The 53,953-nt window shown below is 70.3% G+C and carries 69 protein-coding genes (2 of these 69 cut by a window edge); 55 read left to right on the plus strand and 14 right to left on the minus strand.

Features of this window, described 5'->3' with window-relative positions:
- A protein-coding gene (gene dusA, locus M9914_08200; protein ID MCO5174159.1) for a tRNA dihydrouridine(20/20a) synthase DusA crosses the window boundary here: on the plus strand, positions 1-872 show its 3' portion. It extends 202 nt beyond the left edge of the window; the window shows 872 of its 1,074 coding nt (coding positions 203-1,074); its start codon lies beyond the left edge, outside the window; its stop codon occupies positions 870-872.
- Between the two features lie 27 nt (positions 873-899).
- Here the strand turns inward: dusA and M9914_08205 are convergent, their stop codons facing one another.
- Positions 900-2,078 (minus strand): acyl-CoA dehydrogenase family protein, encoded by a 1,179-nt coding sequence (locus M9914_08205; GenBank protein ID MCO5174160.1) that lies wholly within the window; start codon positions 2,076-2,078, stop codon positions 900-902.
- A gap of 68 nt (positions 2,079-2,146) precedes the next feature.
- Here M9914_08205 and aroH point away from each other — a divergent pair, with 68 nt between their 5' ends.
- Entirely contained in the window at positions 2,147-2,539 is a 393-nt protein-coding gene (aroH, locus tag M9914_08210; GenBank protein ID MCO5174161.1) for a chorismate mutase, read from the plus strand.
- Positions 2,540-2,576: 37 nt separating this feature from the next.
- Here the strand turns inward: aroH and M9914_08215 are convergent, their stop codons facing one another.
- Positions 2,577-3,638 carry a metalloregulator ArsR/SmtB family transcription factor gene (locus tag M9914_08215; protein MCO5174162.1) on the minus strand — a complete coding sequence of 354 codons (1,062 nt, stop codon included), beginning with the start codon at positions 3,636-3,638 and terminating at the stop codon, positions 2,577-2,579.
- Positions 3,635-3,916 (minus strand): hypothetical protein, encoded by a 282-nt coding sequence (locus tag M9914_08220; protein MCO5174163.1) that lies wholly within the window; start codon positions 3,914-3,916, stop codon positions 3,635-3,637. Before M9914_08220 ends, M9914_08215 begins: the two co-directional genes overlap by 4 nt.
- Before the next feature lie 17 nt (positions 3,917-3,933).
- Between M9914_08220 and M9914_08225 the strand changes: the two genes are divergently transcribed.
- From M9914_08225 to rplQ, 39 genes are all read left to right on the plus strand, one after another.
- Positions 3,934-5,295, plus strand: a complete 1,362-nt coding sequence (locus M9914_08225) for a DUF4147 domain-containing protein (protein ID MCO5174164.1) — start codon at positions 3,934-3,936, stop codon at positions 5,293-5,295.
- Between the two features lie 78 nt (positions 5,296-5,373).
- A complete protein-coding gene (locus M9914_08230) occupies positions 5,374-6,408 on the plus strand; it encodes an L-threonylcarbamoyladenylate synthase (GenBank protein ID MCO5174165.1) in 1,035 nt (344 codons plus the stop codon).
- Positions 6,405-6,932 (plus strand): 5-(carboxyamino)imidazole ribonucleotide mutase, encoded by a 528-nt coding sequence (purE, locus tag M9914_08235; protein ID MCO5174166.1) that lies wholly within the window; start codon positions 6,405-6,407, stop codon positions 6,930-6,932. Before M9914_08230 ends, purE begins: the two co-directional genes overlap by 4 nt.
- Entirely contained in the window at positions 6,933-8,147 is a 1,215-nt protein-coding gene (locus M9914_08240) for an ATP-grasp domain-containing protein (GenBank protein ID MCO5174167.1), read from the plus strand.
- Between the two features lie 181 nt (positions 8,148-8,328).
- Positions 8,329-8,727, plus strand: a complete 399-nt coding sequence (rpsL, locus tag M9914_08245; protein ID MCO5174168.1) for a 30S ribosomal protein S12 — start codon at positions 8,329-8,331, stop codon at positions 8,725-8,727.
- A 3-nt stretch (positions 8,728-8,730) separates the two neighbouring features.
- Complete coding sequence (gene rpsG, locus M9914_08250; protein MCO5174169.1) at positions 8,731-9,201, plus strand: 30S ribosomal protein S7; 471 nt, start codon at positions 8,731-8,733, stop codon at positions 9,199-9,201.
- A 35-nt stretch (positions 9,202-9,236) separates the two neighbouring features.
- Positions 9,237-11,306 carry an elongation factor G gene (gene fusA, locus M9914_08255; protein ID MCO5174170.1) on the plus strand — a complete coding sequence of 690 codons (2,070 nt, stop codon included), beginning with the start codon at positions 9,237-9,239 and terminating at the stop codon, positions 11,304-11,306.
- Positions 11,307-11,336: 30 nt separating this feature from the next.
- On the plus strand, positions 11,337-12,554 hold the full coding sequence (gene tuf / locus M9914_08260; GenBank protein MCO5174171.1) for an elongation factor Tu: 1,218 nt from the start codon (positions 11,337-11,339) through the stop codon (positions 12,552-12,554).
- Positions 12,555-12,558: 4 nt separating this feature from the next.
- On the plus strand, positions 12,559-12,879 hold the full coding sequence (gene rpsJ / locus M9914_08265) for a 30S ribosomal protein S10 (protein ID MCO5174172.1): 321 nt from the start codon (positions 12,559-12,561) through the stop codon (positions 12,877-12,879).
- 2 nt (positions 12,880-12,881) lie between these two features.
- The gene (rplC, locus tag M9914_08270) at positions 12,882-13,502 is read left to right on the plus strand and encodes a 50S ribosomal protein L3 (protein MCO5174173.1); all 621 of its coding nucleotides are present in this window, start codon (positions 12,882-12,884) and stop codon (positions 13,500-13,502) included.
- Positions 13,502-14,098 (plus strand): 50S ribosomal protein L4, encoded by a 597-nt coding sequence (gene rplD / locus M9914_08275; protein ID MCO5174174.1) that lies wholly within the window; start codon positions 13,502-13,504, stop codon positions 14,096-14,098. The genes rplC and rplD overlap by 1 nt, the downstream gene beginning before the upstream one ends.
- Entirely contained in the window at positions 14,095-14,382 is a 288-nt protein-coding gene (rplW, locus tag M9914_08280) for a 50S ribosomal protein L23 (GenBank protein ID MCO5174175.1), read from the plus strand. The genes rplD and rplW overlap by 4 nt, the downstream gene beginning before the upstream one ends.
- A gap of 15 nt (positions 14,383-14,397) precedes the next feature.
- Positions 14,398-15,231 carry a 50S ribosomal protein L2 gene (rplB, locus tag M9914_08285; GenBank protein MCO5174176.1) on the plus strand — a complete coding sequence of 278 codons (834 nt, stop codon included), beginning with the start codon at positions 14,398-14,400 and terminating at the stop codon, positions 15,229-15,231.
- Positions 15,232-15,233: 2 nt separating this feature from the next.
- Positions 15,234-15,503 carry a 30S ribosomal protein S19 gene (gene rpsS / locus M9914_08290; GenBank protein ID MCO5174177.1) on the plus strand — a complete coding sequence of 90 codons (270 nt, stop codon included), beginning with the start codon at positions 15,234-15,236 and terminating at the stop codon, positions 15,501-15,503.
- Positions 15,504-15,535: 32 nt separating this feature from the next.
- Positions 15,536-15,853 (plus strand): 50S ribosomal protein L22, encoded by a 318-nt coding sequence (rplV, locus tag M9914_08295; protein MCO5174178.1) that lies wholly within the window; start codon positions 15,536-15,538, stop codon positions 15,851-15,853.
- Positions 15,843-16,634 (plus strand): 30S ribosomal protein S3, encoded by a 792-nt coding sequence (rpsC, locus tag M9914_08300; GenBank protein MCO5174179.1) that lies wholly within the window; start codon positions 15,843-15,845, stop codon positions 16,632-16,634. Before rplV ends, rpsC begins: the two co-directional genes overlap by 11 nt.
- Before the next feature lie 3 nt (positions 16,635-16,637).
- Complete coding sequence (gene rplP, locus M9914_08305; GenBank protein MCO5174180.1) at positions 16,638-17,063, plus strand: 50S ribosomal protein L16; 426 nt, start codon at positions 16,638-16,640, stop codon at positions 17,061-17,063.
- Positions 17,050-17,247 carry a 50S ribosomal protein L29 gene (gene rpmC / locus M9914_08310; GenBank protein MCO5174181.1) on the plus strand — a complete coding sequence of 66 codons (198 nt, stop codon included), beginning with the start codon at positions 17,050-17,052 and terminating at the stop codon, positions 17,245-17,247. Before rplP ends, rpmC begins: the two co-directional genes overlap by 14 nt.
- A gap of 14 nt (positions 17,248-17,261) precedes the next feature.
- Entirely contained in the window at positions 17,262-17,495 is a 234-nt protein-coding gene (gene rpsQ / locus M9914_08315; protein MCO5174182.1) for a 30S ribosomal protein S17, read from the plus strand.
- Between the two features lie 16 nt (positions 17,496-17,511).
- On the plus strand, positions 17,512-17,880 hold the full coding sequence (rplN, locus tag M9914_08320; protein ID MCO5174183.1) for a 50S ribosomal protein L14: 369 nt from the start codon (positions 17,512-17,514) through the stop codon (positions 17,878-17,880).
- On the plus strand, positions 17,881-18,210 hold the full coding sequence (gene rplX / locus M9914_08325) for a 50S ribosomal protein L24 (GenBank protein MCO5174184.1): 330 nt from the start codon (positions 17,881-17,883) through the stop codon (positions 18,208-18,210). It begins immediately after the preceding gene.
- Between the two features lie 89 nt (positions 18,211-18,299).
- Positions 18,300-18,764: a 50S ribosomal protein L5 gene (rplE, locus tag M9914_08330; GenBank protein ID MCO5174185.1), complete on the plus strand. Its 465-nt coding sequence runs from the start codon at positions 18,300-18,302 to the stop codon at positions 18,762-18,764.
- A 14-nt stretch (positions 18,765-18,778) separates the two neighbouring features.
- Positions 18,779-18,964 (plus strand): type Z 30S ribosomal protein S14, encoded by a 186-nt coding sequence (locus M9914_08335; protein ID MCO5174186.1) that lies wholly within the window; start codon positions 18,779-18,781, stop codon positions 18,962-18,964.
- Between the two features lie 176 nt (positions 18,965-19,140).
- A complete protein-coding gene (rpsH, locus tag M9914_08340) occupies positions 19,141-19,536 on the plus strand; it encodes a 30S ribosomal protein S8 (GenBank protein ID MCO5174187.1) in 396 nt (131 codons plus the stop codon).
- Positions 19,536-20,078 carry a 50S ribosomal protein L6 gene (gene rplF, locus M9914_08345; protein MCO5174188.1) on the plus strand — a complete coding sequence of 181 codons (543 nt, stop codon included), beginning with the start codon at positions 19,536-19,538 and terminating at the stop codon, positions 20,076-20,078. Before rpsH ends, rplF begins: the two co-directional genes overlap by 1 nt.
- A gap of 18 nt (positions 20,079-20,096) precedes the next feature.
- Positions 20,097-20,450, plus strand: a complete 354-nt coding sequence (rplR, locus tag M9914_08350; GenBank protein ID MCO5174189.1) for a 50S ribosomal protein L18 — start codon at positions 20,097-20,099, stop codon at positions 20,448-20,450.
- Positions 20,450-20,923 (plus strand): 30S ribosomal protein S5, encoded by a 474-nt coding sequence (gene rpsE, locus M9914_08355; protein MCO5174190.1) that lies wholly within the window; start codon positions 20,450-20,452, stop codon positions 20,921-20,923. Before rplR ends, rpsE begins: the two co-directional genes overlap by 1 nt.
- The gene (gene rpmD, locus M9914_08360) at positions 20,920-21,096 is read left to right on the plus strand and encodes a 50S ribosomal protein L30 (protein ID MCO5174191.1); all 177 of its coding nucleotides are present in this window, start codon (positions 20,920-20,922) and stop codon (positions 21,094-21,096) included. Before rpsE ends, rpmD begins: the two co-directional genes overlap by 4 nt.
- Complete coding sequence (rplO, locus tag M9914_08365; protein MCO5174192.1) at positions 21,093-21,551, plus strand: 50S ribosomal protein L15; 459 nt, start codon at positions 21,093-21,095, stop codon at positions 21,549-21,551. Before rpmD ends, rplO begins: the two co-directional genes overlap by 4 nt.
- 2 nt (positions 21,552-21,553) lie before the next feature.
- Positions 21,554-22,870, plus strand: a complete 1,317-nt coding sequence (gene secY, locus M9914_08370; GenBank protein ID MCO5174193.1) for a preprotein translocase subunit SecY — start codon at positions 21,554-21,556, stop codon at positions 22,868-22,870.
- Complete coding sequence (locus M9914_08375) at positions 22,871-23,458, plus strand: adenylate kinase (protein MCO5174194.1); 588 nt, start codon at positions 22,871-22,873, stop codon at positions 23,456-23,458. It begins immediately after the preceding gene.
- Positions 23,455-24,249 (plus strand): type I methionyl aminopeptidase, encoded by a 795-nt coding sequence (gene map, locus M9914_08380; protein ID MCO5174195.1) that lies wholly within the window; start codon positions 23,455-23,457, stop codon positions 24,247-24,249. Before M9914_08375 ends, map begins: the two co-directional genes overlap by 4 nt.
- Positions 24,239-24,508: a translation initiation factor IF-1 gene (gene infA / locus M9914_08385; GenBank protein ID MCO5174196.1), complete on the plus strand. Its 270-nt coding sequence runs from the start codon at positions 24,239-24,241 to the stop codon at positions 24,506-24,508. Before map ends, infA begins: the two co-directional genes overlap by 11 nt.
- Before the next feature lie 12 nt (positions 24,509-24,520).
- Positions 24,521-24,637, plus strand: a complete 117-nt coding sequence (gene rpmJ, locus M9914_08390) for a 50S ribosomal protein L36 (protein MCO5174197.1) — start codon at positions 24,521-24,523, stop codon at positions 24,635-24,637.
- Between the two features lie 2 nt (positions 24,638-24,639).
- Complete coding sequence (gene rpsM / locus M9914_08395) at positions 24,640-25,020, plus strand: 30S ribosomal protein S13 (GenBank protein ID MCO5174198.1); 381 nt, start codon at positions 24,640-24,642, stop codon at positions 25,018-25,020.
- A gap of 14 nt (positions 25,021-25,034) precedes the next feature.
- A complete protein-coding gene (rpsK, locus tag M9914_08400; protein ID MCO5174199.1) occupies positions 25,035-25,427 on the plus strand; it encodes a 30S ribosomal protein S11 in 393 nt (130 codons plus the stop codon).
- Positions 25,428-25,466: 39 nt separating this feature from the next.
- The gene (gene rpsD / locus M9914_08405; GenBank protein MCO5174200.1) at positions 25,467-26,084 is read left to right on the plus strand and encodes a 30S ribosomal protein S4; all 618 of its coding nucleotides are present in this window, start codon (positions 25,467-25,469) and stop codon (positions 26,082-26,084) included.
- Positions 26,085-26,125: 41 nt separating this feature from the next.
- Positions 26,126-27,064: a DNA-directed RNA polymerase subunit alpha gene (locus tag M9914_08410; protein ID MCO5174201.1), complete on the plus strand. Its 939-nt coding sequence runs from the start codon at positions 26,126-26,128 to the stop codon at positions 27,062-27,064.
- A 17-nt stretch (positions 27,065-27,081) separates the two neighbouring features.
- Positions 27,082-27,426: a 50S ribosomal protein L17 gene (gene rplQ, locus M9914_08415; GenBank protein MCO5174202.1), complete on the plus strand. Its 345-nt coding sequence runs from the start codon at positions 27,082-27,084 to the stop codon at positions 27,424-27,426.
- A gap of 111 nt (positions 27,427-27,537) precedes the next feature.
- On the opposite strand, the gene M9914_08420 is transcribed toward rplQ, so the two are convergent.
- On the minus strand, positions 27,538-28,698 hold the full coding sequence (locus M9914_08420) for a phosphopentomutase (protein ID MCO5174203.1): 1,161 nt from the start codon (positions 28,696-28,698) through the stop codon (positions 27,538-27,540).
- An 83-nt stretch (positions 28,699-28,781) separates the two neighbouring features.
- Between M9914_08420 and tilS the strand changes: the two genes are divergently transcribed.
- From tilS to scpB, 9 genes are all read left to right on the plus strand, one after another.
- Positions 28,782-30,620, plus strand: coding sequence for a tRNA lysidine(34) synthetase TilS (gene tilS / locus M9914_08425; protein ID MCO5174204.1), 1,839 nt, complete (start codon positions 28,782-28,784; stop codon positions 30,618-30,620).
- A 28-nt stretch (positions 30,621-30,648) separates the two neighbouring features.
- Positions 30,649-32,436, plus strand: coding sequence for a translation elongation factor 4 (gene lepA / locus M9914_08430; protein MCO5174205.1), 1,788 nt, complete (start codon positions 30,649-30,651; stop codon positions 32,434-32,436).
- A 6-nt stretch (positions 32,437-32,442) separates the two neighbouring features.
- Positions 32,443-33,528, plus strand: coding sequence for a HAMP domain-containing histidine kinase (locus tag M9914_08435; protein MCO5174206.1), 1,086 nt, complete (start codon positions 32,443-32,445; stop codon positions 33,526-33,528).
- Positions 33,529-33,541: 13 nt separating this feature from the next.
- Positions 33,542-34,165 carry a response regulator transcription factor gene (locus M9914_08440; protein ID MCO5174207.1) on the plus strand — a complete coding sequence of 208 codons (624 nt, stop codon included), beginning with the start codon at positions 33,542-33,544 and terminating at the stop codon, positions 34,163-34,165.
- A gap of 202 nt (positions 34,166-34,367) precedes the next feature.
- On the plus strand, positions 34,368-35,003 hold the full coding sequence (locus tag M9914_08445) for a GspH/FimT family pseudopilin (GenBank protein ID MCO5174208.1): 636 nt from the start codon (positions 34,368-34,370) through the stop codon (positions 35,001-35,003).
- The gene (locus M9914_08450; protein ID MCO5174209.1) at positions 35,000-35,458 is read left to right on the plus strand and encodes a type II secretion system GspH family protein; all 459 of its coding nucleotides are present in this window, start codon (positions 35,000-35,002) and stop codon (positions 35,456-35,458) included. The genes M9914_08445 and M9914_08450 overlap by 4 nt, the downstream gene beginning before the upstream one ends.
- Positions 35,455-36,156, plus strand: a complete 702-nt coding sequence (locus M9914_08455) for a prepilin-type N-terminal cleavage/methylation domain-containing protein (protein MCO5174210.1) — start codon at positions 35,455-35,457, stop codon at positions 36,154-36,156. Before M9914_08450 ends, M9914_08455 begins: the two co-directional genes overlap by 4 nt.
- Positions 36,153-36,539, plus strand: coding sequence for a hypothetical protein (locus M9914_08460; protein ID MCO5174211.1), 387 nt, complete (start codon positions 36,153-36,155; stop codon positions 36,537-36,539). Before M9914_08455 ends, M9914_08460 begins: the two co-directional genes overlap by 4 nt.
- 30 nt (positions 36,540-36,569) lie before the next feature.
- On the plus strand, positions 36,570-37,112 hold the full coding sequence (scpB, locus tag M9914_08465) for an SMC-Scp complex subunit ScpB (protein ID MCO5174212.1): 543 nt from the start codon (positions 36,570-36,572) through the stop codon (positions 37,110-37,112).
- A gap of 22 nt (positions 37,113-37,134) precedes the next feature.
- Here scpB and aroQ read toward each other — a convergent pair whose 3' ends face one another.
- The 9 genes from aroQ to M9914_08510 form a co-directional block, all read right to left on the minus strand.
- Complete coding sequence (gene aroQ / locus M9914_08470; GenBank protein MCO5174213.1) at positions 37,135-37,569, minus strand: type II 3-dehydroquinate dehydratase; 435 nt, start codon at positions 37,567-37,569, stop codon at positions 37,135-37,137.
- On the minus strand, positions 37,566-38,759 hold the full coding sequence (gene aroB / locus M9914_08475) for a 3-dehydroquinate synthase (protein ID MCO5174214.1): 1,194 nt from the start codon (positions 38,757-38,759) through the stop codon (positions 37,566-37,568). The genes aroQ and aroB overlap by 4 nt, the downstream gene beginning before the upstream one ends.
- Positions 38,756-39,361, minus strand: coding sequence for a shikimate kinase (locus M9914_08480; protein MCO5174215.1), 606 nt, complete (start codon positions 39,359-39,361; stop codon positions 38,756-38,758). Before M9914_08480 ends, aroB begins: the two co-directional genes overlap by 4 nt.
- A 13-nt stretch (positions 39,362-39,374) precedes the next feature.
- Positions 39,375-40,529: a chorismate synthase gene (gene aroC / locus M9914_08485; protein MCO5174216.1), complete on the minus strand. Its 1,155-nt coding sequence runs from the start codon at positions 40,527-40,529 to the stop codon at positions 39,375-39,377.
- Positions 40,530-40,564: 35 nt separating this feature from the next.
- A complete protein-coding gene (locus M9914_08490; protein MCO5174217.1) occupies positions 40,565-42,004 on the minus strand; it encodes an aldehyde dehydrogenase family protein in 1,440 nt (479 codons plus the stop codon).
- A gap of 41 nt (positions 42,005-42,045) precedes the next feature.
- Positions 42,046-43,500: an FGGY-family carbohydrate kinase gene (locus M9914_08495; GenBank protein ID MCO5174218.1), complete on the minus strand. Its 1,455-nt coding sequence runs from the start codon at positions 43,498-43,500 to the stop codon at positions 42,046-42,048.
- A gap of 14 nt (positions 43,501-43,514) precedes the next feature.
- Entirely contained in the window at positions 43,515-44,300 is a 786-nt protein-coding gene (locus M9914_08500; GenBank protein ID MCO5174219.1) for a hypothetical protein, read from the minus strand.
- Between the two features lie 94 nt (positions 44,301-44,394).
- On the minus strand, positions 44,395-45,441 hold the full coding sequence (locus M9914_08505) for a zinc-binding dehydrogenase (GenBank protein MCO5174220.1): 1,047 nt from the start codon (positions 45,439-45,441) through the stop codon (positions 44,395-44,397).
- Positions 45,438-46,403 (minus strand): MurR/RpiR family transcriptional regulator, encoded by a 966-nt coding sequence (locus tag M9914_08510; protein ID MCO5174221.1) that lies wholly within the window; start codon positions 46,401-46,403, stop codon positions 45,438-45,440. Before M9914_08510 ends, M9914_08505 begins: the two co-directional genes overlap by 4 nt.
- A gap of 98 nt (positions 46,404-46,501) precedes the next feature.
- On the opposite strand from M9914_08510, the gene M9914_08515 reads away from it, so the two are divergent.
- The 4 genes from M9914_08515 (at position 46,502) to M9914_08530 (ending at position 50,787) form a co-directional block, all read left to right on the plus strand.
- Complete coding sequence (locus tag M9914_08515) at positions 46,502-47,230, plus strand: 2-phosphosulfolactate phosphatase (protein ID MCO5174222.1); 729 nt, start codon at positions 46,502-46,504, stop codon at positions 47,228-47,230.
- Positions 47,231-47,337: 107 nt separating this feature from the next.
- Complete coding sequence (locus M9914_08520; protein ID MCO5174223.1) at positions 47,338-48,255, plus strand: ABC transporter permease; 918 nt, start codon at positions 47,338-47,340, stop codon at positions 48,253-48,255.
- Positions 48,252-49,133: an ABC transporter permease gene (locus M9914_08525; GenBank protein MCO5174224.1), complete on the plus strand. Its 882-nt coding sequence runs from the start codon at positions 48,252-48,254 to the stop codon at positions 49,131-49,133. The genes M9914_08520 and M9914_08525 overlap by 4 nt, the downstream gene beginning before the upstream one ends.
- 10 nt (positions 49,134-49,143) lie before the next feature.
- On the plus strand, positions 49,144-50,787 hold the full coding sequence (locus M9914_08530) for an amidase (protein ID MCO5174225.1): 1,644 nt from the start codon (positions 49,144-49,146) through the stop codon (positions 50,785-50,787).
- Between the two features lie 173 nt (positions 50,788-50,960).
- Here M9914_08530 and M9914_08535 read toward each other — a convergent pair whose 3' ends face one another.
- Positions 50,961-52,490 carry an ABC transporter substrate-binding protein gene (locus M9914_08535; protein ID MCO5174226.1) on the minus strand — a complete coding sequence of 510 codons (1,530 nt, stop codon included), beginning with the start codon at positions 52,488-52,490 and terminating at the stop codon, positions 50,961-50,963.
- Between the two features lie 243 nt (positions 52,491-52,733).
- Here M9914_08535 and M9914_08540 point away from each other — a divergent pair, with 243 nt between their 5' ends.
- A protein-coding gene (locus tag M9914_08540; protein MCO5174227.1) for an alkaline phosphatase family protein crosses the window boundary here: on the plus strand, positions 52,734-53,953 show its 5' portion. Its footprint extends 214 nt past the window's final position; 1,220 of the gene's 1,434 nt are visible here — the first part of the coding sequence; it begins with the start codon at positions 52,734-52,736; its stop codon lies beyond the right edge, outside the window.

The raw sequence follows: 53,953 nt of genomic DNA on the forward strand, positions 1-53,953 counted from the left end.
TGGGTCACGCCTACGGTTACGCCGAGATCGACCTGAACGTCGGCTGCCCGTCAGAGCGCGTCACGAGCGGCAACTTCGGCGCCTGCCTCATGAAGGACCCCGCCCTGGTGGCCGAAGGCGTCGCGGCACTCCGAGCGGCCGTGCCAGTCCCGGTGACCGTCAAGCACCGCATCGGGGTCGACGACCGCGACTCCTTCCCGGAGCTCCTGGAGTTCGTCGACACCGTGGCGGCGGCGGGGGCCGACCGCTTCGTCGTGCATGCCAGGAAGGCCTGGCTCAAGGGCTTGAGCCCGAAGGAGAACCGCACGGTCCCGCCCCTGCGTTACGACGTCGTGTACCGCCTCAAGGCCGAGCGGCCGGAGCTGCTGGTCGAGCTGAACGGCGGGATCCCCGACCTCGAGGCTGCGGTGGCCCACCTGGCGCGCGTCGACGGCGTGATGCTCGGCCGCGCCGTCTACGAGGACCCGTTCGTGCTCGCCGGCGCGGACGAGCTGCTCCGGTCGCCGGGAGCGCCGCGTCGGGACTGGCGGGCGGCTGCCGACGAGCTGATGGGCGGCCGACCCCCGCTCACGCGTCGGAGCGTCGTGGAAGCCGTGTACCCGTACGTCGAGGAGCAGCTGCTCGCCGGCATGCCCCTCGCCGCCATGTCGCGCCACATGCTGGCGCTCTTCCGTTCCCAGCCAGGGGGAAGGGCGTGGCGGCGGATGATCTCGGAGCGTTCGCACCGGCGTGGCGCCGGGGTCGAGGTCCTCCGGGCGGCGTTGGCCGCCCTGCCGGAGGGCGTGGCGGACGCCCCCGTCGCCTGCTCGGCGACTAGCGGTGCGGACCGTCCGACCACGGCTGCCGGCCGCCTGGCGCCGCACGCGACCTGAGGGCCGCGGGGGCCGCCGTCGGCGGCGCTACTCGAGCTGCCGCAGGTACTCCCGCGCGATGATCAGGTGTTGGATCTCGTCCGTGCCCTCGCCGATGCGGGTGAGCCGGGCGTCGCGCCAGTAGCGCTCGACCTCGTAGTCGCGCAGGTAGCCGTAGCCGCCCAAGACCTGGATGGCGGCGTCGCACGCGTTCACTCCGGCGACGCTCCCCTTCAGCTTCGCCATGGCCGCCGCGAGGGTGTGGTCGCGGCCGGCGTCGCGCAAGGCGGCGGCCTTCATCACGAGCAGCCTGGCGGCCTCCAACTCCGTGGCCATCTCGGCCAGCTTGAACGCGACCGCCTGGTGCCTGGCGAGCGCCTGCCCGAACTGGCGGCGCTCGAGGGCGTAACGACCGGCCTTCTCCAGGGCGGCGCGCCCGAGTCCGATGCCCATGGCGCCGATGCCGATGCGGCCGCCGGACAGCACGCGCGCCACGTCGGCGAAGGCGGCGCCTTCCCGGCCGAGGAGCGCCCCGCCGCCGACGCGCACGCCATCGAAGACCAGGGGCGTCGTGTCGGAGCTGCGCAGCCCGAGCTTCTTCTCAGGCTTGCCGCGCACGAGGCCCGGCGTCTCGCCAGGGAGCACGAAGGCGCTTATGCCGTCGGAACGCGCCGCCCCGTGCGCCGCCTCCGCGGTCCTGGCCATGACTACGTACACGCCGCCGACCGTGCCCTGGGTGATGAACTGCTTGCTGCCCGTTATCTCGTAACCCTCCGACGTGCGTGTCGCCTTCGTCGCCAGCGCCGCGGCGTCGGAGCCGGCCCCCGGCTCGGTCAGTGCCCAAGCGCCGAGCCGCTCGGCCGCGGCCAGTGGTGGCAGCCACTCGCGACGCTGTGCGTCGTCGGCGGCCGCGAGCAGGTGCCCCACGCATAGCGAGTTGTGGGACGCGACCGTCAGCGCGAGCGAGCCGTCTACGGCGGCCACCTCCTCGACGACGAGGGCCGAGGTCGCCGTGTCGAGCCCGGCCCCGCCAAACTCCTCGGGGACCTGGAGTCCGAAGACGCCCATGGCGCCGAGTGCCTTGACGATCGACGCGGGGAACTCCCCGGTCTCGTCGCGCTGCACGGCGCCCGGGGCGACCTCCGCCTTGAGGAACTCCCGTAGCGGGCCTATTAGCGAGCGCTGGTCGGCCGTGAGCTCGAACCACGGTGTGACGGTCTGGGGCATGCCGCACCGTAAAGCATGGGGAGGGAACGCCGCCGCCCACGGGTCACGAGCCTGGTACACTCCCCGCCATGGACGGACGGGACGGGCAGAACCGCGTGCGGGGCATACGGGGAGCGACGACGGTGGAGGCGGACGTGCCGGAGCAGATCCTCTCGGCGACCGCCGAGTTGCTGCAGGCGATGCTCGAGCAGAACGCCATCTCCGACTATGAGGAGATCTCCTCCGTGTTCTTCACCACCACGCCGGACCTCTCGTCGACGTTCCCGGCGGAAGGCGCCCGGGCCATCGGCATGACGATGGTCCCGCTGCTCTGCTTCCAGGAGATCCCCGTCCCGGGCCGGCTGCCCCGCTGCATCCGCGTCATGCTCCTCCTGAACACCACCAAGGGCCAGGAGGAGATGCGTCACGTGTATCTGCGCGAAGCACGGAGCCTCCGGCCGGACCTCGTCAGCGCGCAATAGGGCGCAAGCGCCCGCACGGACGGCTTCGTTCGCCTGATTAACGCTGGTGACCAGCCATCGGCGGCAGCAGGGTTCGCTCCAGCTCGTCGAGTAGTGGGCGCACCGCCTCGGGCTCCAGGCGGTAGTACGAGCGGTTGCCGCACCTCAGGACCGTGACGAGCCCGAGCTCACGCAGGAGCCGGAGGTGGCCGCTGGCCGTCGGCTGGCTCACGCCGAGCTGCTTGGCAAGGTCCCCGACGGTGAGCGGGAAGCGGGAGAGCCTGCTGACGTGGAAGAGCAGCAGGAGCCGCGTCGGATCCGAGAACGCCTTGAGGCGACCGGCGAGGGCGACCACCCCGTCGCGCTGCTCCTCGTAGACGTCCTCCGTACGCGCGCCGTAGCCGATGACGAGTTGGTCGCGCACCCTGAACCGGAAGCCGCCGCGCAGGGCGAAGTAGAGCGGCACGACGAGCGTGCGACCGCGCGCCGACTGCGCCCGGATGGCGGTGACGCTGTCCTCCAACTGCACGAAATGATGGATCGGGAGAGAAGCCAGGAGATCGCCGCCGGTGCCGGTGGCGGCTTGGAGCGCACGCGCTGCGGCCTCGGTCGCACTGCGGCCCGCCCCTTCCCAAGCGGGGCGCAGGTGCTCCCACAGCCACCGCAGCGTCGAGGCCAGGTGCCGGGCCGCGGCCGGCTCGGCGAGCCGTTCGAGCGCCGTGCGGATGGCGGCCGAGCGCTCGGGGAGCAGCTCGTCGCCTTCGGCGCCCTCCGGCTGGACGAAGGCGGCTGGGAACGCTCCGACAGCCGCGGGCGGGAGCTCGGGGAAGTCGGCGAGGAACCGGTCCGGCGTCTCGTCCGCCTCGTAGCCACAAGCGCAAGCGATCAGGAGCGCCTCGTACCCGAGCTCCTCGCTGCGCCTTGCCATGCTCGCGCTCAGCCAGCGCGGCGGGTGGTCGCGCAGCTCGCGCAACCAGGGTAGGGGCGTCTGGCGCCCGTCGAGGTCGGCGAGGCGGAAGTAGGCGTAAGTGAGTTCCAGCACGGGCGCCGGGCGCACGTCGAGCGAGGCGGACGGCGAACCCTTCCCCGTGACGACTGTCCGCCCCCCGGCCACGGTCATTCCCAGTCTCTGGCTGCCAGCAGGCGGCCGCCGTCGACCGTCGCGTTCGTCACCTTGTGGGACCTCGTCATCGTCACCTCGAGCGTGGCGTTGTCTAGGGTCTTGGGGCCCACGAGCGACTTGCGGACGAAGTAGTTGTTGCCCTGGAGGCTCATCTCGCTCGTCTTGGAGAGGCGCACCCGGATGACCTCGCCGTGCCGGTCGGTGCGCACCTGGCATAGCAGGGCGTTGGCCTCCTCGCGGAAGCGCGGATCTTGCCGCCTGAACATCCCGAACATGCCCTATTGTAGCCGGGGTGAGCGCTACGGGAACATCGACGCTGCGCGCGGCCTTGGCCGCGGCGCTCGGCGCGGCAGAGCCGGCTTCCGCCCTGCGCCCATACCTGCCGCCACCGCCGCCGGGTCGGATCGTCGTCGTGGGTGCCGGCAAGGCGGCCGCGGCCATGGCGCGCGCCGTGGAGGACGCGTACGCTCCGGACGTGCCGCTCGGCGGCGTCGTGGTGACGCGGTACGGCCACGCCGCTCCCACCCGTCGCGTCGCGGTGCTGGAGGGCGCCCACCCGGTGCCGGACGCCGCCGGCGCGGCCGCCACGGCCGGTATACGGCGGCTGGTGGCCGGGGCGGGCGCGGACGACCTCGTACTGTTCCTCGTCTCCGGCGGCGGCTCCGCGCTCCTCTGCGCGCCCGAGGGCCTGAGCCTGGAGGAGAAGGCGGAGACGACGGCCGCGCTCCTGCGCGGCGGGGCGGACATCCGTCGCATCAACGCGGTTCGCAAGCACCTCTCGGCGGTCAAGGGCGGGCGGCTTGCCGCGGTGTGCAGGGCGCCGTTGCTCGCCCTCGCGGTCTCGGACGTCGTGGGCGACGACCCGGGGACCATCGCCTCCGGACCGACCGTCGCGGACGCGACCACGTTCGCGGACGCCTTGGCCGCGCTCGACGAGTTCGCGCCCCAGGCCGCCGCCGCCAGGCGGGCCCTCGAGGCCGGCCTGCGGGGCCGACGTCCGGAGACGCCCAAGCCCGGCGACCCCCGCCTGGCCGGAGCCCGCTACGAACTGGTCGCTTCCGGTGCGCTCGCCGTCGCGGCGGCCGCGGCCCGGCTGGAGGCGGAAGGGGTCGCGGTCGCCATGGCGGACGCGACCGTCACGGGCGACTCCACCGCGGTGGCGAGGCGCCAGGCCAGGGAAGTGGCGGCGGCTCTCGCGCTCGGCGGGTGGGACGGACCGGTGGCGTTCGTCTACGGGGGCGAGACGACGGTGGCGCGCGACTCCCGGGAAGCGGCAACGGCCGAGGACGGCGCCCACTCGGTGGGCGCGGCGCGTGGGCCCGTCGCCGGCACTGCGCCCGCCGGCCCCGTCCCGGCTCGGGGCGGGCCGAACGGCGAGTGGGCGCTGGCCTTCGTCGCCGCGCTCGGGCGGAGCGACTACTGGCTCCTTGCCGTCGATACGGACGGGCTGGACGGGGCCTCGGCGGCGGCCGGCGCGCTCCTGACGCCCGAGGCGTTGGCTCGCCTGACACCCGAAGGTATCGAGCGCGCCTTGCGGACGCACGACTCCCACGGTCTGCTGGACGAGGTCGGCGGCCTGCTCGTCACGGGGCCGACGCGCACGAACGTGAACGCCCTGCGCGTGGTGCTGTTCCCGCGCTCGCGCCCCTCTTGAGAGAGGCGCAAGCGGGAGCGACCCTGTGAGGGCCTCGAGACGACCCCGGAACCGGCGGAGTAGGTATGCTCGGTGGCAGTGCGGATACTGCCCCCCACACCAGAGAACGTCGGCTTGGCCGCGGAGCTCCTGGCTGCCGGCCGGCTCGTGGCCATGCCGACGGAGACCGTCTACGGCCTCGCGGCCTCGGCGCGTGACGAGCGCGCGGTCGCGCGGGTCTTCGAGCTCAAGGGCAGGCCGCGCGACCATCCGCTCATCGTCCACCTCGGTTCCGGCGCGGACGCCGGCGGCTGGGTGGAGCACGCTCGGGAGCACGGCGCCCACCGGCGCCTCGAGGCCCTCGCGGCCGCCCTCTGGCCGGGCCCGCTCACGCTCGTGGTGCGCAAGGCGGCCTGGGTGCCGGACGTGCTCACGGGCGGGCAACCCACCGTGGCGCTGCGCGTGCCGGGGCACCCTGTGGCCCTCGCCCTGCTCGACGCCCTCGGGGGCGCCGTCGCGGCCCCGTCCGCGAACCGCTTCGGGCGCATCAGCCCGACGACCGCCGAGCACGTGGCCGCCGAGTTCGGCGCCGCCGACCTCGTCGTGCTGGACGGGGGCGCCTGTCGGGTCGGGCTCGAGTCGACGATCCTCGACCTCACTGGCCCGGTCGCGCGCGTCCTGCGCCCCGGCGGCGTGACCGTCGAGGCCATCGAGGCGGTCGTCGGAGAGCGCGTGGAGGTGAACGGGGACGCGGCCGCTCCCCGCGTGCCTGGCAGCCTGCCGAGCCATTACGCCCCGACGGCGCCCACGCGCCTCGTCGGCCCGGCCGAGCTCGAACGGCGTATCGGCGAGGATGCCGGGATGGCCGTGCTGGCTCGGCGCCACGCCCCCGAGGCCTTCGCGGGCCTCTGGGTGGCGCTGCCCGACGATCCCGTGGCGTTCGGCGCGAGCCTCTACGCCGCGCTAAGGCGGCTGGACTCGGCGGCGCCGAGGGAGATCCTGATCGAACGCGTGCCGCTCACCCCGCCGTGGCTCGCCGTCCGTGACCGCCTCGCGCGCGCGAGTGCCCCACGGCCCGGCGTGGGCGTGCGGGCTCCGGCCGCGGCCGCGGGCGACGTCGGGCGGCGCGCATGAGCGGCGCGGCGGGGGAGGACCGCCCGACCGCCGTCGTCGCCGTCGTGATGGGCTCCACCAGCGACTGGGAGACGTTGCGGCACGCAGCGGAGGTCCTCGAGCGCCTCGGGGTCCCGCACGTCTGCAAGGTCGTCTCCGCCCACCGCACGCCCGACCGCCTGAGCGAGTTCGCCAAGGGCGCAGCCGCTCGGGGGCTGGAGGTGATCGTGGCGGGCGCCGGCGGCGCCGCCCACCTACCCGGCATGATCGCCGCTGGCACCCATCTGCCCGTCCTTGGCGTGCCGGTCATGAGCGAGGCGTTGCGAGGCGTGGACTCGCTGTTGTCGATAGTGCAGATGCCCAAGGGGGTGCCGGTCGGCACCCTCGCCATCGGCGTCGCCGGGGCCGTCAACGCCGGTCTGCTGGCCGCGAGCATCCTCGCGCTGAAGAGCCCCGAGCTGCGCGAGCGCCTCGTGGCGTACCGCGCCGCCCAGACGAGCGCCGCTTCGGCTTCCGTGCTGCCGGGCGCCAGCTTCGAGGAGTAGATGGAGACGTTGTTGCCAGGCGCGCGTCTCGGCGTGCTCGGCGGCGGCCAGCTCGGGCGCATGTTCGCGCTGGCCGCCCGACGGCTGGGGTACGCGGTCGCCGTCTATACCGATCAGGCCGGTTCGCCCGCCGCCCAGGCCGCCGAGCGCGCGGTCGTCGGGAGCTACGAGGACGTCGGCGCCATCGCGGCTTTCGCTGCCGGGGTCGACGCCCTGACGCTCGAGTTCGAGAACCTCGCCGCCGCCGCCATCGCCGCGGCCGAGCGGGTCACGCGCGTGCGCCCCGGTCACCTCGCCCTTCACGTCACGCAACACCGCTTGCGCGAGAAGGAGTTCCTCTCCCGACACGGGTTGCCCGTGGTGCCTTACGTAGCGGTGACGAACGGCTCTCTCTCGGAGCTCGAGGCCGCCGTCGCCGGTTTCGCCGGCGGCTGCCTGGTCAAGACGGCCGGTTTCGGCTACGACGGGAAGGGCCAGGTCGCGCTCGGGCGGGTGCCCGACGCGGAACGCTCGGAAGCGGCCGCGGCGCTCGCCGCCGCCGGGCCGGTCGTGGTCGAGCGGCGGATCGAGCTCGCCGCCGAGCTCTCCGTCGTGGCGGCCAGGGCGGCGGACGGCGGCTTCGCGCCCTACCTCCCCGTCATCAACAGGCACGTGACCCAGGTCCTCGACGTGTCCAGCTCCCCTTGGGGCCCCCGGGCGACCGGCTCGGGGGAGGGCCTTCGCCTCGACGGTCCGGACGACCCGACCGGCGGCCTCCTGACGCCGGCGCTGCTGGCGGCCGCGGCCGAGGCGACCGAGGCGATCTTCTCGGGGCTCAAGTTCGTCGGCCTGGGGTGCGTCGAGTTCTTCGTGGCCACCGACGGCGGTTTGTACGTGAACGAGGTCGCACCGCGCCCGCACAACTCGGGTCACCTGACCATCGAGGCCTGCGCGACGGGCCAGTTCGAGCAGCAGGTGCGCGCCCTATGCGGCCTGCCCCTCGGCAGCCCCGCACCGCTCGCCCCGGCCGCGATGGCGAACCTCTTGGGCGACCTGTGGGGCGGCGGCGAGCCCGATTGGGCCGCCGCGCTGCGCGAGCCGGGCGTGCGCCTGCACCTCTACGGGAAGGCGTCCGCTCGGCCGGGCCGCAAGATGGGTCACCTGACCGCGGTGGCACCGGACGGGGCGACCGCGCTGGCGCGCGTGCAGCGGGCGCGCTCCGCGCTTGCCAAATAGTGGGCGTAGGCGCTATACTGCCTAGGTTTGTCTGCCCTCGGCCCGCAGCGTTGGGTCTAGGGCGAGTTTGTCGTGTGCTGCCGCGAAGGCCGCGAACGACGTCAGGCTAGCCGAGTTCGAGGCCTTTATCGCCGCATCCGAGTTCCCAACGGCTGCGAGACCGCACGAGGGAGTGATCGTTCTGCCGACCGTTAACCAGCTGCTCCGCAAGGGGCGCAGGAAGATCGAGAAGAAGAGCAAGACCCCGGCACTCAAGGGGTCGCCGCAACGCCGTGGCGTTTGCACGGCCGTCAAGACCCAGACCCCGAAGAAGCCGAACTCGGCGCTGCGCAAGATCGCGCGTGTCCGGTTGGCCGGCGGCCAGGAAGTCACGGCCTACATCCCGGGCGAGAAGCACAACCTGCAGGAGCACTCCGTCGTGCTCATCCGCGGCGGCCGCGTGAAGGATCTGCCGGGCGTGCGCTACCACATCGTGCGTGGCACGCTCGACGCGCAGGGCGTTGGCGTCGGCCGTTACGTCCAGCGCAACCAGAGCCGCAGCAAGTACGGCACCAAGAAGCCGAAGGCAGGGAAGAAGTAAGCCATGGGACGCAGAAGACGCGCCGAGATCCGCCCGCTGGAGCCCGATCTTGTCTACTCCGACACGACGGTGACCGCCCTAGTCAACAAGCTGATGCGCGACGGCAAGAAGAACACCGCCAGCCGCATCTTCTACGGCGCTTGCCGCCTCATCCAGGAGCGCACCGGCCAGGAGCCCCTCAAGGTCTTCCGGCAGGCGCTCGACAACATCCGCCCGCGCATCGAGGTGCGTAGCCGTAGGGTCGGCGGTTCCACCTACCAGGTGCCAGTCGAGGTCGCGCCGCGCCGTTCGCAGTCGCTCAGCCTCCGTTGGCTCGTCGCCGCCTGCGACGCCCGCCCAGAGCGCACGGCCGTCGAGCGCGTGGCCGGCGAGCTCCTGGACGCCGCGGCCGGTCGCGGCGGTGCCGTCAAGAAGAAGGAGGACGTCGAGCGGATGGCGGAGGCGAACCGCGCCTACGCCCACTACCGCTGGTGACCCCGGCAAGGGCCTCCAAAGCTATCGACTGATTTATGACTACGACGATCACTGACCTACGCAAGACACGCAACATCGGTATCGCCGCGCACATCGATGCCGGCAAGACCACGCTCACCGAGCGGATCCTCTTCTTCACCGGCCGCATCCACAAGGTAGGCGAGACCCACGAGGGCGCCTCCCAGATGGACTGGATGGCGCAAGAGCGCGAGCGCGGCATCACGATCACGTCCGCCGTCACCCAGGCCTTCTGGGGCGACACGCGCATCAACGTCATCGACACGCCGGGCCACGTGGACTTCACCATGGAGGTCGAGCGCAGCATGCGCGTGCTCGACGGCGCCGTGGCGGTGTTCGACGCCAGCCAGGGCGTAGAGCCCCAGTCGGAGACGGTGTGGCGGCAAGCCGACAAGTACCACGTGCCGCGCATCGCCTTCGCCAACAAGATGGACAAGACGGGCGCCTCCTTCGAGCTCGTGCTCTCCTCCATGGCCGACCGCCTCGGGGCGCTCGCCGTGCCGCTCCAGTGGCCGATCGGCGCCGAGGACACGTTCGAGGGCATGCTCGACCTCATCGAGATGAAGGCCGTCTACTACCACGACGACATCGGCAAGAACATCGAGATCGAGGAGATCCCGGCGAACCTCCTCGCGCTCGCCAAGGAGAAGCGCGAGCTCATGATCGAGCGCGTCGCCGAGTTCGACGACGAAGTCGCCATGCTGTACTTGGAGGGCGAGGACGTCCCCAACGAGCTCCTGCGCGCCGCCATCCGTAAGGGCACGATCGGTCTGAAGTTCTTCCCCGTGTGCTGCGGCTCCGCTCTCAAGAACAAGGGCGTGCAGAGGCTGCTCGACGCGGTCGCTGCCTTCCTGCCGTCGCCGCTCGACATCCCGCCCGTCCCGGGCATCAACCCCGACACGGACGAGCCGGACTCCCGCCCGGCCGACTTCGACGCGCCCACGTCCGCGCTGGCCTTCAAGATCGCCACCGACCCGTACGTTGGTCGCCTCGTGTTCGTCCGCGTCTACTCGGGCTCGCTCAAGGCCGGCACGTACATCTACAACGTGACGAAGGGTCGCCGCGAGCGCATCGGTCGTCTCCTCAAGATGCACGCGAACTCGCGAGAGGAAGTCGAGTCCATCGACGCGGGCTCGCTCGGCGCCGTCGTCGGCCTCAAGGACACGGGTACGGGCGACAGCCTCACCGACCCGGACCACCCCATCCTCCTCGAGTCGATCGAGGTCCCGGAGCCCGTCATCACCGTGGCCATCGAGCCGGCCTCCAAGGCCGACCAGGACAAGCTGTCCAACGGCCTCATCAAGCTGACGGAAGAGGACCCGACCTTCCGGGTCGAGTCCGACCCGGAGACGGGCCAGACCAAGATCTCCGGCATGGGCGAGCTGCACCTTGAGATCATCGTCGACCGCCTCAAGCGCGAGTTCAACGTGAACGCGAACGTCGGCGCCCCGCAGGTCGCCTACCGTGAGACCATCTCGCGGCCGGTCGACGTCGAAGGCAAGTTCGTGCGCCAGTCGGGCGGTCGCGGGCAGTACGGCCACGTCAAGATCAAGGCCGAGCCCAACCCGCGCGGCACCGGCAACGTGTTCGAGAACGCCGTCGTCGGCGGCACCGTGCCGAAGGACTTCATCCCGGCCGTCCAGAAGGGCGTCGAGGAGGCCATGCAGAGCGGTCCGCTCCTCGGCTTCCCGATCGTCGACATGAAGGTCGCGCTCTACGACGGCTCGTACCACGAGGTCGACTCGTCCGAGATGTCCTTCAAGATCGCCGCCTCCATGGCGGTGCGCGAGGCGATGAACCAGGGCGGCGCCCAGGTCCTCGAGCCGATCATGCGCGTCGAGGCGACGACCCCCGACCAGTACATGGGCGACGTCATCGGCAGCCTGAACTCTCGCCGCGGGCAGATCCAAGGCATGACCCCGCGCGGCAACGCGCAGGTGGTCACCGCCAACGTGCCGCTCGCGGAGATGTTCGGCTACGCCACCGACCTGCGCAGCCTGACCCAGGGCCGCGCCACGTTCTCGATGTTCTTCGATCATTACGAGGCGACGCCTCGCGGTGTTCAAGACGAACTACTCAAGAAGTAATCCTAGATACCTACTTAAGGAGCATTGATCATGGCTAAGGGTGTGTTTGAGCGTACGAAGCCGCATGTGAATGTGGGGACGATTGGGCATGTGGATCATGGGAAGACGACGTTGACGGCTGCGATTACGTTTACGGCGGCTTCGGTTGATTCGTCGGTTGAGGTGCAGTCGTATGATCAGATTGATAAGGCGCCTGAGGAGCGGGCGCGTGGGATTACGATTAATACGTCGCATGTTGAGTATCAGACTGCGGCTCGGCATTATTCGCATGTTGATTGTCCGGGGCATGCGGATTATGTGAAGAATATGATTACTGGTGCGGCGCAGATGGATGGTGCGATTTTGGTGGTGTCGGCTGCTGATGGTCCGATGCCGCAGACGCGTGAGCATATTGTGTTGGCGCGTCAGGTGGGGGTGCCGTATATTGTGGTGTTTTTGAATAAGGTGGATATGGTGGAGGATGAGGAGTTGTTGGAGTTGGTGGAGATGGAGGTGCGTGAGTTGTTGTCTTCGTATGAGTTTCCTGGGGATGATTTGCCGGTGGTGCGTGGGTCGGCTTTGCGGGCGTTGGAGGTTTTGCAGGGGGAGCCGAAGGTGGCGCGTGGTGTGAATGAGTGGGTTGATCGGGTGTGGGGGTTGTTGGATGCGGTGGATGCTTATATTCCGACGCCGGTGCGGGATGTTGATCGGGCGTTTTTGATGCCGGTGGAGGATGTGTTTACGATTACGGGTCGTGGGACGGTGGCTACGGGTCGTATTGAGCGTGGTGTGGTGCGGACGGGGGATGAGGTTGAGGTTGTGGGGTTGTCTGATACTCGTAGGAGTGTTGTGACGGGTGTTGAGATGCATCGTAAGACGTTGGATTCGGGGATGGCTGGGGATAATGTTGGGGTGTTGTTGCGTGGGGTGGGGCGTGATGATATTGAGCGGGGTCAGGTGTTGGCTCGGCCGGGTTCGATTACGCCGCATGTGGGGTTTGGTGCGTCTGTGTATATTTTGAGGAAGGAGGAGGGTGGTCGTCACTCTGCTTTTTTCTCGGGGTATCGTCCGCAGTTTTATTTTCGGACGACGGATGTGACGGGTGTGGTGTCGTTGCCGTCTGGGGTGGAGATGGTGATGCCTGGGGATAATGTGGAGTTGTCGGTTGAGTTGATTAAGCCGATTGCGATGGAGGAGGGGTTGCGGTTTGCGATTCGTGAGGGTGGGCGTACGGTTGGTGCTGGGGTTGTGACCAGCATCACGAAGTAACCATATGGCCGCTCCCAAGATCCGCATCAAACTGAAGGCCTTCGATCACCGTAGCCTGGACTCCTCCGCTACGAAGATCGTCGAGACCGTGCGCCGCACCGGCGCCAAGGTCGCCGGCCCCGTGCCGCTCCCGACCCGCATCCGGCGCTTCTGCGTGCTGCGCAGCCCCTTCACCGACAAGGACAGTCGCGAGCATTTCGAGATCCGGACCCATAACCGGCTCATCGACATCAAGTCGCCGACCAAGAGCACCATCGACTCCCTCATGCATCTCGACCTCCCGACCGGGGTCGACATCGAGATCAAGACCGTCGGAGGCCGTTGACAGTGAAAGGAATCCTCGGCACCAAGGTGGGCATGACCCAGGTGTGGCAAGGCGACCGGCTCGTGCCGGTGACCGTCGTGCTCGCCGGGCCCTGCCCCGTGGTGCAACGCAAGACCCCAGCCACCGACGGCTACGCTGCGGTGCAGTTGGGGTGGGACGAGCTCCCGGGCAAGGCGGTCAACAAGCCGCGCGCCGGCCACTTCAAGCGTGCCGCCGTCGCCGCGACCCGCCACCTGGTCGAGTTCCGCGACTACGCGCCTGAGGCCGACGAGGTCAAGGCGGACGTCTTCGCGGCCGGCGAGGCCGTCGACGTCACGGGCACGAGCAAGGGCCGCGGTACCGCCGGCGTCATGAAGCGCTGGAACTTCAGCGGCCTCCCCGCCACCCACGGCGTCAAGAAGAAGCACCGTTCGCCCGGCTCCATCGGCCAGCGCAAGTGGCCGGGCCGCGTCTACAAGGGCAAGCGCATGGCCGGCGTCTACGGTGGCGAGACCGTCACCATCGTCGGTCTCGAGGTCGTCGAGGTGCGCCTGGAGGACAACCTGATCCTCATCAAGGGCGCGCTTCCGGGCCCCAACGGCGGCCTCGTCCAGGTACGCCAGTCGAAGAGGAAGGTGAGCTGATGCCGGTCACCATAGACGTCATCGGCAGTGGGCGTAAGGTCACCCTCGACCTGCCCGAGCCAAAAGAGTCGGTGCTGCATGAAGTCGTCATGTGGCAGCTCGCCAAGCGCCGCCGCGGCACGGCCGCCACGAAGACGCGCGGCATGATGTCGGGCTCCACCGCCAAGATCTACCCGCAGAAGGGGACCGGCCGCGCTCGCCACGGCGACAAGAAGGCCCCCATCTTCGTCGGCGGCGGCACGGCCTTCGGCCCGCAGCCGCGGTCGTACGGCTACACGCTCCCGAAGCGCGTCAGGCGCCTCGGCCTCCAGATGGCCATCGCCAGCCGCGCCCAGGACGGCCGCCTCACGCTCGTCGACTCCTTCGGCGTCGGCGGCAAGACGCGCGAGTTCGTCGCGTGGGCCAAGAGCCACGGCTTCGACGGCAAGGAGCGCGTCCTCCTCGTCACCGACGATGAGCTCGTGCGCCGCGCCGCGCGTAACGTCCCATGGATCGACGTGCTCGCGGGCGCCGGCCTCAACGTCTACGACGTGCTGCGCGCCGACCGCGTCATCGCCGACGCCAAGATCTTCGACGAGCCGGGAGAGAGCGCATGAACGCCTACGACGTCGTCCTCGCCCCCGTGCTGAGCGAGAAGGCCGTGACCGCGATCCAGAGCGGCAAGTACTCCTTCTACGTCCATCCGCACGCCAACCGCGTCCAGATCCGCGAGGCCATCGAGACGGCCTTCAAGGTCGACGTGGTCAAGGTAAACCTGGTCACCGTCAAGGGCAAGATCAAGTCGCTCGGCCGTTTCTCCGGCCGCAGCCCCGAACGGAAGAAGGCCATCGTCACTCTCAAGGCCGGGCAGCGCATAGAGCAGCTCGAAGGCCTGTCGTAAGGAGGAGGTCAGGACATGGCAACCAAGAACTACCGTCCCTACACCCCCTCCCGTCGCAGCATGAGCACGCTGGACTTCGCGGAGATCACGCGCGATGCTCCGGAGAAGTCGTTGGTCCGGCCCCTCAAGAAGACGGGCGGCCGCAACCATCACGGGCGCATCACGTCGCGCTTCCGTGGCGGCGGCCACAAGCGCCGCTACCGCGTCATCGACTTCCGTCGCCGCGACAAGGAGGGCGTGCCCGCCAAGGTCGCCAGCATCGAGTACGACCCGAACCGTAGCGCCAACATCGCGCTGCTGCACTACGTCGACGGCGAGAAGCGCTACGTGCTCGCGCCGGACAAGCTGGCGGTCGGCAGCACCATCGTCGCCGGCGCCGAGGCCGAGCCGGAGCTCGGCAACGCCATGCCGCTGCGGTTCATCCCCGTCGGCGCCGTCGTGCACGCCGTGGAGCTGCTGCCCGGCAAGGGCGCGCAGCTCGCGCGCTCCGCCGGCACGAGCATCCAGATCCAGGGCCGCGACGCCACGTACGTCACCCTGCGGCTGCCGTCGGGTGAACTGCGCAAGGTCCACGGGGAGTGCTACGCCACCATCGGCGTCGTGGGCAACTCGGACCACAAGAACGTCGTCTACGGCAAGGCCGGCCGCACGCGGTGGTATGGGCGCAAGCCGCACCAGCGCGGTCGCGCCATGAACCCGGTCGACCACCCGCACGGCGGTGGCGAGGGACGCTCCACCGGCGGACGCCCGCCCGTCAGCCCGTGGGGTCAGAAGGCCAAGGGCCTCAAGACCCGCGACAAGCGCAAGGGTTCGAGCCGCTTCATCGTGCGGCGCCGGAAGGGAAGCTGACAATGGCGCGTAGCCTCAAGAAGGGACCGTTCGTCGACGGCCACCTGCTCAAGAAGATCGACGCCGCCAACGCCTCCGGCGACCGCCGCGTCATCAAGACCTGGAGCCGCCGCAGCACGGTGGTGCCCGAGATGGTCGGTCACACCATCGGCGTCTACAACGGCAGGCAGCACGTCCCCGTCTTCGTTCAGGAGACCATGGTCGGGCACAAGCTCGGCGAGTTCTCGCCGACCCGTTCGTTCCGCGGCCACTCCGGCTCGCGGAAGGAGTGACCGTGGCTCAGCAAGCCAAGGCCTCGCTGCGCATGCTGCGCGTCACCCCGCGCAAGACGCGCCTCGTGGCCGATCTCATCCGCGGCAAGGACGTGAGCAAGGCGGAGGACATCCTGCGCTTCACGGACAAGCGCTCCGCCAAGCCCATGCTCAAGGTGCTCCAGAGCGCCAAGGCGAACGCGGTCAACAACCACGACATGTTCGAGGACAGCCTCTTCGTCAAGGCGATCGAGGTCAGCGAAGGGCCGACGCTCAAGCGCTTCCTCGCGCGCGCCCGCGGGCGCGCCGACCTGATGCGCAAGCGCACGTGCAGTATCTCGATCACGCTGGAGGAACGTAGTGGGAAATAAGATCAACCCCGTCGGGTTCAGGCTGGGCGTCAACAAGGAGCCGTCCGCTCACTGGTACGCCGCGCCGGCCGACTACCCCCGCCTCCTGCAGGAGGACGAGCTCATCCGCGCGACGGTGCTCAAGGACGTCGGCCACTCCGGCGTCTCGCGCATCGACATCGAGCGGGCGGCTCACAACATCAACGTCACCATCCATACGGCCAAGCCGGGCGTGGTCATCGGGCGCGGCGGCGAGGCCATCAAGGCCCTGCGCACCAAGCTGAGCGCGAAGATCCCGGGCACCATCGGCGTCAACGTGCAGGAGGTCGCCAACCCCAACACGAACGCCGCGCTCATCGCCCAGCGCATCGCCGAGCAGCTCGAGCGCCGCTTCGCGTTCCGCAGGGCCATGAAGCAGGCCGTGCAGCGCACGATGGAGTCCGGCGCCAGGGGCGTCAAGGTCCGGTGCTCCGGTCGCCTCGGCGGCACCGAGCAGGCCCGCCCGGAATGGTACGCGGACGGCCGGGTGCCGCTGCAGACCTTGCGCGCCGACATCGATTACGGCACCGCGCGCGCCAACACCACGTACGGCGTCATCGGCGTGAAGGCGTGGGTCTTCCACGGCGAGATCGTCGGCGACAAGCAGCGCAAGGCCGCCGTCCTCCCGCGACCGAAGGTCGACGACGACAAGAAGCGCCGTCGCCGCCCCGCCGGTCCGCGCCGCCGCGACGGCGCCGGTCGCCCGGGCGCCCCAGCCGGTGCGCGCGACGCGCGCCCGCGCGCCAGGAAGGAGCGTGGCTGAGCCATGTTGCTACCGAAGCGCGTCAAGTACCGCAAGCAGATGCGCGGCCGGATGACGGGCGCCACCAAGGGTGGCGACTACGTCGCTTTCGGCGACTACGGCCTCGTGGCCCTGGAGCCGGCCTGGATCAAGTCCAACCAGATCGAGGCCGTGCGCGTGACCATGAGCCGCTTCTTCCGCCGTGGTGGTAAGATCTACGTTCGCATCTTCCCTGACAAGCCCGTCACGAAGAAGCCGCAGGAAGTTCGAATGGGTAAGGGGAAGGGCGCGGTGGAGTACTGGGTCAGCGTGGTGAAGCCGGGCCGGGTCATGTTCGAGGTCGCCAACGTGACCGAGGAGCAGGCCAAGGAGGCTTTCCGTCTCGCCGCCCACAAGCTCCCCATCAAGGTGAAGATGGTGAAGCGGGAGATCTACGATGAAGCCCAGTGACGTCCGCAACATGAGCGCGGGCGAGATCGAGGCCGAGGTCGAGAAGCGCCGTGAGGAGCTCTTCGACCTGCGCATCCAGTCCGCCGTCGGCCACACCAGCAACCCGCGCAGGGCACGGGTGGCCAAGCGGGAGATCGCACGCCTCCTGACCATCGCCAAGGAGAAGGCCGAGGGAACACGGTGAAGGTTACGAAGACCATGCAGGGCCGCGTCGTCAGCGACAAGGCCGACAAGACGGTGACGGTCAACGTGGAGCGGCGCTTCAAGCACCCCCTCTACGGCAAGGTCGTCACGGTCTCCAAGCGCTACCTGGCGCACGACGAGAAGAACACCTACCAGGTAGGCGACCTCGTCGAGATCGCGGCCAGCCGGCCCATCAGCCGCCGCAAGCGCTTCGTCGTCTCGCGCTTGATCGAGAAGGCGCGCGCGTAAGCGGGAGTGAGCTGACATGATCCAACAGGAAACCTTCCTCGACGTGGCCGACAACTCCGGCGCTCGCACCATCCAGTGCATCCGCGTGCTCGGCACCGGTCAGCAGTGGGTCGGCTCGGTCGGCGACGTGATCGTGGCGGCCGTCAAGGACGCCATCCCCCACGCCGCCGTGAAGAAGGGCGACGTCGTCAAGGCCGTCATCGTGCGCACGAAGAAGGAAGTCAACCGCAAGGACGGCTCCTCGATCCGCTTCGACACGAACGCCGCCGTGATCCTCAACGCTCAGAACGAGCCGCGCGGCACCCGCGTCTTCGGACCCGTCGCGCGCGAGCTGCGCGAGAAGAAGTTCATGCGCATCGTGTCCCTCGCCCCGGAGGTGCTGTGAATGTCACGCGTCAAGACGCGTATCAAGAAGGGCGATAACGTCAAGGTGATCGCCGGCAAGCACAAGGGCTCGAGCGGCGAGGTCATCTCGGTCGACCGCGAGGCCGGTCGCGTCCTCGTCAAGAACGTCAACATCATCCGCAAGGCCCAGCGTCCCACCCAGGAGAACCCGCGCGGGGGCTTCGTCGAGCAGGAAGCGTCGCTCCATCTGAGCAACGTCCAGCTCCTCGACCCCAAGACGGGCACCCCGACCCGCATCGCGTACCGCCTGCAGGACGACGGCACCAAGGTGCGCGTGGCCGTCAAGTCCGGCGCGCAGCTGGACGAGTGAGAGTAATGGAGAAGATAGAACTCCCCATCAAGAAGCGTTACGCCGCCATCCGGCCCCAGCTCGAGGAGCGGCACGGCTACCAGAACCCGATGGCCGTTCCGCGCATCGAGAAGATCGTCGTCAACATGGGCGTCGGCGAGGCCCGCGAGGACTCCAAGGTCATCGACAAGGCCTCCAAGGAGATCGCGGCCATCACGCTGCAGCGTCCGGCCGTCACCCGCGCCAAGAAGTCGGTCTCGAACTTCAAGGTCAGGGCAGGCATGCCCGTTGGCCTGCGCGTCACGCTGCGCGGCGTGCGCATGTGGTCGTTCCTCGACCGCCTCGTCAACATCGCGCTCCCCCGCGTCCGCGACTTCCGCGGCGTGCCGACGAACAGCTTCGACGGGCGCGGCAACTACAGCCTAGGGATCCGGGAGCAGATGGTGTTCCCAGAGATCAGCTACGACCAGGTCGACGCGACCCGCGGGTTCGACGTCACCATCGTCACGACGGCCAAGACCGACGAGGAAGCGCGTTCGCTCCTCGAACTCCTCGGCATGCCGTTCAGGAAGTAAGGGAGGAGGGAAGAGTGGCAACCAAGGCTCACGTAGCCAAGTCCAAGCGCACCCCGAAGTTCTCCGTCCGCGCCGGCAACCGTTGTTCGCGTTGCGGCCGTTCGCGCGCCTACCTGCGCGACTTCGGCGTATGCCGCATCTGCATGCGCGAGATGGCGCATCTCGGGCATCTGCCCGGCGTCGTCAAGGCGAGCTGGTGACGGGAGTGGCTGCGTCGCCAAGCAGCGCAGCCACGCGGACGACCGGTTGCGGCGACGGGCCGCGACCGACCGGCGCCGGTCGGCGCCTGGCACAGGTCAGGACCAAGCGAGAAGAAGCAATCCCGGGGAAGAGGTCTGCGCGCACGCGCCGAAACCGCCCCCACGGAGGAAGGTAAATGCAGACGGATCCAATCGCAGACATGCTCACGCGCATCCGCAACGCCGTGGCCAAGGCCGAAGCGAGCGTCGATGTGCCGGCGAGCAAGTTCAAGCTGGCCCTCGGCCGGCTCCTGGTGGCGGAGGGCTACCTCAAGTCGATCGATGCGGTAGACGTCGAGGGCAAGCCCTACTTGCGCATCGGCCTCAAGTACGGCCACAAGCGCTCGCCCGTCATCCACTCCATCAAGCGCGTCTCCACCCCCGGCCGTCGCGCCTACGCCAAGGCCGAGCACGTCCCGGTCGTCCGCGGCGGCCTCGGCCTCGCCGTCATCTCCACCTCGCGCGGCCTCCTCGCCGACCGCGAAGCTCGCCGCAACAACGTCGGTGGCGAGATCGTCTGTGAGGTGTGGTGATGTCGCGCATCGGCCGCTCGCCCATCCGCCTGCCCAAAGGCGTCGAGACCAGGCTCACGGAGCCGGGCAAGGTGTCGGTCAAGGGCCCCAAGGGCAGCCTCGAGGTCGTCTTCAGCCCGCGCCTTGAAGTCAAGGAAGAGGCCGGCGCCCTCAACGTCGCGCGTCCGAGCGACAACCGCGACGACCGCGCCCAGCACGGCCTCGCGCGCACGCTGATCGCCAACGCCGTCACCGGCGTGACGGAAGGGTACGAGAAGAAGCTCGAGATCCACGGCGTCGGCTTCCGCTGCGCCAACAAGGGCTCGAACCTGGAGCTGACCATCGGCTACTCGCACCCGGTCGTCGTCGAGGCCCCCAAGGGCATCACCATCCAGGCGACGGAGCCGACGCGCATCACCGTGAGCGGCATCGACAAGCAGCTCGTCGGCCAGGTGGCCGCCAACATCCGCGCCCTGCGCCCGCCCGACTCCTATCACGGCAAGGGCATCAGGTACGCGGGTGAAACCGTCCGACTCAAGCCCGGCAAGTCCGCGGCGCGCTGAAGCGGGGCAGGGTAGATCATGAGCATGAACGTATCCGTACGCAAGGAACGCCGCGCCAACCGCACCCGCAGGCGGCTCAAGCGCCCGGTGCACACCGAGCGCCTGCGCCTCTCCGTGTTCCGCAGCGCCAAGCACATCTACGCCCAAGTGATCGACGACGAGCAGGGCCGCACCGTGGCGGAAGCCAACAGCAAGGCGCTCGCCCCTCAGGGCAACAAGACGGAGCAGGCCAAGGCAGTCGGCAAGCTCCTCGCGGAGCGCGCCGTCGCTGCCGGTGTCAAGAGCGTCGTCTTCGACCGCGGTTCCTTCAGGTACCACGGTCGCGTCAAGGCCCTCGCTGAAGGGGCCCGTGAAGGAGGCCTCGAGTTCTGATGGCTGATACCGACTTCGAAGACAAGGTCATCTTCATCCGGCGCACCGCCAAGACGTACAAGGGCGGCAGGCGGTTCCGGTTCGGCGCCATGGTCGTCATCGGCGACCGCAACGGTCGCGTCGGCGTCGGCCTCGGGAAGGCCAGGGAAGTCCCGGTGGCCGTTCAGAAGGGCCAGTACGTCGCGCGCCGCAACATCATCAACGTGCCCATCGAGGAGCCGGGCACCGTGCCGCACGAGGTCCTGGGCGAGCACGGCACCAGCCGCGTGATGCTCAAGCCCGCGGGCGCCGGCACCGGCGTCATCGCCGGCAGCGTGCCGCGCGCCATCGTCGAGCTGGCCGGCTACAGCAACCTCCTCACGAAGGAGCTCGGCAGCCGCAACCAGACCAACGTGGCCTACGCGGTCATCGACGGCCTCAAGCAGCTCCGTACCTTCGACGAGGCCAAGCGCATCAGGGAGTCGGCGGAATGAAGGTCAAGCTCGTCCGCAGCCTGATCGGCACGACCAAGGCCCAGCGCGGCACGGCCAACGCCCTCGGGCTGAGGAAGATCGGCGACGTGCGCGAGATCGTCGACAACGAGTCGACGCGCGGCATGGTCAAGAAGGTCGAACACCTGCTCGCCATCGAAGGGGAGAAGCGGTGAAGCTCAACGAACTAAGCCCGGCACCGGGCTCGAAGAAGACGCGCAAGCGCGTCGGTCGCGGCCTCGGGAGCGGCCGCGGCAAGACGGCCGGTCGCGGCCAGAAGGGTCAGACCAGCCGCTCAGGCCATAGCCAAGGGGCGGGCTGGGAAGGCGGGCGCTCGCGCCTGATCATGCGGCTGCCGAAGCGCGGCTTCACGCGCGTGAAGGAGCCCCTCCAGCTCGTCAACCTCCGCGATCTCAACGCCTTCGCGGCCGGCGAGTCCATCGACGCCGCCAAGCTCGTCGCGTCCGGCCTCGTGCGCCGTGTCGACCACCGCGTCAAGCTCCTGGCCGACGGCGAGCTCGAGGTCAAGGGCCTCACCATCACCGTCGACGCCGCCTCGAAGGGCGCGCTCGCCGCGGTGGAAGCCGCCGGCGGCAAGGTCGTCCTGACCTCGACCGGCGAGGGAGCCTAAACATGCTTAAGGCTTTCCGCAATGCTCTGGTCATCCCGGACTTGCGGGCCAAGCTGCTCGTCACCATAGGCCTGCTGGCCGCTTACCGCCTGATGGTCCACATCCCGACGCCGGGCGTGGACGTCCAGGCGCTCAAGGCCGGCGCCCTAGGCGGCGGCGTCTTCTCCCTGCTCAACTTCATCTCGGGCGGCAACTTCGAGGTCTTCTCGATCGCCGCGCTCGGCGTGATCCCCTACATCACGGCGAGCATCATCATCCAGCTCCTCCAGAGCACGTACCCGCCCCTCGAGAAGCTCTCGAAGGAAGGGGAAGAAGGCCGGCGCAAGATCACGCAGTACACGCGCCTCGGCGCCACCGCGCTCGGCGCCATCCAGGCGCTCTTCCTCGCGATCGCCCTGATCGGACCGTCCGGCGCGCTCAAGGTCGGCTGGAGCAACGGGCCGTTCTTCTGGTTCGTGGTCCTCGTCACGCAGGTAGCCGGCATCACCGTCGTCATGTGGCTTGGCGAGAAGATCACGGAGTACGGCATCGGCAACGGCATCTCGCTGATCATCTACGCCGGCATCGTGGCCGCCTTCCCCGGCGCGCTCGGTCAGCAGTTCGCCCTCATCGGCGCCGGCGAGGCCAACGTCTTCGGCCTCCTCTTCTACGTCGTCCTCCTCGTGGTCGCCATCGCCGGCATGGTGCTGGTGCAGCAGGCCGAACGGCGCATCCCGGTCCAGTACGCCCGCAAGGTCGTTGGGCGCAAGGTCATGGGCGGTCAGACGACGTACATCCCCTTGCGGCTCAACGCGGCCGGCGTCATCCCGATCATCTTCGCCGTGGCCATCCTCGTGCTGCCGCAGACGATCCTCGGGGCCTTCCCCGAGATCGCCTGGATGCAGTCGCTCGCCAGCTGGTTCAACCCGAGCCAGTGGCAGGGCCTGCTCCTCAGCACGCTCCTGATCGTCGGGTTCACGTACTTCTACACCCAGATCTCGTTCGATCCGAGGCGCATCAGCGAGAACCTCCGCGAGTACGGCGGCTTCGTGCCGGGCGTGCGCCCCGGCCAGCAGACGACCGAGCACCTGACCCGCATCACCAACCGCATCACCCTCTGGGGCGCGCTGTTCCTCGGTCTGGTCAACGCCCTGCCGCAGGCCTTCTCCTGGCTCACGGGCCAGCAGCAGCTCTCGTTCGTCTTCTCCGGCACCGGCCTCCTGATCATGGTGGGCGTCGCCCTGGACACGTTGCGGCAGCTCGAGTCGCAGCTCATGATGCGCCACTACGAGGGCTTCGTGGCCAAGGGTCGCATCCGGGGCCGCGGGAGGCGCTTCTAGGTGCCTAGCCAAGACCACGAGGTCGTGCTGCTCATGGGCCCTCCCGGGGCGGGGAAGGGCACGCAGGCCAACCTGCTCGCCTCCGAGCGCGGCCTCGAGCAGCTCTCGACGGGCGCCATGCTTCGCGCCCACGTGCAAGGCGGCACGGAGCTCGGTAAGCGCGCCAAGGTCATCATGGACTCCGGCGCCCTCGTCCCCGACGACATCATCATCGGCATGGTGAGGGCCGAGCTCGACCGCATGCGACCCATCCGGGTCCTGCTGGACGGCTTCCCGCGCACCACCGTGCAAGCCGAGGCCTTGGACGACCTGCTGGCCAGCTACGGCGCGGGCATCGATTCCGCCATCGAGCTGGTCGTCCCGGAGTCGGAGCTCGTCAGGCGCCTCCTCGGCCGCGCCGCGGCCGAAGGCCGTTCGGACGACAACGAGGACACCATCCGTACGCGGATGCGGGTATACCTCGACCAGACGCGACCGCTCCTCGACTACTACGCTGCGCAAGGCAAGCTCAGGAGCGTCGACGGCATCGGCACTACCGGTGAGGTCTTCGACCGGGTCGTCGGCGCCCTCGGAGCGGAGCGGGCATGATAGTCAAGCGCCGCAGCGAGCTCGAGGTCATGGCCGAAGCCGCGGTGATCAACCGCGAGGCCCTCGAGGTCGTCGAGCGTGCCGTGACGCCTGGCGTCACGACGCGCGAGTTGAACGCGCTTGCTGAAGATGCTATCCTCTCGCGCGGTGGTAAGCCGGCGTTCAAGGGTTACAACGGCTTCCCCGCCACGATCTGCGCCAGCCCCAACGAGGTCGTCGTCCACGGTTTCCCGGACGACCGGCCGTTGGCGGAGGGCGACATAATCTCGATCGACATCGGGACGTTCTATCGCGGGTACGCGGCCGACATGGCCCGCACCTACCCCGTTGGCAACGTCTCGGTCGATGCCGAACGGCTCCTCGCTGTCACCCAGCGGTCCTTGACCGCCGGCATCGAGCGGGCCCAAGCAGGCGGCCGACTAGGCGACGTATCCGCGGCCATACAGGACGTCGTCGAAGCGGCAGGTTTCTGGGTAGTACGGGAGTTCGTAGGTCACGGCATCGGTCGCGACTTCCACGAAGGCCCCGAGGTGCCCAACTTCGGTCGTGCCGGTACCGGACCTGTTCTCCGTCCCGGCCTCGTCCTCGCGATAGAGCCCATGGTGGCTCAGCGGCGCGCACGCGTCGTGATCGCGGACGACGGCTGGACGGCCTCCACCGAGAACAGGTGCCTCGCGGCACATTTCGAGCACACCGTAGCCATCACGGAAGATGGTCCTTGGGTGCTTACGGCAAGCGGCAGTGGGACGAAGGTCATGCCCACCGCCAGGGGAGGTGTGCATGGCGCGTAAGAGTTCGGGTCCGCCCAGAAGGCCACGCGTTGAACGTCAGGAAGAGACGACGCAAGACACTATCCGCACCGAAGGCGTGGTACTTGAAGCGCGCCCCAACACGACCTTCTTGGTCCAGTTGGACGCAGGGCCCGAGATCCTTGCCCACGTTGGTGGCAAGATGCGCCGTCACTACATCCGCATCCTTCCCGGCGATCGCGTCGTGTTGGAGATCAGCACCTACGACCCCGAGAAGGGTCGCATCGTCTACCGCAAGTAGGAGAGTTGGAGCATGAAAGTCAGGGCTTCAGTGAAACCAATGTGTGATAAGTGCAAGGTCATCCGTCGGCACGGCCGGGTCTACGTCATCTGCCCGAGCAACCCGACGCATAAGCAAAGGCAGGGCTGAGAGTGGCGCGTATCGCGGGCGTAGACCTGCCTAGGGACAAGCGCATCGAAGCGGCCCTCCCGTACATCTACGGTATCGGCTGGAGCCGGTCCGTCGAGATCCTCACCAAGGCCGAGGTCGATCCGAGCACGCGCGTCAAGGACCTCACCGAGACCGAGGTCAGCCGCCTTCGCGAGATCGTCGACCGCGACTACAAGGTCGAGGGCGACCTGCGCCGCGAGGTGCAGCTGAACATCAAGCGCCTCATGGACATCGGCTGCTACCGCGGGCTCAGGCACCGCCGCGGCCTGCCGGTCCGTGGGCAGTCGACGAAGACGAACGCGCGTACCCGCAAGGGCCCGCGTCGCACCGTGGCCGGCAAGAAGAAGGCCCCGAAGAAGTAAGGACGCGCTGACTAATGGCCAAGCCGACTACCAAGAACACGAAGAAGCGGGTCAAGCGCTCCATCTCGGAGGGCAAGGCGTTCATCCACGCTTCCTACAACAACACCATCGTGACCATCACGGACATGGACGGCAACACCGTGGCGTGGTCCTCCTCGGGCTCCATCGGTTACAAGGGCTCGAAGAAGGGCACGCCGTACGCCGCCCAGCTCGCCGCCGCCGACGCGACCCGCAAGGCTCAGAACATGGGCGTCTCGCAGGTCGACATCGTCATCCGTGGCACGGGCTCCGGCCGTGAGCAGGCCATCCGCTCCATCCAGGCCACGGGCGTGAACGTCCGCACCATCATCGACGACACCCCCACCCCCCACAACGGCTGCCGCCCGCGCAAGCGGAAGCGCCCCTGAGTCTAGGGCGCGGCCCCGTGCTGGGGGCCTAGGAGAAACATGGGTCGATACAGAGGACCGATAGTCAAGATCTGCAGGCGCGAAGGCGCCAACCTGGTGGAGACGCCCAAGGTGCAGCGCTACATGGAGAAGCACCCCTACCCGCCCGGCCAGCACGGCCAGCGCCGTCGCCGCAAGCCGAGCGACTACGGGGTGCGCCTGCGCGAGAAGCAGAAGCTGCGCTTCTACTACAACATGAGCGAGAGGCAGTTCCACAACCTCTTCGAGGAGGCCAACCGCGCCGAAGGCTCGACGGGCACCGTCTTCCTCCAGCTCCTCGAGTCGCGCCTCGACAACGTGGTCTACCGCCTCGGCATCGCCTACACGCGGCGCCAGGCGCGCCAGTTCGTCGCTCACGGGCACATCCTCGTGAACGGCAAGCGCGTCGACGTCCCGTCTTACAGCGTGCGCCCCGGCGACACCATCGAGGTCTCCGCCAAGGCGAAGAAGAACGGCGTCATCCAGGCCAACATCGAGGACCGCAAGCGGGGCAAGCTGAACCCCTGGCTGGAGTTCGACTCGGAGACCATGAAGGGCCGCTTCCTGCACCGCCCTTCCCGCGAGGACATCATGGTTCCGGTCAACGAGCTCCAGGTCATCGAGTACTACTCGCGCTGAGCGGCGAGCGCACCAACTAAGTCGCTACCGAGGAGGTACCGGTGCACATCATCCCAGAGTTCAAAGCCAAGGTCTCGGGCAGCTACGGCGAGTTCGTCGTCGAGCCGCTACCGCGCGGCTACGGCGTCACGCTCGGCAACCCGCTCAGGCGCATCCTGCTCTCGTCCGTGCCTGGCACGGCGGTCACGAGCGTCTACATCGAGGACGTCCTGCACGAGTTCTCGACCATCGACGGGGTCAAGGAGGATGTCATGCAGATCATCCTCAACCTCAAGGACCTGGTCGTGAAGATGCACGACGAGGACCCCGTCACGCTCACGCTGCGCGCCGACCAGCCCGGCGCGGTCACGGCCGCCATGTTCGACGTGCCCTCGACCGCGGAGGTCGTGAACCCCGACCTGCACATCGCCACCCTCTCGAAGGGCGGCCGGCTCGTCATGGAAGTACGCGTCGAGCGGGGCGTCGGGTACGTGCCCGCCGAGGTGCACGGCACCAAGGACCGCATCAACTCCATCCCCGTCGACGCCATCTACACGCCTGTCCGGCGTGTGGCCTACCGCGTCGAGGACACCCGCGTCGGCCAGAAGACCGACCTTGACCGCCTCACCCTGCGCGTCTGGACCGACGGTAGCGTCGACCCGCGCGACGCGCTCGACGTCGCGGTCGAGACGCTGCGCGCCCAGCTCAACGTGTTCAGCGGCGACGGCGGCCTCGAGGAAGAGCCGGCCCCCGTACTGGTCATCCCCAACGGCAAGGTGGAAGAGCAGAGCACGCCGGTCGAGGAGGTCACGATCAGCTTGGAGAGCCTCGACCTGTCCAGCCGCGTCCTGCACTCGCTGCAAGAAGAGGGGATCGACTCCGTCAACGCCCTCCTCGCGCTCTCCGAGCGCGACCTGAAGAAGGTCGGCGGCGTCGGCGAGAAGTCGCTCGAAGAGATCAAGGAGCGCCTTGCGGCGCGCGGATACAACCTAAAGGAGTGACCTAGATGCGCCATATGATGCGCGGCCGCAAGTTGAGCCGCTCCAGCAGCCACCGTTCCGCCCTGGCCCGCAGCCAGGCGACGGCGCTGTTGCGGCACGGCCGGATCAAGACCACGGTGACGAAGGCGAAGAGCCTCCAGCCGTTCGTGGAGAAGCTCATCACGACCGCGCGCGGCGGCGACCTGCACGCTCGCCGGCTCGTGGCACGCGAGATCCACGATCTCGACGTCCAACGCAAGCTCATGCAGGAGATCGCCCCCCGCTACGCGCAGCGCGCGGGCGGCTACACGCGCATCTACCGCCTCACCACCAGGCGTGGCGACGGCGTGCAGGAAGCGTTCATCGAACTCGTCAACGACTGAGGCGCTTCCGAGCGCTCGAGTGAGTGCGCCCCCGGCATCCGCATGCCGGGGGCGTTGCTTTGCCGCCGCGCCTCTGCGGCGGCCGGCCGGGCCCCCGGGGCAGCGCGGTCGCTAACGCGCGAAGCTCGTGCCGACGCCCGCCCAGGGCACCCGCAGTAGGTCCGCCACGCTCGCCCCCACGTCGGCGAAGGTCTCGCGCGTGCCGAGGTCCCGCGCCGCGACCCCCGGGCGGTAGTAGAGGAGCAGACCGTACTCGCGCGTGTGGTCGGTCCCGTGCCACGTCGGGTCGTTGCCGTGGTCGCTCACGAACAGCAGGGCGTCATCAGGCCCGGTGGCGGCGAGGAAGTCCGGGATGCGCTCGTCGAGCTCGCGCAGGGCGGCCGCGTACCCGGCCGGGTCGCGACGGTGACCGTAGAGCGAGTCGAACTCCACCAGGTTGGTGAACACGAGCCCGGCCGGCCGCGCGCGCATCAGCTCGAGCGTCCGCTCGATGCCGAGGGCGTTGGTGCCGGCCGCGACCTCGCGCGTGAAGCCGCGATGGGCGTAGATGTCGGGGATCTTGCCGACCCCGATCACCTCGCGGCCCGCCGCCTTCAACGCGTCGAGAACGTTCGGCGGCGGCGCCACGGAGTAGTCGTGACGCTTGTCGCCCAGGCGCACGAACGCGCCCGGCTCGCCCGCGAAGGGCCGCGCGATCACTCGGGCGACCGCGTTCTCGCCCTGCAGGATGGCCCTGGCCCGCCGGCACCACTCGTAGAGCGTCTCGAGCGGCACCACCCCTACGTGTGCGGCCACCTGGAAGACGCTGTCAGCGCTCGTGTACACGATGGGGTAGCCCGTGCGCAGGTGCTCGGGGCCGAGCTCGTCGAGGATCGTCGTGCCAGAGGCGGGGTAGTTGCCGAGGTGGCCGCGGCCCGTCGCGGCGTCGAACTCGCGCATGACGGCGTCCGGGAAGCGCTCGAACGTGCGGAACGGGTGTTCGAGCACGGTGCTCATGAACTCCCAGTGGCCCGTCGTCGTGTCCTTACCCACCGACAGCTCGGCCAGGCGACCGTGGCTCGCGAGCGGCGCAGCGCCGCGCGGCAGGCTTTCCACCCCGGCGATGTTCGCGAGGCCGAGCGCGGCCAGGCGCGGCAACGCCACGCCGGTCGCGCCGACGACGTGGTCGAGGGTATGGGCCCCGGCGTCGTCCCCGCCGGGGCCGCCGAAGTCGGCCGCGTCCGGTAGGGCGCCGACGCCGACGGAGTCGAGTACGACTAACGTCACGGTCATGGCGCGAGTATATGAGCCCGCCACCCGGGCCGCGGCGCGCCGCCGCGCGAGGACACGGGATCGTCGCGGGCGATAATGCGAGCGTGACGGAGCCGGCAGACCTCGGTGCTCGCGTGGACGCTGAACTGACGCGGCTGGCGCCGGCCGCCAAGCGCGTCGTGGTGGCCGTGTCGGGCGGCGCTGACTCGGTGGCTGCGGCGCGCCTCCTCGCCGCGGCCGGTCGCGACCTGGTCATCGCCCACTTCGATCACCGCCTGAGGCCGGACTCGGGAGGGGACGCCGAGTTCGTGCGCGCCTTGAGCGCCCGGCTCGGAGCGGAGTTCCGCCTCGGCGGCGCCGACGTGCTGGCCGTCGCCAGCGCCAGGCGGTGGAACCTGGAGGACGCCGCGAGGCGGCTACGCTACGCCTTCTTGCACGACGTGCTGCGCGCCACGGCCGCGCGAGACGGCGCGATCGTCGTGGCCCACACGCTGGACGACCAGGCGGAGACGTTCCTGCTCCAGCTCCTGCGTGGCGCGGCTTTCCCGGGCGGCATGGCGGCCAGGCGCGGGAGCGTCGTCAGGCCGCTCCTCGGCGTCAGGCGCGAGGAGCTGCGCGCCCACTTGCGCCTCCTGACGCAGGCGTGGCGGGAGGACGCCACGAACGACGACCTGAGCAGGAACCGCGCCTGGGTCCGCGCCGAGCTGCTGCCGGCGTTGGAGAGCCGCTTCCCGGGCGTGGCGGAGCGCATCGATCACACGGCGTCCCAGCTGGCCGCGGCGCGCGCGGCGTTGGAGCGGCTCGCGCGCGAGCGGTTCGGGGAGGCGGACATCGACGTCGGGCGGCTGGCCGGCGCGGAGCCCGCGCTGCGCCGCGCGGTCATCGCGGCGCGGCTGCGTGCCTTGGGCGTGCCGGCCACACGCGCGGTCGTTGCGGACCTCGAGGCGGCACTCGGCGAGGCGGCGCGGCTGGGCTCGGCCGCGCCGCCCTGGCGCCGCGACCTGCCCAGGGGCGCGAGCGCGACGCTCGCCTACGGACGGTTCGCCATCGGGCGCTCCACCAGCGCGGCGCCGGCACCCGAGGCGCCGCGCGCCGTGAGCACCCTAGCCGACCTGCCGGCCGGCGCTCCCGCGGCGGTCCTCGCCGGCCGCTCCGGCCTCGTCGTGCGCCGGCGCCTGCCGGGCGACCGCATCAGGCTGCCGGGCGGCACCAAGCTCGTCAGCGACCTCCTCATCGACCGCAAGGTACCGAGGGCCGAGCGCGACCGTCTCCGAGTGATCGCCGACGGCCCGGAGGTCCTGTGGGTCGAGGGGGTGGCCGTCGCCGCCGCGCTCGGGGCGGGTGCGGCCGGCGTGAGCCCCGAGGCGCTCGGTGCCCCCGCGCGGGGCTCTTCTCCTCCGGCCGCTAACGGCGACCCCCTCGCGCCTGACACCCGACCGACGCCCGACCGGGACGCCCGCCTCATGCGCCTGGCCCTCGCGCAGGCGCGCCTGGCCCTCGCCGAGGGGGAGGTCCCCGTCGGCGCCCTGGTGGCCAGGGGCGACGAGGTCCTGGCCGTCGGGCGCAACCGCACGCGCGCCACGGGCGACCCCACCGCGCACGCCGAGATCGTCGCCATGCGCGCCGCAGCGGAGCGGCTCGGCGGTTGGCGGCTCACGGGCTGCACGCTCTACGTGACGCTCGAACCGTGCCCGATGTGCTTCGGCGCCGTGCTCCAGTCGCACGTTGCGCGCGTCGTCTTCGGCGCCCCCAACCTCAGGGACGGCGCGCTCGGAGGCGTCGCCGACGTCTCGCTCGCGCCTTGGAAGCGGGTCCCGGCGATCCTTGGGGGCGTCGAGGGTGGCGCGGCGGCACGGCTCCTCAAGGACGCCTTCGCGGCGGCCAGGGGCGCAGACGCCCCGGAAGGCGGCACCGATGACCCCCGCCAGGACGGCATGAACTGAACGCTTGGGGTTACGCTAGACTACCCGGGTGGAGATCCGCAACTTCTCGATCATCGCTCACGTCGACCACGGCAAGTCGACGCTGGCCGACCGGATCCTGGAACTGACCGAGAGCGTCTCGGAGCGCGACAGGCGCGACCAGATGCTCGACTCCCTAGAGCTCGAGCGCGAGCGCGGCATCACGATCAAAGCCACGCCCATGCGCCTCTACTACCGGTCCGACGCCGGCGCGACGTACCAGTTCAACCTCATAGACACGCCCGGGCACGTCGACTTCAACTATGAGGTCTCGCGTGCCCTCGGCGCCTGCGAGGGTGTCCTGCTCGTGATCGACGCCGCCCAGGGCGTCGAGGCCCAGACCATCCAGAACGCCTACCTGGCCGCCGACAACGGCCTCGAGATCCTCCCGGTCATCAACAAGATCGACCTACCGGCCGCCGACGTGCCTGGGGCGATCGAGGAGCTGGAGGAGATCATCGGCGTGCCGGGCGACCACGCCGTGCCCGTCTCCGCCAAGACGGGGGAGAACGTGCGCGCGGTCCTCGAGGCCGTCGTCCAGCATCTGCCCGGACCGACGGGCGAGCGCGACGCGCCGCTGCGCGCCCTCATCTTCGACGCCGTCTACGACGCCTACCAGGGGGTCATCGCCTTCATCCGCGTCTTCGACGGGGCGATCAAGGCGAAGGACCGCGTGCTCATCCACTCGACCGGGAAGGTCATGGAGGTCGAACGGGTCGGCTTCTTCCGTCCCGAGCCCACCGTGGCGGCCGAGCTGAGCGTCGGCGAGGTCGGCTGGTTCACCGCCGGCATCAAGGAGATCGCGGACACGCAGATCGGCGACACGGTCACGAGCGCCGACCGTCCGACGGACCGTCCCGTGCCGGGGTTCAAGCCGGCCATGCCCGTCGTATTCTCCGGCCTCTACCCGACGGATACCGAGGACTACCCGCGCCTGCGCGAGGCGCTCGAGAAGCTGCGCCTCAACGACGCGGCGTTCTCGTTCGAGCCCGAGACGTCGGAGGCCCTCGGCTTCGGCTTCCGGTGCGGCTTCCTCGGCCTCCTGCACGCCGACATCGTGCAAGCTCGCCTGGAGCGCGAGTTCGACCTGTCGCTCATCGCGACGGCGCCCGGGGTCGTCTACAAGGTGGTGACCACGGACGGTGCGGCGTTCGACGTGCAGAACCCCAGCGAGCTGCCGACCCCGGACAGGCTCGAGTCGATCGCGGAGCCGTTCGTCGCCCTGTCGGTCTTCCTGCCCGAGGAGTACGTCGGGTCCGCGATGGGCCTGCTGCAGGAGAAGCGCGGCGAGATGAAGGACATGATCTACCACGGCCACCGCGTCGAGCTGCGCTACGAAGTGCCCTTCGGCGAGATCCTGTACGACTTCCACGACCGCCTGAAGTCGCTCTCGCGCGGCTACGCCTCGATGGACTATCAGTTCCTCGAGTACCGCGCGGGCGACCTGGTGAAGATAGACGTGCTCGTCAACGAGGAGAAGGTCGATGCCCTCTCGATCATCGCGCATCGCGACAAGGCTTACGACGTTGGCAGGCGGATGGTCGACCGGATGGCGGAGGTCATCCCGCGGCAGATGTTCGCCATCCCCGTGCAGGCCGCCATCGGCGGCAAGATCCTGGCGCGCGCCACCGTGAAGGCGTTCCGCAAGGACGTGCTCGCCAAGTGCTACGGCGGCGACATCACGCGCAAGAAGAAGCTCCTGGAGAAACAGAAGAAGGGCAAGGCGCGCATGAAGCAGATCGGCACCGTCGAGGTGCCGCAGGAAGCGTTCCTCGCCGTCCTGAGCACGGAGGAGTGACCTAGGGTGGAAGGGGCTGCGAGCGCTGGCGGCGGGCAGGACGAGGTCCGCGGCAGGCGCGCCGCGCCCCTCAAGCTCCGCACGCAGGTCGCCCTCGTCATCGCCCTCCTCTCGGCGTTGCCGAACGTCATCCTCATCGTCGCCGTGCTCCTGCCCGAGTACCGACGCGCTGGGGGCGCCTGGCTCGACGGCGGCGCGTGGCCCATCCTCCTCTGGCTCGTGGCCATCGTGGCCCTCTCCGCCCTGGTCGGCTACTTCCTCTCAGGGCAGCTCCTCGCGCCCCTGCTCAAGGCCGAGCGCGAGGTGCAGGCGTTGCCGCGTGCTGCGGAGCGACTGGCCACCGCCAGGCTGCCGCGGCACCCAGACGACCCGCCGGAAGTGGCGGCGCTCAAGGGGTCGTTCAACGCCCTCCTCGCCCAAGTGGAGGTGCAGGAGGCCCGCCGCGACGCGTTCACGGCCGCCCTCATGCACGACCTGAAGACCCCGCTCATCGCGGCCAACAACCTGCTCGGCGTTGTCCGCGAGGACGATTCGCTCGACCGCGCCAGCCGCGTCGAGCTCGTCGGGCGCCTCGGCCAAGAGATGGAGGCGCTCATAGACCTCGTCCAGAAGCTCGTCGACGCGCACCGGTTCGAACGCGCCAGCGTCCTCCTCACGCGCAGGAGCGCGAGCCTGGCCCGGATAGCCGACCAGGTGGTGGCGCGCCTCGCACCGCTCCTCGCCGAGCGCGGCGTCGCCCTCCGCGTGAGGGGCGAGGGGAGCGCCGTCGTCGACGCGCGCGAGGCCGAGCGGGCGCTATACAACCTCGTGAGCAACGCGGGGCGCTACGCGCGCTCGGAGGTGCGCCTCGAGGTCTTCAACAACATGGTGCGGGTGCAGGACGACGGTCCAGGTCTGCCCGCCCCCCTGGAGCAGCTCGCCCAGCCGTTCGTCGGGCGCACGGTCGAGATAGCCGGCAAGGAGTACGCGGGCGGCACGGGTGGGCTCGGGCTCTTCATCGCCAGGCGCGTCCTGGAAGCCCACGGCGGTAGGCTCGTGTGCGAGGCGAGCGGTCCGAGCGGTACCGTCCTGCTCGCCTACTTCGGCAAGTAGAGGAGGGAGCGACATGCCGTCTGACGGACCACGAGGGGGCGCGGCGCCGGTGAGGGTGCTGATAGCGGACGACCACCCGCTCTTCCGCATGGGCCTCTCCCTGGCCCTCAAGGCCGACGGTTTCGAGGTCGTGGCCGAGGCCGAGAACGGCAGGCAGGCCGTGGAGCGCGCGCGGCAGCTCCAGCCGGACGTCGTGCTGCTCGACGTCAGGATGCCCGAGCAGGACGGCATCGCGGCCTGCAGGGCCATCACGACCGCCGCCGGCGCGCCTGTCGTAGTGATGCTCACGACCTTCGAGGAGCCCGCGGTGGTGGAGGCGGCCAGGTCGGCGGGCGCGCGCGCCTACCTGTCGAAGGAGACGAGCCCACGCGAGCTGGCGCGCATGCTGCGCAACATCCTCGCCGAGCCGCAGCGCGATTGGCTCCCGGAGGTGGCCCTGCCGGAGCTGACGCCGCGCGAGTCGCAGGCCCTCGCGCTGATGGCGCGCGGCTTGAGCAACAAGGCGATCGCCGCGGAACTAGGCATCAGCCCGGACACGGTCAAGGACTACCTCGAGAACGTCTACCGCAAGCTCGACGTGCGCGACCGCGTCAGCGCCGTCAGGCGCGCGGCCGAGCTCGGGCTCGTGGACCGCTGAGCGCCTGGCCGGCGCTGGCCGGCGGGGCGCGGTGGTCGTGACCGCCATCACCCCGCCCGCTGTCACTCCGCCCGCCGCCGCCCGGCCCGCGCCGGCGACCGGGGCCGCGCTCGCTCCCTGCGACCGGCGACCGGCCCAGGACGCCTGGGCTCTGGCCTAGCTCGGCGTCGGCCAGGCGTCCGCGCGGGGCTAGCGTGGCGCCATGAGCTTCCTGGTAGGGCAAGTCGCGGGGCAAGAGGGGCGAGGGCGCGGTGGGCGGCCGGGGCCGGCCCGTGCGACCGGCGGCGTGCTACCACCTGCCGGCCGCACCGGGGCGGTCCGGGCGGGCGCCATCAGGGCGGGTGCCATCCGGGCGGGCGCCACGCCTGCCTACGCAGCCCGGACGGGCGCCACGTTGGCGGAGCTCCTGCTGGTGATCGCGGTCCTCGGGGCGCTCGCCTCCGTCGCCCTCGCCGTGAGCCGCCCGAGCCACACTACGCGCGCCGCCAGGGCCGTGCGCTCGGCGCTCCTGTTCGGGCGCGCGGAGGCCATGTGGCGCGGCGCGGCCGTCAGCGTCACGGAGCTGCCTGGCGCGGCCGGGCTGGTCGTGCGTGCGGCAGCGTCGGAGGCCGCGCCTTGCGGGGCCGGGGACGAGCTCTTCCGCGTGTCGCTCGCCGAGCACGCCGGCGTGCGGCTGAGCCGAGGCCTGCCGCGCGGCATCGTCTGGCTGCCGAGCGGCTCCGGCCGCAGCTGTGAGGGCGGCGGCGTCATCTCCGCCACGCTCGAGCTGACCGACGGCAGGTCCACCGTGGCCGTTGTCGTCTCGGCGCTCGGCAGGGCGCGCCTGGAGCCGCGATGACTCGGGAGGCGCTCGCGGCCCCGGCTCGCACGACCGTCGCAGGAGCCCGGGCGAAGCCGGAGGCGGCCAAGGCGTTGCCTGCGGGCCGTGCTGCCGGGTTCACCCTCGTCGAGGTGCTCGTAGCCTTCGCCGTCATGGCCGCGGCGGGCGGGGCGTTGCTTGGCCTGCAGGCCGGCTCCTCCAGGGCGTTACGGGCCGCCGAGCAGCTCCACGTCGCGGTCGCGCTCGCTCGCAACGAACTCGCTCTGCAGCGCCTGCTCGTGGGTGCCGAGAGCGGACCGTGCAGTACCGCCGTAGCCGGTCCCGGGTGGGTCTGCGAGGTCGAGCGCACCTGCGCGGCCGGGCCCCTCGGGCCGTGCGCGCTGCTGGGGTTGCGGGTCGTGGTCGGTGCGTCTGGCGGCCGGGAGTACGAGCTACGCGGCGTAGCGTTCCCGGCGTTGGAGGGGCTGCCGTGAGTCTCCCGGCGCTCGGCCACGGCTGGCCCGCCGGGCGCGGACGCTTGGGAGGGGCCGCCGCCACGCCGCGCCGGCCACGCCCGACCCTAGAGGGCGGTTTCACCCTCGTCGAGATGCTCGTGGCACTGGCGCTCGGCGCGCTCCTCCTCGGACTGGTCGGCGCGCTGCTGACGGGAGGGAGGCGCCACGGCGCCGCTACCGAGGCCGCGGTGGACGCGGCCGCCACGCTACGGTTGGCCGCCGAGCTGCTCCGCGAGGAGCTCCGCCTCACGGGCGCCGCGCCGTGGCCCACCCCGGGGGCCGTGCCGGACGTCCCGGATGTCGAGGGTTGGCTCGCCACCCCGCTCACGCTCGTCGTGTCGGCGGCCGGTAGCGTCGTAGGCGCGCGCTACGTCGACCACCGCCTGGCCGACGGCCCCGTGGCCCGCGACCTCACCTTCGAGGCCGCGCCCGACGGAGCCGGCGAACCGCAGCTATACCGGCGCCAGGCCGGCTCGCCGCGCCAACCGCTCGTGGCCGGGATCGACCGGTTGACGGTGCTCGAGGTCATCGCTGCCTCGGGAGTCGGTCTGCCGCCCGAGGCAGCCGACGGGGGGGAGGTGGCCGCTCTACTCATCGAGCTCGGTGTCGGTCATGTCAGCGCCCGGGTCGTCGTGGAGCTGCCGGCCAAGCCGTTGGTCGCGGTGGTGGCGCGGTGAACGGCGCTCGGGCGGAAGGTAGCGTGCTCGTCACCGTCCTGGGCGGGCTCCTGCTCGTCGGCGCGATCACGTTCGCCGCGGTCTTCTCCGTCACGCTCGATACGCTGACCGCCAGGAGCGCGGCGCGCGGGGCGGCGGAGGCGGCCGCGCTGGAGGGCGCGCTGCATGTGGCCGCGGCGGAGCTGGCGGCTCTGCCCGAGCCGGCCGCGCTCCCCATCACCGTAGGGCCGTGGCCGAGCCTCGGCGTCGCCGCGCGTGTGCGGCTCTCCGACGTCGGCGGTGGCGGGGTGCTGCTCGAGGCGACCCTGCCCGACGGGACGCGCGCGAGCGCGAGCATGATCGTAGTGCTCGAACCGGAGTTGCGGGCCGTATGGCGGCCTTGACACTGCCCGCGCCTGCTGAAACGATACGGCGTGAGCGCAAGCGCAAGCCAAACGCACGCCCTCCTGTGCGCCGCCCTGTTGGCCACGGGTCGGCCCGTCGCCGTACGCGAACTGAAGACCCTCCTGGGCCTCAGCGAGGAGGCCGTGGAGCGCGAGGTGAACGGCTTGCGGGAGGCCCTGGCGCGAGCCGGTCTCGGGCTCGTCGTCGAGCACGTCGCCGGCGGTTACCGGCTGGTCGTCGACCCGGCGCTCGTGCCTGCGCTGGCGAGCCTCCTCTCGCCGCCTCCGCTGCCCCAACTCAGTCAGGCGGCGCTCGAGACGCTGGCGCTCGTCGCGTACCACCAGCCCGTGACGAGGGGGGAGCTGGAGGCCGCGCGCGGCGCGTCGTGCTCCTCGACCCTAGAGACGCTGCAGGAGCGCGAGCTCGTCCACGTGATCGGACAGAAGGATGTCGTCGGCAAGCCGCTCCTGTACGCCACGACCCCGCGGTTCCTGCTCGAGTTCGGCCTGGGGTCGCTCGCCGACCTGCCGCCCGTGGAGGAGAACGCGCCGAGCAACTTCCTGCGCGGCTGAGGCGCCGCGCCCCAAGGCGCGCCTAGCCGGCGTGACGCTCGGCCAGGAAGCGGATGGCGAGCCCGTAGCCGGCGACGCCCAGGCCGACGATGCTGCCGGCGCACACGGCGGCGACCAGGCTGCGGTGCCTGAACTCCTCGCGCGCGGCCGTGTTGCTCAGGTGCACTTCGACGACGGGCACGGCGATCGCGGCGATGGCGTCGCGCAGCGCGACGCTCGTATGCGTGAACCCGCCCGGGTTGAGGACGACGCCCGTAGCCCCGGCGTCGGCTGCGCCGTGCAGCCAGTCGATGAGCTGCCCCTCGTGATTGCTCTGCCGGCAGACGGCCGCCGTGCCGAGCTCGGCGGCGACGGCCGAGCAGCGGGCCTCGAGGTCGGCGAGCGTCGAGCGGCCGTACACGTCGGGCTCGCGCTTCCCGAGGAGGTTGAGGTTCGGACCGTTCAGCACCAGGATCATGCCGTGACCTCCAGCAACTCGTTCCAGGCGGCTGCGAGCTCGCCTTCCCGCAGGTCGGCGACCACCACGGCTCGCCCGACTTCCTCGAGGAGCACCATCCGCAGTCGGCCGTCCACTACCTTCTTGTCGCGCGCCATGAACGGACGGACCTCGCCGAAGGCACGGTTGGGGAGCGGCGCGGGCGCGACCCAGCCGAGGAGGTCCAGGGTGGGGCGTAGCACGTCGGCGAAACCTCGCGCGCGCGCGACGAGCGCGGCGAAGACGAGCCCGTAGGCCACCGCGTCCCCGTGCTGGAACGTGTGTCCGCTCGCGGCCTCGAGGGCGTGCGCGAGCGTGTGACCGAGGTTGAGATGGGCGCGCACGCCCTGTTCCCGTTCGTCGGCCGCGACGACGGCGGCCTTGACGGCCACGTTGCGCGCCACGACCTCGGTGAGGACGCTTGTCGCCGCGTCAGTCCCCCAACCGGCGGTCAAGGCTGGGAGGAGGTCGGGCGCGGCGAGAAGGGCGTGCTTGAACGCCTCGACGGTGCCCTGGCGGAACTCGCGCTCGGGTAGCGTGGCGAGCGTACCGACGTCCGCGATCACGGTCCGCGGCTGCCAGAAGGCGCCGACGAGGTTCTTGCCTTGCGGCAAGTCGATCCCGGTCTTACCGCCAACGCTCGCGTCCACCATGGCGAGGAGCGAGGTCGGCGCCTGATAGAAGGCGACGCCGCGCATGTAGCTCGCCGCCACGAAGCCGCCGAGGTCGCCCACCACGCCGCCGCCGAGCGCGACGACGGCACCGTCGCGCGGGAAGGCCACGCTCGCGAGCTCCCCGAGGAGCCGGGCGTACTCCCCGAGGGACTTGCTCGCCTCGCCCGCCGGGACGACGAGCTCTAGCACGTCCTTGCCGGCCGCGGCCAGGGCGGTGGAGACGCGCCGGGCGTGATGAGCGGCCACGCGCGCGTCGGTCACGAGCGCCACGCGCCGCTCGCCGACGCGCGCGGGGAGGAGGGAGGTGAGGAGGTCGGGGCCGACGCTGACAGTGTAGTGAGGCGCGACCGCCACGACGACCTCGAGGCTGCCTGCCACGCCGCCCGCGCGCACGGGCGCGGGGCTCGGCGTCGGGGTCCGGTCGGGGGCGGCGCCAGGTGCCGCGCCGCCGCCTGCCGGCCCGCTTCGCGCGGCCGTACCGCCTCGGGGATCGCTCATGCTCCTTCCTCCCTGCCGTCGGCGTCGCCGTCCTCGGCCGCCCCGTCGTGCGCGCTCTTCCACTCCTGCAGCCGCGCGACGATCTCCTCGACGACCTCGGCCGACGGACGCCCGTCCGTGGAGACCTCGAACGACGCGGCGTCCTGGTAGGCGGCCGAGCGCGCCGCCATGAGCTCGCTGATGCGCTTCATCGGGTCCTCGTGCTGGAGCAGCGGACGGTGGCTGCGCTTCGTGCGCCGGTAGACGGTCTCGGGGCTGGCGGTCAGCAGGACGACCGGCCCGCGCGCCTTGAGCGCCGCGCGGTTCTCGGGCCGCACCACCGTGCCGCCGCCAGTCGAGATGACTACCTCGTCGAGGCGCACGCACCGGCGCACCACCTCGGTCTCGTAGTCCCTGAACACCTTCTCGCCGTAGAGCTCGAACAGGTCCGGGATGCGCATGCAACTGACGCGCTCTATGACCCGGTCGGTGTCGATGAAGGTGAGTTGCAGCCGCCGCGACAGCTCCCAGCCGATGCGGCTCTTGCCGGTCCCCATGAAGCCGGCCATGGCCAGCCAGGTCACGACGCGCTCCGGCGGGAGGTGGCGATGGCCGTTCGGCATTGGGGAGCCGCTCTCAGTACGCGGCTGCGTAAGCCCGGTGAGCGGCGAGCCTCTCGCGCAGCTCGTCCAGGGTGTCGCCACCGAACTTGTCGATGAAGGCGTCCGCCAAGGTCAGGGCCGCCATGGCGAGGACCACGATCGACGCGGCCGGCACGGCCGTGACGTCCGAGCGTTCGCGCGCGGCGTCGGCCGGCTCGTGGGTGAGCACGTCGACGGTCGGCAGGGGTTTCATGAGCGTGGCGATGGGCTTCACGGCGGCGCGTACGACGAGCTCCTCGCCGTTCGTCATGCCCCCCTCGAGCCCGCCGGCGCGGTTGGAGGCGCGGCCGTAACGCTCGGCTCCGCCTGTCATGGCGTCGTGCACCTGGCTGCCGGGCAGGCCGGACGCGCGCCACCCGTCGCCGACCTCGAACCCCTTGACGGAGTGGATGCTCATCACGGCTTGCGCGAGCTTGCCGTCCAGCTTGCGGTCCCACTGCATGACGCTTCCCAGACCGATGGGCACGCCCTTGAAGCGCGCCTCGACCACGCCGCCGAGCGTGTCGCCGTTCTCCTTGGCGGAGTCGATGAGGTCGATGATGCGCTCCTCGGCGCTCTGGTCGAAGGTCCGCAGCGGGCTGGCGTCGAGGTCGGCCAGGCGGTCCCAACGCATGCCGCCATCGCACTCCACGCCGCCCAGGCTCACGACGCGCGCGCACGCCTCGACGCCGAGCTCCTCCAGGAGCCGCATCGAGACGGCGCCGGCTGCTACCCGGGAGGCGGTCTCGCGCGCCGAGGCGCGCTCCAACACGTCGCGCAGGTCCTTGTGGTGGTACTTGACGCCACCCGCGAGGTCGGCATGCCCGGGGCGCGGCTGGGTGAGGGCCCGCTTCCGCGGCTCGTTGCCCGGCTCGGCGCCCATGACGTCCTGCCAGTTGGCCCAGTCGCGGTTGAGGATCTCGATGGAGAGGGGACCGCCCGTCGTGCGACCGGCCCTGACGCCGCCCCGGAAGGTGGCGTGGTCCTGCTCGATGAGCATACGCTGCCCGCGGCCGTAACCGGCCTGCCTGCGGCGCAGCCAAGGGTCTACGTGGTCCGCCGCCACGAGGGGCAGCCCAGCAGGGACCCCGTCCAGGAGGACCGTGAGTGCCGGGCCGTGGGTCTCGCCTGCGCTTAGGTACCTGAGCATCGGGTTAGGGTAGCACGCGCTCGAGCGAGCACCGTTCAGCCGACCCGCATGCGGACGCTCTTGAGCTGCAAGTAGTTGTCGACCGCTTGCTGCCCCTCCTCGCGACCGAAGCCGCTGAGCTTGTAGCCGCCCGCCGGGCACGAGACGTCGCCGCAGAACCACTCGTTCACGTAGACCTGGCCGGACTGCAGCCGTGCCGCCACGCGGTGGGCCCGTGCGAGGTCGTTCGTCCACATGCCGTTCGCCAGGCCGTACTCGGTGTCGTTGGCCAGCGCCACGGCCTCGTCCTCCGTCGCGAACCCCTGGATGGTGACCACGGGGCCGAAGACCTCCTCGCGGGCGATGCGCATACGGCTGTCGACGCGGTCGAAGACCGTCGGCGCCACGAAGTAGCCGTTCGCCAGCGCACCGTCCGTGACGCGGGCGCCGCCCGTCAGCAACCTCGCGCCCTCGGCCCTGCCCGCCGAGATCATGTCGAGGACGTAGCGCATGTGGCGCTCGGAGACCACCGGCGTGATGTCGTGGTCTTCCAGGCCGGGTCCGACGCTGAGCCGCGCGACGCTCTCGAGGAACAGCTCCGTGAACTCGGGCAGGACGTCCTCGTGCACGAGGAGGCGCGGTCCCGCTACGCAGATCTGGCCGGCGTTGGAGAAGGCCGCTGCGATGCTGCCGGCAACGGCCGCGTCAAGGTCGGCGTCGGGGAAGACGATGTTCGCGGCGTTGCCGCCGAGCTCGAGCACGAGCCGCTTGAGGGTCCCTGCGGCGCGCTCCATGACCCTTCGCCCAACGGCGACGGAGCCGGTGAACGTGACGCCGTGGACGCCCGGGTGAGCGAGCAGGGCCTCCCCGACGGTCGCGCCGGGGCCCGGCACGACGTTGACGAGACCGTCGGGCAGTCCGGCCGCCTTCGCGATCTCGCCGAGCCTCATGGCGCCCAGCAGGGCGTCCTGGGCGGGTTTGATGATCGCGGCATTGCCGGCCGCGAGCGCCGGCGCCAGGCTTCGCGACGCCTCCCAGAGCGGACCGTTCCAAGGCACGATGTGGGCGGTGACCCCGAGCGGCTCGCGCACCGTGTAGACGTGGTAGCCGTCCCTCACGGGGAGCTGCTCGCCCGTCAGCTTGTCGGCGAGGCCGGCGAAGTACTCGAAGCGCCGTGCCGCGATGTCGCGGACCGTGATCACGGAGTACGCGAGGGTGCCGCCCGCGTCGAGGGTCTCGAGCCTGGCCAGGTCGTCCGTCTCGGCCAGGAGGGCGTCCGCCATGCGGCGCAGTGCCGCGGCGCGTTCGCGTGGCGCCAGTGCCTGCCACTCCTTGGTAGCCGCCGCCGCCGCGGCTACCGCCAGGTCGACGTCTTCGGGCGTGCCGAGCGCGACGGTGGCCACCGCCTGCCCCGAAGCGGGGTCGATGGCGTCGAAGTGGCCGCCGCCGGTCGCTTCCCGCCACCGGCCTCCGATGTACAGTCCGAACTCTCTCATGGCTTGGCTTGGTCTCCTATCGCGCCGGTGGCGTCGCGCCGCTACCGGCGTCTGAACTGCGCCAGGCGGCCGAACGCGCCCGTCAGCGCCGGGTACAGTTCCCGGAACACCGGATAGAGGTCGTCGTACACGGCCGCGTCGGCCCGGTTCGGTTCGTAGGTGCGCTCGAAGCGCACGAGGGCTCGCGCGACGGCGGCCAACGGCGCGCCCGTGTCCGCCGCCTTGGCGAGGATGGCGGCGCCCATGACCCCTGAGTCCTTCACCCGCGGCACGAGCACGGGTCGGCCCGTGACATCGGCCTTGATCTGGTTCCAGACCCCGACGCGCGCCGTGCCGCCGCTGGTCGCCAGCGAGTCGACAGAGGCGCCGAGCTCCTCCAACACGTCGATCACGCCGCGGATCCCGAAGGCGACGCCCTCCAACACGGCGCGCGTGACGTGCTCGCCGCGGTGCTGGCTGCCCAGCCCCACGAGCGCACCTCTGGCGTCCGCCGAGTAGACGGGCGTGCGCTCGCCGAGCAGGTAGGGGAGCATGACGAGGCCCTCGGCACCGGGCGGCACCGACGCGACGGCGCCGAGCAGGGTCTCGCGGTCCGCGCCCGGCTGCCACGCGGCCAGCGCCCAGTCGAGGGCGCTGCCGCCGTTGGACATCGAGCCGCCGACCAGCCAACCGTTGCCGAAGGGACTGGGGATGCCGAACACCCGGAAGCGCGGGTCGGGGATCGGGTCGGGCCAGCAGAGCGACACCCCTTCCGAGGTGCCGCCGATGTTGCACAACCGGCCCTGCTCGGTGGCGTCGACGCCGATCCAGTGGGCGAAGGCGTCCACCGTGCCCGACGCCACCAGGCAGCCTGGCGCCAGGCCTAGCTCGGCGCAGACCAGCGGCGCGACCTGACCCACGATCACGCCGGGTGGGACGGCCGTGGCTGGGAACTTCGCCTGGTCGAGCTCCGCGGCCTCGAGCCGCTCCGGCGTCCACTGCCGGAGGCGCGGGTGCGGGTAGGCGGTGACGGCCGAGCCCGTCAGACGGAACGGCAGGTAGTCGTAGGCCTGCAGGAACGCGGCGGTCCGCTCGTACACTTCCGGCTCGTTGCGCTTGAGCCACATGATGCGCGGGAGCGCTTCGAACTCCACCCTGACGGGCGTGCCCACTTTGTCGCCGAGCCAGGCCGCCTCGGCGGTCGCTCTGCGGTCGGCCCACGTGATGGCCGGCCTGAGAGCCCGACCCTCGGCGTCAACGGGCACGACGGTGGGGCTCTGCGCCACGACGCAGACGGCGCGCACCCGCGCCAGGTCGACGGCCCGTCGCGCCTGAGCGAGGGCGTCCTCGAACGCGCGCCACCAGTCGTCCGCGCTCTGCTCGGCCCAACCCGGCCTGGCCGACAGCAGGGGGTAGGTCGCCCTGCCGCCGGCCAACTCGGCGCCGGAGGCGTCGAAGACGCCGAGCTTGAGGCTACTCGTCCCCAGGTCGACACCGAGGTAGAGATCGCCGGTCACGGGCGTCCTGACGGTTACAGCTCGGTCAGGGCCTGGTCGACGGTGGCGTCTTCGTGGATGATGCGCGCGAGCGCGCGCACGATGCCCCGCGTGTTCGCGTGGCGCCACACGTTGCGCCCGACGGCGACGCCGGAGGCGCCGCCACGGACGGCGTCGTGGACCATGCCGAGGAGGTCGGCGTCGCTCTCCTGCTTGCTGCCGCCGAGCACGACGACGGGGGCGAAGACGCCCGACGTCAGGGAGGAGAAGGAGGAGACGTCGCCCGTGTAGAGCGTCTTGATGATGTCGGCCCCGACCTCCGCGCCTATGCGGCTGGCGAGGGTGATGTTCTCGGGGGTGTGCACCGACTTGTCGAACCCGCCCGGCATCATCTCCGCGAGGAGCGGCATGTTCCAGGCGATGCACTGGCCGGCGATGCGAGCGAGGTTGTGCAGCGTCTGGCCTTGGTTGACGCCGGGGAAGCCCATGGCCGCTACGGCGTCCGCACCGAGGCGGAGAGCGTCCTCGACCGTGTAGCGCTGCTCGAAGACCAGCGAGTTGTCGAGGTTGGAGCCGGCGCCGTCGACACGCATGATGAGGCTCATGCGGCCGAAACGGTCGGCGAACGTCGACGCGATCCCCATGGTGGTGAGGATGGCGTCGGCGCCGCCCTCGCGGACCTCGTCGAGGATGCGGCCCGGGTCGGCGGCGTGGGGGAGAACGTTCATGAACGACCCGTGGTCCATCGCCACGATCAACGAACGGCCGTTATCGCGGAAGATCCGCTGCATCCTGCGTCTCTTGGCCAGCTTGCTCTGCACTTTTGTCCTCCGGTGCGGGGAAGGCCCGCGGGTAGTCCTAGGGGTTGCGATCGATCTGGGATAGGGTGCCGCGGGCTCGAGCGCCCTAGGCTCCCTACGCCATGCTCACGACGACGCGCTGCGTCGCGCCGCGCGGCACGCCGAGGGCGAGCTCGCCGGGAAGGTCGTCCAGCCCGATGCGGCGCGAGACGAGCGGCTCGAGGTCGAGCCCCGGCAGGAGCTGGACCGCCCTGCGCACGTCGTCGCGCGTGCGCGACTCGGTGCCGTCGATACGGATCTCGTTGTAGTGGATACGGTTCCAGTCGACCGCGATCTTCGCCGGCGGGTAGCTGGCCGCGTAGAGCACGACGGTGCCGTACTTGCCGGTCATCTCGATGGCCTGCTCGGCGGCGGCTCCCACCCCGGCCGTCACGAACACGGCGTTCACCCCGCGCCCCGCCGTGAGCTCCTTGGCGGCCTCGACGGGGTCGTGCGTGGTCGGGTCGACGGCCGCCGTGGCGCCGAGCCGCTCCACGGCGAACGCGCGGCGCTCGGCGTCCGGGTCGCTGACCAGCACCTTGCAGCCTTGCAGCTTGGCGAGGACGACGTGCAGCGAGCCCATGGTGCCGGCGCCGATGACGGCCACGGCGTCGCCGAGCCCGACCGTCGTCTTGCCGAAGCTGTGCAGCACGCAGCCGAGAGGCTCCGCGAGGGCCGCGATGTGATCGGGCACGGACTCGTCGACCTTGAACACCTTGGCCGGATCGACCGAGACGTACTCGCCGAAGCCACCCCCCATCAGGTGCCTGCCTTCCCAGGTCAGACCCTCCTTGAAGAGCCTCACGCACTGGTTGTCCATGCCGCGGACGCAGTAGTAGCAGCGGCCGCACCGGTATACGAGGTCGAGGGCGACCTTGTCGCCTTCGCCGAGGCCGGTGTCCGCCGGAGCGGCGACGACGCGGCCGGCGACCTCGTGCCCCGCGATGACCGGCATCGGGATGTGCTTCTGCGCGCCGCTGAAGATGCGGCGTTCGAACGTGCAGATGCCCGTGCTCGTGACCTTGACGAGGACCTTGCCGGGCTCCGGCTCCGGGCGCCTGAGCTCCTCGAGGCGGATATCCTCGGCGCCGTAGAAGGTCGCCGTTCTCATAGAAGCGTTCACTTGCTTCCCTCCTCGCGTTCGTCCTGCGCGTGGTCGGCTCGGCCCGCCTCGGCTCGCACGGCGCCCTGCTGCCAAGGCTCCTGACCGAAGTCGAAGCGTTGGTCGGGCCTGCCGAGCTTCTGAAGCAGGATGCGGTTGTACTTGGTGAAGGCGGAGCGGAAGCGCTCCGGGTCGGCAGCGAACAGCCGGATGAACAGGAGGTCGACCACGAGGAGCTGGGCGATGCGTCCGCCCAGGCTGCCGTCCGGCAGCAGGTGCTGCGTCACTGACGTGGGCACCACGATGTCGGCCACTTGGACGATCGTCGAGTCGCGGAAGTTCGTGAGCGCGATGGTCAGGGCTCCCTGGTCGCGCGCCATGGCCAGGTTCTCGACCACGCCGCGCGTCTCGCCGGAGTAGGTGACGGCCACGGCGACGTCGCCCGCGCTCAGGCTGGCCGACGAGATGGCCTGCGTGTAGGCGTTGTCGAAGCTCGACGCGTAGATGCCGAGCCGCTTCAGCTTCTCCACCAGGTCCCTGCCGACGAGGTACGACGTGCTCACACCGTAGACGTCGACGTGCCTCGCGTTGCTCAGGGCGCGCGCGGCGGCGTCGAGGGCCGTGAAGTCCATGCCGGCGATCGTCTCGCGCAGGCCGAGCACGGTGTTGTCGAGGAGCGTGCCAGCGTAGCCTTCGTCCTCGAGCGTCGCCGTGGCGTCGAACTGCGGCAGGAGGGTGCCGACCTCCTGGGCCAACGCGATCTTCATCTCCTTGAGGCCGTCGAAGCCTATGTCCTTCGCGAGCCGCACGACGGTGCTCGGGCTGGTATGACAACGGGAAGCAAGCTCTTGCACCGAGCAGCTCAGGGCCTGGCTCGGCTGCTGCAAGATGAACTCTGCCACCCGCTGCTGCGCCGCCGAGAGGCTCGTGAAGCTCTGGCGGAGCCGCTGAAGGCAGTGGCGCGAGGGACGGGCGTTCGCCATGACGTTCTCACGATAGTCCCGCGAGGCGCTACCTGTCAAGATAAAATTCGGCGAGACGGTACTTTGTACCATCGGTCACTCGACTGCGCGACGGCCGCATGCTAGAAGTGACCGACATGGAACTAGACGTGGCCTTCCTACCAGCCGGCGACCCGACCGACGTTGCCGTCGTCATCGACGTCTTGCGCATGACCACGACCGCGGCCGCCCTGCTGGCGGGCGGGATGCGGCGCCTGACCATCGTGGCCGAGACGGACGCGGCGTTGGCGCACGCCGCCAGCTCCGGCGCGCTGCTCTTCGGCGAGCGCATGGGGCTGCCTTACCCCGGCTTCGACGGGGGCAACTCGCCGGTCGAGCATGCCAAGCGCGACTACGGCGGCAGGTCGGCCATCCTCTGCACCACTAACGGCTCGAAGGCGGTCGGGTTGGTGGCAGGCGCCAGGCACGTGCTGCTCGGCGCCATCGTCAACGCCCCCGCCGTCGCGCGCCTCGCCGCGCGGCTGGCTAGCGAGCGCGTCACCCTCGTCTGCGCCGGCACGGACGGTGAGGTCTCGCTCGACGACGTGCTCGGAGCCGGCTGTATCGCGACGGAGGTCGCGCGGCTCGGCGGCTTCGAGCCGACGGACGCCGCTCGGATCGCCATGGCCGTGGCCGCCGACCGAGCGGGTGTGGGCGCCACGCTGGCCTCCGCGCGTCACGCGCATACGTTGAGCGAGCTGGGGTTCGCGGAGGACGTCGAGTACGCCGCCACGCTCGGCAGCGTCGGCGGGGTCGCGCGGCTCGTCGGCCGTGCGCCGTTCGAGTTCGAGGCCGTCACGGCGAGCTGAGTGTGGCGCCGGTCTCCTGCGACGAGGTGGGCTAGTAGAAACTTTCTTTCGCGGCCTGGTATAACAGTTCACGAACGCCACCGAGGGTTGGAGCGAGCACGCCGAGCATGCATCACTTCGTCGTAAAACGCCTACTACGGGGGATCGCGACCGTCTGGTTCGTGCTCACCGCCGTGTTCCTCGCCTCCCGGGTGGCCGGCGACCCGGTCACCTTCCTCCTGCCGGACAACGCCACGCCTGACCAACGCGCGGAGCTGCGCCAACGGCTCGGGCTCGACAAGTCGGTGGTGGAGCAGTACGCGCTCTACCTACGGGGCGTGCTCGCGGGCGACTTCGGCGACAGCTTCAGGGAGCGCCGGCCGGTCACGCAGGCCTTCGTGGAGCGCCTGCCCGCCACGCTCGAGTTGGCGGCCGCCTCGCTCGCGCTGGCCGTCGTTCTCGGGGCGGGGGCAGGCATCCTCGCCGCCCTGAACCGCAACCGGCCACTGGACCGCCTCATAATGTCCCTCACCTTCATAGGCCAGGCCCTGCCGAACTTCGTGCTCGGGATCGCCATGATCCTCGTCTTCAGCCTGCTCCTGCGCTGGTTGCCGAGCGGCGGCTACGGCGACTGGCGCAGCTTCGTCATGCCGGTCATCACGCTCGGCACGAGCTCCGCCTCCAGCATCGCCAGGCTCACCCGCAGCGGCATGCTCGACGTCCTGAAGCAGGATTACGTCAGGACCGCGCGGGCCAAGGGGCTGGTCGGCGCCGCGATCGTCCTCAGGCACGCGCTGCGCAACGCCGCGCTGCCGGTCGTCACCCTCCTCGGCATGCAGGCCGGAGTCCTCATCGCGGGCTCGGTCATCGTCGAGACGGTGTTCGCGTGGCCGGGCGTCGGCCGGCTCATCGTCACGGCCGTGACCTTCGGCGACTTCCCCGTGCTGCAGTTCGCCATCGTGATCGTGTCCGCCAGCGTGGTGCTCGCCAACAGCCTGACGGACGCGCTCTACACGGTCCTCGACCCTAGGGTGCGTGTGGCGTGACGTCGAGGAGAGCGCGGCGCGAGGCGGGGGAGCCCGCGAGGCGGACACGCCGACGGGGGGTCCCGCCGCTCATCGTGGCCTGCTGGGTCATCCTCGGCCTCCTCGTGGCGCTGGCCGTCCTGGCGCCCGTCATCGCGCCTTACGACCTACGCACGCAGAGCCTCCTGCAGCGCCTCAAGCCGCCGGTCTTCCTGGGCGGCTCGACCGACCACCTCCTCGGCACCGACCAGCTCGGTCGCGACATGCTGACGCGGCTCCTCTACGGTCTACGGACCACGCTGGGCATCGCGGCGATCGGCACCATGATAGGCATGGCCCTCGGCGTGACCCTCGGCGTCCTGTCCGGCATGCTCGGCGGCTGGCTCGACGACGTCGTGATGTTCCTCGTTGACGTGCAGATGTCGTTGCCGTTCGTGCTCGTGGCGCTCACGGTCATCGCCATGCTCGACACGAGCCTCGTCGTGCTCGTGCTGGTGGTCGGCATCGCCGGCTGGGAGATCCACGCGCGCGTCGTCCGCGGTCAGGTGCTGGCCGTCAAGGGCCTCCCGTTCGTCGAGGCGACGCAGGCGCTCGGGGCACGGCTGCAGCGCGTGGCGCTCAGGCACGTCCTGCCGAACGTCATCTCGCCGATCATCGTGCTGACGACCGTCAACTTCAGCTACGTCGTGCTCCTCGAGTCCGCGCTCTCCTTCCTCGGCCTCGGCGTGCAGCCCCCCAACACGTCGCTCGGCGCGCTGCTAGGCGCCGGCCGCGACTACATGATGTCGAACTGGACCCTGCCCGCCATCCCTGGCCTGGTGATAGTCACGATCACCATGGTCGTCTCGCTCATCGGCGACTGGCTGCGCGACGTGCTCGACCCGCGCCAGCGCGACTGAGGGGGTCGCCGTGGAACGCCTGACCATCGCGGAAGCGTCCGAGCTGCTTCGGGCCAGGACCGTGTCGCCCGTGGAGCTGATCGAGACGCACGCGCGCCGTATCGAGCGGCTCGACGGCGTCCTGAACGCCTTCGTGACTACCACCCTCGACGAGGCCAGGGCGGCCGCGCTCGCGGCGGAAGCCACCTTCGCGCGCGGCGGCGCGCGCGGCCCGCTGCACGCGGTCCCCGTGGCACACAAGGACATCTACTTCACCCGCGGGGTGAGGACGACCGCGGGCAGCCGCGCCCTGGCCGACCACGTCCCCGATCACGACGCGACCGTCGTAGAGCTCCTCGCCGCCGCCGGCGCGATCAGCCTCGGCAAGGCCAACTGCCACGAGCTCGCCTGCGGCGCCATGCAGGGCTTCGGCGTCACGCGCAACCCGTGGGACCCGGCCAGGGCGGCCGGCGGCTCGAGCTCGGGCTCGGCTGCGGCGGTGGCGGCGGGTCTCGTCATGGCGGCCACCGCGAGCGACACCGGCGGCTCCGTCAGGGTGCCGGCGTCCTTCACCGGCACCGTCGGTCTCAAGCCGACGTTCGGGCGGGTAAGCCGGCACGGCCTGTTCCCGATCAGCTACACGCTCGACCATCCGGCGCTGCTCACCGCGTGCGTGGCGGACGCCGAAACGGTGCTAGGGGCTATGACTGCTCCCGACCCCAAGGACAGGACGACGGTCGCGATGCGCGACGCGGAGAGCCGGCCGGCCTTCTACGACGACCTGGCGGGCTTGCGGCTGGGCGTCCCCACCGCGCTGCTCGCCTCCGGGCTCGACCCCGAGGTGGAGGCGGCGCTAGCCGCCGCCGTCGCGCGCTTCGAGGAGCTCGGCGCTACCTGCGTGCCCGTGGACGTGGCGGGGTTCGACCTCGTCGCTACCACGCACTCCGTCATCTGGCTGGCGGAAGGGGCGAGCAGGCTGCGGGGGCTCATCGCGGGCCGGAGGGAGAGCGTCGGGGCTGTGGTCGCGCGGCGGATGCTGCCCGGCCTCCTGCTCTCCGCGAACGACTACTTCCTCGCCATGCACGTCAGGGAGCGCTTGAGGGAGTCGATGGGCAGGCTCTTCGCTACCGTCGACGCCCTGGTGCTGCCGACCACGCCGTTCGCCGCTCACGCGATCGACGACCTGGCCGCGGCGCGGAGCGACGTGTCGCGCTTCAACCGTCTCGCCGACCTGACCGGTGAACCGGCCTTGGCCCTGCCGTGCGGTTTCACGGCCGGAGGCCTCCCCATCGGCATGCAGCTGATGGGGAGGGCGTGGAGCGAGGGGCTCCTGCTCCGCGTGGCGGGGGTCTACGAGCGGGCCACGCGCTGGAGCGAGCGGACGCCGAACGAGCGCGCCCTGACCGAGTGGCGCGACGACGGGCGGGCGGAGGCGTACCTGCGCCGACTGGAAGGCCTCGCGGCGGACTTCGGCCTGGTGGACGGCGGCGAGCCGAACGAGGCCGGGGCCGCGGACTGGGTGAGACGACGGGCGGCGGCGGCAGGGCTAGCGCTCGCCGAAGCCGACGTCGACGGCTTGAGCGGACAGGCGCGCGACCTGATGAGCGCGCTGGCGGGCATGCGCGCCTCCGTCGATCTCGCCGCGACGACCTCGGCCCTCGACTACCTGGTCTAGCGGCCCCTTCGACCATCCGGAACAGCTACCTCTTCGCTCGCAGCGCCCGGCGGGTCTGGCGAGCGCGCCTCCCGATGCTCCGGGAACCCCGATGCTCCGGGAACGGCGAAGTGGGTGGCGGCGACCCCAAGGGCCACCGCCACCCACGTGCTCGCGCTACCTGACCGTAATGCCTAGTCGAACGACAGGTTCGAGGGCCTCAGGTCCATGTAGAAGTCGCTGTACGGCTGCCAGTTCACGCCGTCGCGCACGCCGTAGAACTCCACGGAGTAGTAGAGGGTCGTACCCGGCGCCTCGTCCTCCCAGATGTCGAGCATGCGCCAGTAGTCGGCGCGGCGGGTGTCGCGGTCGGTCGTCTGGAGGGCCTCGGCGCCGAGGCGGTTGAACTCCTCGGGGGCGTTCCAGTAGCCGCTCGCCTGGGGCGGGCCCGACGGGCTCCAGTTGGCCCAGAGGCCGCCGGCCGGGTCGGCGTAGCGCATGGAGTTCGACCACGTGTTCACCATGGCCATCGGATCGTCCGCCGCCAGGCCGAAGAGCTCGGCCGGACCGGACACGACCCGCACCTGGGCGTCGATGCCGATGGCGCGCCACATCTCGACGATGGCCTCGGAGGCCGCCATGAAGTTCACGTACCAGGTCGGGTGGGCGTTCAGGTAGATCGTCTGGCCCGTGTAGTTCGACTCGGCGAGCAGCTCGCGGGCGCGCTGCGGGTCGTAGACGTCGACCGGCCGATCGGCGTCGTACATGTCGCCGAAGGCCTTGAACTGGTGGCTGCGCGGTACCTCTGCGGCGCCGCCCCAGAGGGCGTCTGACAGAAGCTGGCGGTCGATGGCGAGGTTCATGGCTTGCCGGAGGAGCTTGTCTGACAGCGCCGGGTTGTTCGTGTTGTAGCGGAGCAGGTGGATGTTGTCGAGAACGGCCTCGCGGACCGCGACGCCCGAGAACCTGCGGATGGTGTCGAGCTGGTCCGGCGGTACGGCCGTGATGATGTCGACCTCGCCGTTGACGAGCGCCGTGATGCGCGCGGCCGTCTCGGGGATCACCCGGAACACGACCTCCTTGGCCGTAGGCTGGCCTTCCCAGTAGGCGTCGAACGCCGTGAGGGTCAGCTGGTCGCCCGTGGAGAACGACGTCACCTTGTACGGCCCGGTGCCGACGGGCAGCTGGTTGAACCGCGAGGCGTCCTCCGGCGTGGCGTAGGCGCCGGCCGGCAGGATGGCCGTCTCCTGCATGGTCAGGACCTGTTCCAGCACGGGGTCGGGGGTGTTGGTGTGGATCCGCACCGTGTACTCGTCGACGGCCTCGACTTGCGCGACGTTCTTGAGGGTGCCGCGCGCGGTCACGAAGTCCGACGCGGGATCGATGATCCGTTCGAACGTGTAGACGACGTCGTCGCTGCCGAAGTCGCTGCCGTCGTGGAACTTCACGCCCTGGCGGAGCTCGAGCTCGAGCGTCGTGTCGTCGACCCAGTGCCAGGCGGTGGCCAGACCGGGTTGGAGGCCGCCCGCGAGGAAGTCACGGTGGATGAGACGGTCGAAGACGGAGTAGAGGGTACGGAAGCCGTTGGCCCCGATGTTGATGTTGACCGCGGGGTCCAGGCCGTCGGGCAGACCGGTGACCCCGATCCTCAAGGCCGGCCTCGCGTCCTGGGCCCAGGCGATGCCGGCCAAGGCTATGACGAGTGCGACGAGCGCTCTGCGCATTGTCTAGTCTCCTAACTACATGGGTGGTGCTGCTTGGTTGCGGTCTCGGGTCTCGTTCTCGACGACGCGGTCACTGGGTCAACTCGGTCACCTCACAAGCTGCACGGCGGCCAGCCCGACTACCCTGCAAGGCTTCGGCCCCACCCCTGCCTCTCGCTGAACTACGCGAACAATGTATCATGACGGGGCAATAAGTTCCATGAGCCGGTTCGCGGGGGTCCGGCCGCATGTTAGAAGGTGCGTATGCAAGGTTCCGAAGCCCACGGACGCCGGCGGGTGCTGATCATCGGGGCGGACGGCCTGAGGCCGGACCTGGTGAGCCGCGAGCGGATGCCCACCTACCACGCGCTCATCGGTCGGGGCTCCCTGTACACCGCGTTCCACTCAGCGTTCCCCACCCATACGCGCGTGAACATGACGACGTTGACCACGGGTACCAGGCCCGGCAGGCACGGTGTCATCAACAACACGATGTACGTGGCGGGGGCTGCGGCGCCCATCGACACGGCCGACCCCAAACAGCTCCTCGAGTTCGAGAGGCTGAGCGGTGAGAGCGTGGTACTGACGCCGACGCTGGGGGACCGGCTCCGCAAGCAGGGGGAGCGCCTGGCCGTGGCGGCGTGCAGTACACCCGGCGCCTCACTGCTCTGGAACCCCAGGAACCCGCAGCGCGTCCTCAACGCCGCCACCGACTACGGCGACGCCGACCTCGCGGCCGTACGCGACAAGCTCGGCCCGGCCGAGCCTGACGCCGGGCGCACCAAGTACAACGCCTGCCGCTGGGCGGCGCGGGCCCTCATCGACGTGCTGCTCGACCAACCGGAGAACCGGGTCATCACCCTGTGGCTCACGGAGCCAGACGCCAGCCAGCACTTCTACGGCCTCGGCTCGCCGGAGGCGCTCAAAGCCATGCAGGTGGTCGACGAGTGCGTAGCCACCGTGCTGGACGCGCTCGCCGCCAAGGGGCTCGCCGACGAGTTCGACCTGCTGCTCGTGAGCGACCACGGTCACTCTTCCGTTCGCCACTCCGGTTCGCTGGCCGAACACCTGGTCGAGGCGCGCGAGGAGCTGGACCTCGGCGACCTGATCGCCGTGGCGGACTTCGTCTACTCGCCGAACGGCGCGTACGACCCGGCCGCGCTCCCGCGGCTGGCCGACTGGCTGCTGGAGCGCCCTTGGTGCGGGCTCCTGTTCTCGCCCGTCCCGTCCATGCACGGCCACCGAGGCGTGTTGCCGCTCGAGCTGGCGACCGGCCCGCTGTCGCACGACAGGGCGCCCCTGCTGGCCGTCAGTCCGACCTGGAGCCACGCCACCAACACCTTCGGGGTGCCGGGCAGCGTCGACACGTTGACGTCGTACTCGCCCCTGAAATCCACCCACGGCACCGCCTCGCCCTACGACATGCGCGCGTTCTGCCTGGGTGTCGGACCGGGGTTCGCGCCCGGCGTTCGCGTCGACGAGCC

The sequence above is a fragment of the Trueperaceae bacterium genome, from assembly GCA_023954415.1.
In the GTDB taxonomy this organism is placed as follows: Bacteria; Deinococcota; Deinococci; order Deinococcales; family Trueperaceae; genus JAAYYF01.

Excerpts from the sequence above, each read along its gene's own strand:
- rpsK (MCO5174199.1), top strand. The coding sequence starts at position 25,035 with ATGGCCAAGCCGACTACCAAGAACACGAAGAAGCGGGTCAAGCGCTCC.
- fusA (MCO5174170.1), top strand. The coding sequence starts at position 9,237 with ATGACTACGACGATCACTGACCTACGCAAGACACGCAACATCGGTATC.
- rplR (MCO5174189.1), top strand. The coding sequence starts at position 20,097 with ATGAGCATGAACGTATCCGTACGCAAGGAACGCCGCGCCAACCGCACC.
- M9914_08220 (MCO5174163.1), bottom strand. The coding sequence starts at position 3,916 with ATGTTCGGGATGTTCAGGCGGCAAGATCCGCGCTTCCGCGAGGAGGCC.
- infA (MCO5174196.1), top strand. The coding sequence starts at position 24,239 with ATGGCGCGTAAGAGTTCGGGTCCGCCCAGAAGGCCACGCGTTGAACGT.
- rpsH (MCO5174187.1), top strand. The coding sequence starts at position 19,141 with ATGCAGACGGATCCAATCGCAGACATGCTCACGCGCATCCGCAACGCC.
- aroB (MCO5174214.1), bottom strand. The coding sequence starts at position 38,759 with ATGAGCGATCCCCGAGGCGGTACGGCCGCGCGAAGCGGGCCGGCAGGC.
- M9914_08240 (MCO5174167.1), top strand. The coding sequence starts at position 6,933 with ATGGAGACGTTGTTGCCAGGCGCGCGTCTCGGCGTGCTCGGCGGCGGC.
- M9914_08450 (MCO5174209.1), top strand. The coding sequence starts at position 35,000 with ATGACTCGGGAGGCGCTCGCGGCCCCGGCTCGCACGACCGTCGCAGGA.
- rplP (MCO5174180.1), top strand. The coding sequence starts at position 16,638 with ATGTTGCTACCGAAGCGCGTCAAGTACCGCAAGCAGATGCGCGGCCGG.
- M9914_08480 (MCO5174215.1), bottom strand. The coding sequence starts at position 39,361 with ATGCCGAACGGCCATCGCCACCTCCCGCCGGAGCGCGTCGTGACCTGG.
- rpsD (MCO5174200.1), top strand. The coding sequence starts at position 25,467 with ATGGGTCGATACAGAGGACCGATAGTCAAGATCTGCAGGCGCGAAGGC.
- rpsG (MCO5174169.1), top strand. The coding sequence starts at position 8,731 with ATGGGACGCAGAAGACGCGCCGAGATCCGCCCGCTGGAGCCCGATCTT.
- M9914_08515 (MCO5174222.1), top strand. The coding sequence starts at position 46,502 with ATGCTAGAAGTGACCGACATGGAACTAGACGTGGCCTTCCTACCAGCC.
- rpmC (MCO5174181.1), top strand. The coding sequence starts at position 17,050 with ATGAAGCCCAGTGACGTCCGCAACATGAGCGCGGGCGAGATCGAGGCC.
- rplV (MCO5174178.1), top strand. The coding sequence starts at position 15,536 with ATGCTGCGCGTCACCCCGCGCAAGACGCGCCTCGTGGCCGATCTCATC.
- rplD (MCO5174174.1), top strand. The coding sequence starts at position 13,502 with ATGCCGGTCACCATAGACGTCATCGGCAGTGGGCGTAAGGTCACCCTC.
- M9914_08205 (MCO5174160.1), bottom strand. The coding sequence starts at position 2,078 with ATGCCCCAGACCGTCACACCGTGGTTCGAGCTCACGGCCGACCAGCGC.
- M9914_08535 (MCO5174226.1), bottom strand. The coding sequence starts at position 52,490 with ATGCGCAGAGCGCTCGTCGCACTCGTCATAGCCTTGGCCGGCATCGCC.
- map (MCO5174195.1), top strand. The coding sequence starts at position 23,455 with ATGATAGTCAAGCGCCGCAGCGAGCTCGAGGTCATGGCCGAAGCCGCG.
- rplF (MCO5174188.1), top strand. The coding sequence starts at position 19,536 with ATGTCGCGCATCGGCCGCTCGCCCATCCGCCTGCCCAAAGGCGTCGAG.
- M9914_08520 (MCO5174223.1), top strand. The coding sequence starts at position 47,338 with ATGCATCACTTCGTCGTAAAACGCCTACTACGGGGGATCGCGACCGTC.
- rplN (MCO5174183.1), top strand. The coding sequence starts at position 17,512 with ATGATCCAACAGGAAACCTTCCTCGACGTGGCCGACAACTCCGGCGCT.
- rpsQ (MCO5174182.1), top strand. The coding sequence starts at position 17,262 with ATGCAGGGCCGCGTCGTCAGCGACAAGGCCGACAAGACGGTGACGGTC.
- purE (MCO5174166.1), top strand. The coding sequence starts at position 6,405 with ATGAGCGGCGCGGCGGGGGAGGACCGCCCGACCGCCGTCGTCGCCGTC.
- M9914_08445 (MCO5174208.1), top strand. The coding sequence starts at position 34,368 with ATGAGCTTCCTGGTAGGGCAAGTCGCGGGGCAAGAGGGGCGAGGGCGC.
- tuf (MCO5174171.1), top strand. The coding sequence starts at position 11,337 with ATGGCTAAGGGTGTGTTTGAGCGTACGAAGCCGCATGTGAATGTGGGG.
- M9914_08420 (MCO5174203.1), bottom strand. The coding sequence starts at position 28,698 with ATGACCGTGACGTTAGTCGTACTCGACTCCGTCGGCGTCGGCGCCCTA.
- M9914_08490 (MCO5174217.1), bottom strand. The coding sequence starts at position 42,004 with ATGAGAGAGTTCGGACTGTACATCGGAGGCCGGTGGCGGGAAGCGACC.
- rplW (MCO5174175.1), top strand. The coding sequence starts at position 14,095 with ATGAACGCCTACGACGTCGTCCTCGCCCCCGTGCTGAGCGAGAAGGCC.
- secY (MCO5174193.1), top strand. The coding sequence starts at position 21,554 with ATGCTTAAGGCTTTCCGCAATGCTCTGGTCATCCCGGACTTGCGGGCC.
- M9914_08510 (MCO5174221.1), bottom strand. The coding sequence starts at position 46,403 with ATGGCGAACGCCCGTCCCTCGCGCCACTGCCTTCAGCGGCTCCGCCAG.
- rpsE (MCO5174190.1), top strand. The coding sequence starts at position 20,450 with ATGGCTGATACCGACTTCGAAGACAAGGTCATCTTCATCCGGCGCACC.
- rplB (MCO5174176.1), top strand. The coding sequence starts at position 14,398 with ATGGCAACCAAGAACTACCGTCCCTACACCCCCTCCCGTCGCAGCATG.
- rplE (MCO5174185.1), top strand. The coding sequence starts at position 18,300 with ATGGCCGTTCCGCGCATCGAGAAGATCGTCGTCAACATGGGCGTCGGC.
- aroC (MCO5174216.1), bottom strand. The coding sequence starts at position 40,529 with ATGCTCAGGTACCTAAGCGCAGGCGAGACCCACGGCCCGGCACTCACG.
- rpmD (MCO5174191.1), top strand. The coding sequence starts at position 20,920 with ATGAAGGTCAAGCTCGTCCGCAGCCTGATCGGCACGACCAAGGCCCAG.
- M9914_08215 (MCO5174162.1), bottom strand. The coding sequence starts at position 3,638 with ATGACCGTGGCCGGGGGGCGGACAGTCGTCACGGGGAAGGGTTCGCCG.
- M9914_08440 (MCO5174207.1), top strand. The coding sequence starts at position 33,542 with ATGCCGTCTGACGGACCACGAGGGGGCGCGGCGCCGGTGAGGGTGCTG.
- rpsJ (MCO5174172.1), top strand. The coding sequence starts at position 12,559 with ATGGCCGCTCCCAAGATCCGCATCAAACTGAAGGCCTTCGATCACCGT.
- aroH (MCO5174161.1), top strand. The coding sequence starts at position 2,147 with ATGGACGGACGGGACGGGCAGAACCGCGTGCGGGGCATACGGGGAGCG.
- rplQ (MCO5174202.1), top strand. The coding sequence starts at position 27,082 with ATGCGCGGCCGCAAGTTGAGCCGCTCCAGCAGCCACCGTTCCGCCCTG.
- rplX (MCO5174184.1), top strand. The coding sequence starts at position 17,881 with ATGTCACGCGTCAAGACGCGTATCAAGAAGGGCGATAACGTCAAGGTG.
- rpsS (MCO5174177.1), top strand. The coding sequence starts at position 15,234 with ATGGCGCGTAGCCTCAAGAAGGGACCGTTCGTCGACGGCCACCTGCTC.
- rpmJ (MCO5174197.1), top strand. The coding sequence starts at position 24,521 with ATGAAAGTCAGGGCTTCAGTGAAACCAATGTGTGATAAGTGCAAGGTC.
- aroQ (MCO5174213.1), bottom strand. The coding sequence starts at position 37,569 with ATGATCCTGGTGCTGAACGGTCCGAACCTCAACCTCCTCGGGAAGCGC.